This window comes from Massilia sp. Mn16-1_5, assembly GCF_004798585.1.
GTDB lineage: Bacteria > Pseudomonadota > Gammaproteobacteria > Burkholderiales > Burkholderiaceae_D > Telluria.
This window is the reverse complement of sequence record NZ_PPXQ01000001.1, coordinates 114177-170558: the sequence shown is the minus strand read 5'-3', so window position 1 is coordinate 170558 and position 56382 is coordinate 114177. Positions and strand designations below refer to the sequence as shown.

Sequence of the window (56382 nt, the reverse complement as noted above, 5' to 3'; positions counted from 1 at the left end):
TGCGGCTCGGTCGCCGCCTGCAATTGTTCGAAGAAGTTCACGGGTTCGACTCCGGTTGGGTAAAGAGGGATGCGATCTCGTTCGCATACTGGGTGCGGATGGCCTCGCGCTTGAGGCGGCCGTTCGGGGTCAGCAAGCCGTTCGCCGGCAGGAAGGGCGGCACTGCCCGCCAGCGCTGGATGCGCGCGTAATCCGGCAAGCTGGCGTTGGCGCGCTCTACCGCGGCCTGCAGGGCCGCCGCGTCGACGCCCGGCCCGGCCGGCACCAGCAGCGCGCCCAGCCATGGCTGGGCCTCGCCGACGACGATCGCCTGGGCGACGGCGCCGGTGCCCGTAAGGACCGCTTCCGGCCATTCGGGCGAGACGTTGCGCCCGAAGCCGGTGATCAGGATGTCCTTCTTGCGGCCGTCGATGAACAGGAAGCCCTCCTCGTCGAGGTGGCCGAGGTCGCCCGTGGCGAGCCAGCCTTCTTCCCTGGACACCGCCTCCAGGCCCAGGTAGCGCGCAGCGCAGTCCTGCACCAGGATTTCGCCGTCGGCGGCGATCGCCACCTGCCGGTGCGCCAGCGGCCGGCCGACGCTGCCGTCGCGTTCGGCGCCCGGCAGGTTCAGCGCGACCACCGAGGCGCACTCGGACAGCCCGTAGCCTTCGAACACCGGCAAACCGAGCGCGCGCGCCGCCGCCAGCAGCTGGGGCGGCATCTTGCCGCCGCCGACGGCGACGAAGCGCAGGCTGCGCAGGCGCGGGTCGCCGGGCCTGCTTGCCGCGACGAGCGCCTGCAGCATCTGCGGCACCAGCGTGACGCTGTGCGCCTCGTAGCGCGCGATCGCGTCGAGACAGGCCTGCGGGTCGAAAGCGCTGGCCCCGCGCATGCCTACTTCCGCCAAGGGTGGACAGATCGTCGTCGCGCCGCTGAGCAGCGCCGTGTACGGTCCGGCGATATTCTCGAGCAGGACCGCGAACGGCAGCACGCACAGGTGGCGTTCCAGCTGCAGCGGGGCGACGCCGGCGCGCAGCGCGCCGGCGACCTCCCACTGCTGCTCGGTGATCAGGCAGACGCCCTTCGGCGCCGAAGTCGTGCCCGAGGTGAATGTCAGTTTCTGCACACCATCGAGGGCGGCGCGTGCCGGTTCGCGGCTCGTTTCGCACAAGGCGAGTGGTCCGCCGCCGTCGACGAGCCCGTCGAAACCGAGCGCGGCGCCCTGCGCCGGATCGGCGCAGTACAGCGCGCCCATGCCGCTTTGCGCGATGACGTGCATCCATTGCTCGGGTGTGAAAAAGAGCGGCAGCGGCACCAGGGTCAGGCCCAGCATCTGGGTGGCCAGGTCCACCACCAGCCACTCGGGCGAGTTGTCGGCCAGGATGCCGACCGGCGCCCGCGGCCGGGCGCGCGCTTCGAGCGCGGCGCCGGCCTGGCGGACGCGCTCGGCCAGCGCCGCGCGGTCGAGTTCGTGGGAGCCGTCAGTCAGCAGGACGGAATGAACGGGTAGCGAGTCGAGCAAGTTCTGAATAGCCATATTGGATGTCACCAAACATTACCTGTGGATGGGTTGCGTAATAGGTGCCCCAGTGGCGGCCGCCGCCCGGGAGCCGCGCCGGATCGGCGGGGGCCAGCACCTGCGGCCGCAACTGGAGGCGGCCAAAGGAATTGAGCAGGCTGGTGGTCGCGGTGAAGGCGACCATGTGCAGGCCCATGTCGTGCAGCAGCGTAGTGGTACCGATGATCAGGGCGCGCGCCGCTCCGGGATGGCTCGCCGCCAGGTTGCCGACCTCGACGATTTCGGCCCGCGCGAGCGGACGCTCGAGGCGGGCGCCGATTTCCCCTTCGATCGGGCCGTCGAGGTACTGCTCGAGAAAGACGGGACCGTCGGCCGCCAGCGAATAGCCGAGCGCCGCGGCCCAGGCGCCGGTGGCGTCGCGGTAGCCGACCAGGGTGTCGCTGAAATGATCGATGTGCGCGCCGTAGCTTTCGAGGAAGGCGGCGGCGATGTAGGCCTCGAGCTCCGCCCTGCCCGCTGCTCCGCGGGGGAAGCGTTCGAGCACGGGCCGCTGCGGGCGCGGCCTGCGGACCGGCGCCCTGCCGTCGGCCTGCGGCCCTGCAAAATGGATGGTATCCGGCATGCTGGTTGCAGTAAATGTTTCAATGCTTCAAGCCTATGCACCCAACATTAAGTGCAGATTAAGCGCACGGCCGACCTCGGCCGGCGGCGCGCGAACGGCCGCCGGGCGCCGCTTGACAGGCGGCGCGCGATGACCAATAGTTTGTCTACGCGGACGACACTTTTCGTAGCCAACCGGGAGCACGACCATGAAAACCGGAACGATCGATCGGATGCGCATTCTTGCGCTGCTGCTGGCGGCCGGGCTGGCCGCCTGCGCGCCGATGCGGCAAGATCAGGACCACCAGCGCCACCATCGTGGCCAGCAGTCCGCCGGGCGAGAAATGGGCGCCGGCATGACCGGTGGCGCCGCCGCGGGCATGACCGGCAGCATGGGGCCGATGGACAAGGAAGCAATGTGCGCGCGCTACCGCGGGATGCGCGACGCCCCGGACGAGCAGGCGCGGCAAGCCATGATGCACAAGGAGATGGGCGCGATGTCGCCCGAGATGCGCCAGCGGCACATGGAAATGATGCGCAAGCAATGCCAGTGACGGGGGGACGCCGTCCGCACTCGGCAGGCCGGCGGCGGGCCTGCGCACCCGCGCTGCGGGTCGCCTGCGCTGATCCGCTTTCGTTCTGCCCGGCCGGCCGGCGAACTGCCTGCCCTCATTCGCGCCCGGTGCGATAGATGAGATGGTAGACGAGACCTACTAGCACGCCGCCACCGACAAGATTTCCCAGCAAGACCGGAAACAGGTTGCCCAGGAAACCTGCCCAGGTGATCGCAGGTACGGCGTCGACCGTTCCGACGGCCTGCAACAGCATGGCCATCGGGATCAGGTACATGTTGGCGACGCTGTGCTCGAAGCCGGCTGCGACAAACGCCGAGATTGGCACCACGATGGCCACGACCTTGTCGACGACGCTGCGCCCCGCCAGCGCCATCCACACCGCCAGGCAGACCAGGGCATTGCACAGGATGCCCCTGAAGAAAGCAGTCCAGAATGGCATGCCGGTCTTGGCGGCGGCAATAGCCAGGTATTCCTTGGCGATCGCGTTCCCGTTCGCTTCCGGATGGCGCGCCAGGACGACCAGCAGCGCCAGCCCGAGCGCACCGGCGAAGTTGCCGGCGCACACGATCGCCCAGCTGCGCAGGAGTTCGCGCATCGTGATCTTCCCGTCGGCCCAGGCCATCACCAGCAGGTTGTTACCGGTGAACAGCTCGGCACCCGCGACGATCACCAAGATCAGGCCGGAGGCGAAGGCCATGCCGCCGAGCACCTGCCTGAGCGCGTATCCCAGACTCGGATCGGACCTGACGATGACGAAGTACAGCGCTCCCAGACCGATGAAGGCGCCCGCCAGCACGCCCAGCATCAGCATCGACAGCAGCGGCAGCCGCGCCTTGGCGACGCCGACCGTCTCCACCCGCTCGGCGATTTCCCTGGGCGAGTATGCATCGAATCCGAACAGCTCGGGCATGGCCGGTCCTTCCTGCGGATGCTGTATCGACCGTCATGCTACGCCTTGTGGCAGCTGAAGTGCGGAAAAGCGCAAATGAAAAAGGCCAGCGTGTAAGCTGGCCTTTCGAATTCTGGTGGGAAGTGCAAGTTTCGAACTTGCGACCCCTGCAGTGTGAATGCAGTGCTCTACCCCTGAGCTAACCTCCCTGACAACGAGGAGTATTATGCCAAAAACTTTCTCTACCGTCAAACCTTTGGCGAATAATTTCTCCAAACACATTCGCCCTTGACGCCCTTGTCGAGGCCGGCCAGCACCTCTTCGTGGAATGCCAGTTCGTCGGCGCTGGCCGAGACGACGATGATCTCGCCCAGCGGCACGGCCTCGAGCTCGATGCCGCCGCCGCTGCTTTCGACCTCAACGTCCATCGACAGCGAGTTCTGGCCGCGCGTCATCGCGAGGTAGACGTCGGCCAGCAGTTCGGAGTCGAGCAGTGCGCCGTGCAGCTTGCGGTGGGCGTTCGAGACGCCGTAGCGGTCGCACAGCGCGTCCAGCGAGTTGCGCTTACCCGGGTGCATTTCCTTGGCATTGACCAGGGTGTCGATCACGCCGCTGCAATGCGAGACGAAGCTCGGCTTGCCGAGGCGCTGGAATTCGGCGTTCAGGAAGCCAAGGTCGAACGGGGCGTTGTGGATGATGACTTCGGCGCCGTCGACGTAGGCGATCAGCTCGTCGATGATCTCGTGGAATTTCGGCTTGTCGCTCAGGAATTCCGTGGTCAGGCCGTGCACCGCGAGCGCGGCCTCGTCGGACTCGCGCTCGGGGTTGATGTAGCGGTGGTAGTTGTTGCCGGTCAGCGTGCGGTTGACCAGCTCGACGCAGCCGATCTCGATGACGCGGTCGCCGGTTCGTGGGTTCAGGCCGGTGGTTTCGGTATCGAGGACAATCTGGCGCATGGCGTTTTTACTGTTCGGCTAATTAATCAAAAGCAAGCCAGCAGTATAGCGCATGCGCCCCGAAATCAGCGTCGTACGGTGGTCACACCGCGGTTCGCCAGCACGTCGGCGCGCTCGTTGCCCGGATGGCCGTTGTGGCCGCGCACCCAGCGCCATTCCACCGCGTGCTGCTGCTGGGCTGCGTCGAGCGCCTTCCACAGGTCGTCGTTCTTGACCGGCTCTTTCGCCGCCGTCTTCCAGCCGCGCGCCTTCCAGCCGTGGATCCACTCCGAAATGCCTTTCTGCACGTACTGGCTGTCGGTGTGCAGCACGACTTCGCAGGGACGGTTCAGCACGCCCAGGGCTTCGATCACGGCCTTCAGTTCCATGCGGTTGTTGGTCGTGTTCAGTTCGCCGCCGAAGATTTCCTTCTCGTGACCGTCGGCCACCAGCAGCGCGCCCCAACCGCCGGCGCCGGGATTGCCCTTGCAGGCGCCATCGGTAAAAATTTCTACTTTCGTCATGCTGCCGGCGTTCCTTGTTTCTCTATTCTCGGTTGGTTGCGGGAACCGCCTGCGGCGCCCGGCTCGTCTTCTTGTTCCACGCCGGCCCGATCAGGTGCATGCCTTTCACGCGCTTGACCGCGTGTACGATGTAGACGGCGCCGAGGTAGGGCCACCATTTCTGTCCTGCCCCTTCCATCATCGCAAAGCGGTTGATCCACTGGGTCGTGCGAAACGGTGGCGCGTAACAGCCGAAATGGCTGCGTGTGACGCCAAGATTCAACAATTTTAACCAGTCTTTCATGCGGGGCATAGAGATGAATTCGCCTGCCGCCGGCAGGTAGCCGCTGCGCGTGACCTTGCCCAGGCCCTGGCGCACGCCCCACAGACTGGCCGGATTGAAGCCGCAGATGATCACCTGCCCTTCCGGGATCAGCACGCGCTCGACTTCGCGCAGCACCTGGTGCGGCTCGGCGGCGAACTCGAGCACGTGCGGCAGCACCACCAGGTCCAGGCTTTGCGAGGCGAAGGGCAGCTCGGCGAAATCGAGGGCGACGGCGATCTGCTTGCCGCTGGCGGCGATCTCGAGTTCATCGGAGGTCGAGGTACGCGTTGCCGCCTGCCACTTGTTTGGCATACGGTTGGCAGCCAGTGCATCGATCTGCGGCACGCCGATCTGAACCGCGTTGTAGCCGAAGATGTCGGCCGTCAGCTCATCCAGGCAGGCTTGCTCGAAGGCGCGCACGTAGGCGCCCGCCGGTGAAAGCAGCCATTCGTCGAGCGCTATAATGGATTTTTCGGACGCAGCGCTATCCATGCCACCCTCTTATGCAAACTGAGCAAAATACCAGCGGCGAGCACGCCGCGCGTAATGATTTGAGTGTCCTGACCGTGCCGGCGTTCAAGGATAATTATCTTTGGCTGATCCATGACGGGTCGAACGCCGCCGTGGTCGACCCCGGCGACGCCGCCCCGATCTTCCAGGCCCTCGAAGAACACGGCCTGACTCTTACCGCCATTTTACTCACCCATCACCATAACGACCACATTGGTGGCGTGCCGGCCCTGCAGGGCCGTTTCGACGTGCCCGTATTCGGCCCGCGCAGCGACGGGATTGCCGAGGTCACCCATCCCTTGAGTGAAGGCGACCGGGTGACCGTGCCGGGCCTAGGCCTGGAATTCGCGGTACTGGACGTGCCCGGCCACACCCTCGGCCATATCGCCTACGTGCGCAAGACGCCGGGCCTGCACTGGCTGTTCTGCGGCGACACCCTGTTCGCGGGCGGCTGCGGCCGCCTGTTCGAGGGCACGCCGGAGCAGATGTCCGCCTCGCTCGACAAGCTGGCCGCCCTGCCCGAGGATACCGAAGTGTATTGTGCGCACGAATATACGCTGTCGAACCTGCGCTTCGCGCAAGCCGTCGAGCCCGGCAACGAAGCACTGGCCCTGCGGGTGCGCGACGAGAGCGCGAAACGTGCCCAGGATGTGCCGACGGTGCCGTCGAGCATCGGCCTGGAGCGCAGTACCAATCCTTTCATCCGTTACCGCGAGCCGGCGATCGCCGAGTCCCTGCTTGCAGCGGGCAAGCTGGAACCTGGCGCTAGCCCGGTGCAGGCGTTTGCCGCCCTGCGTGAGTGGAAAAACGTGTTCTAAGGTGGCACTGCCGGCCTCGCGTGGCTACCCCGTCCCCTCGGACCTGGTGGCCCATCGCCGGCGTGTGCATAGTCGCGCGCGCGATTTTGCGGTGTCGCTTCCGTTGGTTAGTTACGTTTTTGAGAAGCGGACGATACACTCGCCATAAAAAGAGCGCCGTCGCGATGACGGCGCCTCTTTTTGCTGCCTGAGCCCGATCAGATTTCTTCGTACAGCGGCAGCGTCAGGAATTCCGCGAACTGCTCCGAGGTGGACATCTCTTCGAAGATCTGCGCGGCGCGGGCATAGCTCGGGTTGTCGCCGTTGGGCGCCGCCTCCTTGGCCTTGGCCAGCTCTTCCGGAATCATCGCGCGCACCATCTCGGCGGTCACCTTGCGGCCGTCTTCCAGCACGCCCTTCGGCGAGCGGATCCACTGCCACACTTGCGAGCGGCTGATCTCGGCGGTGGCGGCGTCTTCCATCAGGTTGTGGATCGGCACGCAGCCATTGCCGGCCAGCCAGGCGCCCAGGTAGTGGATGCCGACATTGATGTTGTAGCGCAGGCCGGCTTCGGTGATCGGCGCTTCCGGCTTGAAGTCGAGCAGTTGCGCAGCCGTCACCTCGACGTCGTCGCGTTGCTTCTCGATCTGGTTCGGTTTGTCGCCGAGCACCTTCTTGAATTCGGTCATGGCCAGCTCGACCAGGCCGGGGTGGGCAACCCAGCCGCCGTCGTAGCCGTCGGTCGCATCGCGCGCCTTGTCGGCACGCACCCCGCCCATGGCGACTTCGTTCTTTTCCGGATCGTTCTTGATGGGAATGAGGGCCGCCATGCCGCCGATCGCCGGCGCGCCGCGCTTGTGGCAGGTCTTCAGCAGCAGCAAGGCGTAGGCGCGCATGAAGGGCGCGGTCATCGTCACCTTCGGGCGGTCGGCCAGGCAGAAGTCTTTGTCGTTCTTGAATTTCTTAATGCAGGAGAAGATGTAATCCCAGCGGCCCGCGTTCAGGCCGGCGCTGTGTTCACGCAGCTCGTACAGGATCTCGTCCATCTCGAAGGCGGCCACGATGGTTTCGATCAGCACGGTCGCCTTGATCGTGCCGCGCGGCAGGCCGAGCGCTTCCTGGGTGGCGATGAAGATCTCGTTCCAGAGGCGCGCCTCCAGGTGCGATTCCATCTTCGGCAGGTAGAAGTAAGGACCGGCGCCGCGTGCCAGTTGCTCCTTGGCGTTGTGGAACATGAACAGGGCGAAATCGAAGATGCCGCCCGATACACGCTTGCCGTCGACCAGCACGTGCTTTTCGTCCAGGTGCCATCCGCGCGGACGCACGACCAGGGTCGCGACCTTGTCGTTGAGCTTGTAGGTCTTGCCGTTCTGTTCAAGCGCAATCGTGCCGCGCACGGCATCACGCATGTTGATCTGCCCGGTAATCTGGTTGTCCCAGTTCGGCGTATTCGAATCCTCGAAGTCGGTCATGTAGCTGTCGGCGCCCGAATTCAGTGCGTTGATGACCATCTTGCGCTCGACCGGGCCGGTGATCTCGACGCGGCGGCATTCCAGTGCCTGCGGGATCGGCGAGATCTTCCAGTCGCCATCGCGGATGTGCTTGGTCTCGGCCAGGAAATCCGGGCGCTCGCCGGCGTCCAGGCGCTTGGCGCGTTCGACGCGGGCGGCCAGCAGTTCCTGGCGGCGCGGCTCGAATTTGCGGGTCAGCATCGCGACCAGTTCGAGCGCATCAAGAGTGAGGATCTGTTCGAAACCGGGCTTGATCTCGGCCGTGATTTCCAGGCCTTGCGGGGTGGCGATGGTCATGTGGAACTCCTTGTAATGGATGATCGTGCGGGATGATCGTGCGATGCAGCGTCAGCGCCCAGTATAGGGCAGCTTGGCGTTTGTCATATCATCAAGTATATTCAACAGAAAGTAGCGGAACGATACATTTATGCATTTCATTTGTGCGTAAATGTCATAGATGAATCAGGAGCGGCGTGGGCAAATTCAGGGAGATCTCGACCTTCGTCGAGGTGGTAGCGCGGGGAAGTTTGTCGGCGGCGGCGCGGGCGGAAGGCATCGCGCCGGCCATGATCGGACGCCGCCTGGACGCGCTGGAGGCGCGGCTCGGCGTCAAGCTGCTGCAGCGCACCACCCGGCGCCTCGCCCTCACCGACGAAGGCGCTGCTTTTCTCGAGGATTGCCAGCGCATCCTGGCCGAGATGGATGAAGCCGAGGCGGCGGTATCGGAGCGCAGCGCGCATGCCAAGGGCCACCTGCTGATATCGGCCCCGGCCGGCTTCGGAAGGCGCCACGTTGCCCCTCTCCTCCCCTCTTTCCTGGCCGAGCATCGCGACGTGACGGTCAACCTGAACCTGAACGACCGCGTGGTGGACGTGGTCGGCGAAGGCGTCGATGTGGCGATCCGCATCGCCAGCCTGGGCGACTCGAACCTGGTGGGCGTCAAACTGGCCGATAACGCGCGCGTGGTGGTCGCCAGCCCCGCTTACCTGAAGCGCCACGGCACGCCGCGCACCCTGGCCGACCTGCCCCGCCACAACTGCCTGGCGATCAGCAGCGAAGGCAGCCAGCGCGGCTGGACCTTCCGCGATCACCAGAAAACCGTGACTCTGAAGGTCGCCGGGAACATGGTCTGCAACGACGGCGAAGTGCTGCTCGACTGGGCTTTGGACGGCAAGGGACTGGCCTGGCGCTCGATGTGGGAAGTGGGCGCGCAGATCGAGGCGGGGAAGCTGGTGACCGTGCTGGACGCTTATGCGGCGCCCGGCAACGATATTTATGCGGTATTTGCCCAGCGGCGCCATTTGCCGCTGCGGATCAGGGCCTTTGTCGACTTCCTGCGGCGGGCTTATGCGCAGCCTGATTATTGGCGCGCGGAAAGTGAACTGGGTGTCGAGCTCTCCTAAGCGGACACGGCTGTTCGGAAACGACAGACGAAAAAAATCCCCGGCATGCCGAGGATTTTTTCATCGTGATACAGCGGCTGGAATTACAGCGGCTGGATGTTCGATGCTTGTTTGCCCTTAGGACCCGAGGTCACGTCGAACGAGACGCGCTGGTTCTCTTGCAGGGACTTGAAGCCTTGGGTCTGGATAGCCGAGAAGTGCGCGAACAGATCTTCGCCGCCTTCATCAGGGGTGATGAAGCCGAAGCCCTTCGAGTCGTTAAACCATTTAACAATGCCAGTTGCCATTACAATTTCCTATTTCAGTTAAGTGGGCTTGCGCCCGTTTATGATCGTTTGAAGAAGCAAGAAAGAAATGACAGACAGACTGCACTACTAGCTCGAACCCAACGATCCCGTATTATACCGAATAAAACAGCCTACAAGCAGTTTTCGCAAAATAAAAACGGAGGCTGCGTAACAATGCCGTGTACCAACTATTTACCGGCTGAATCTGCCTCTGCTACGCACTCCGATTTGCATCGGCACAGGAAGAATATAGGTCATCGATGCTGATCAAGTTTGCGATGGATCAAACGGCTCGACGCTAGACCCTTGGTTCAGGGCAACAGCGAAAACGCGGCGCTGTGATAAGCGGGCTGGGGCGCTGCCAAACCGCCGCGGACAAATTCGTCCAGCGAGGCCAGCCAGGCGCGCCAGTCGTCGGCACCGACGTGTTCGAAGGCGGTCAGCACGCGCAGGCGCTGCTCGAGGGCGCGCGCGCCCTGCCCCAGCTCGCGAAAGCCGAAGGTGACGGCGGCGCCCGCCAGCGCATGCAGCAGCGACTGCAGCTCGGCCGCCAGCGCGGCGCTGGGCGCGCCCGGATCGAAGCCGCTGCCGGCCTGGCCCAGGCGCCGCAGCGTGTCCGGCAGGCCGGCGCGAAAGTCCGCGTTCGCCTGCGTCAAGCGGACAAAGAAGTCCGCATCCACCGGCCCCGGCATTTATTTGGTACCGAAGATGCGGTCGCCGGCGTCGCCCAGGCCGGGGACGATATAGGCGTGCTCGTTCAGGTGCGAGTCGAGCGAGGCCACGTACAGCTTCACGTTCGGATGGGCGTCGTGGAAGACCTTGACCCCTTCGGGCGCCGCGACCAGGGCCAGGAAGATGATCTGGTCGTCGCGCACGCCGCGCTTCTTGAGCACGTCGACCGCGTGCACGGCCGAATTACCGGTCGCGACCATCGGGTCGCACAGGATGAAGGTGCGCTCCGAGGTGTCCGGCAGGCGCACCAGGTACTCGACCGGTTCGTGGGTGTCGGGGTCGCGGTAGACGCCGATGTGGCCCACGCGCGCCGACGGCACCAGCTCCAGCAGGCCGTCGCTCATGCCGATGCCGGCACGCAGGATCGGCACGATCGCCAGCTTCTTGCCGGCGATGACGGGCGCGTCGATGGTGACCAGCGGGGTCTGGATCGGACGCGTGGTCAGCGGCAGGTCGCGCGTGATCTCGTAGCCCATCAAGAGCGTGATCTCCTTGAGCAGCTCGCGGAAGGTGCGGGTCGAGGTGTCGTGCTCGCGCATGTGCGACAGCTTGTGCTGGATCAGCGGGTGGTTCAGGATGTAGAGGCTGGGGAAGCGCGGGTCTTGTTTCATGGTCGACATAGGAGATTTCTTCGGTTGATGCGGGGAGCGGTGCTCGTAACCTGCCATTATCGCAAGCGCGGGCGGTTTTGTCGCGCTCCGCCTGCAGAATTTATTCCGGGAGCGCCAGCGCCCGCGCCAGGATCGCCTCGAAGTCGAGATTCGAAGGCAGCCGCCCGAAGGCGCCGCCCACGTCCTGCTCGATGCGCGAGGCCACAAAAGCGTCGGATACGTAGCCCGGCGCATGCTGGATCAGCAGCGCGGCCTGGACCGCGACCACCAGGCGCTCGGCCAGGCGGCGCGCACCGGCTTCGTCGGCCTGCGCCATGTCGTCCCCGAGCTGCTGCACGAAACGCGCGAAGCGCGCATCGCGCCGCGCGGCCGGCGCCAGCTCGGCCTCCAGCGCCGCGCGCGCCGCTTCAGGCGCCTTGCCGAGCGCGCGCAGCACGTCCAGGCACATCACGTTGCCGGAGCCTTCCCAGATCGAATTGACGGGGAATTCGCGGTACAGGCGCGCCAGCGGGCCGTCCTCGACATAGCCGTTGCCGCCCATGACTTCCATCGCTTCGGCGCCGAAGGCCGGGCCGCGCTTGCACAGCCAGTACTTGCCGGCCGGGGTCAGGAGGCGCCCCAGCGCGCTTTCGATCGGATCGTCCGGCTTGTCGAAGCAGCGCGCCAGGCGCAGCGCGAACGCGGTGGCCGCTTCCGATTCCAGCGCCAGGTCGGCCAGCACGTTGCGCATGAGCGGCTGCTGCGCCAGCGGCTTGCCGAAGGCGGCGCGGCCGCGCGCATGGTTCAGCGCATGGCACAGGGCCGCGCGCATGATGCCGGCGGTCCCGACCACGCAGTCGAGGCGGGTGTGGCTGCCCATCTCGAGGATGGTCGGGATGCCGCGCCCGACCGGCCCCACCAGCCAGCCGATGGCGTCGCAGAACTCGACCTCGGACGAGGCATTCGAGCGGTTGCCCAGCTTGTCCTTCAGGCGCTGGACGCGGATCGCATTGCGGCTGCCGTCGGGCAGGTAACGGGGCACGAAGAAGCAGGAGAGCCCGGCACTGCCTGTTTCGTCGGTCTGGGCCAGGATCAGGTGGGCGTCCGACTGCGGCGCCGAAAAGAACCACTTGTGGCCGACGATGCGCCAGGCGCCTTCGCCCTCCGGGCCCAGGCGCAGGTTGGCTTCGCGCGGCAGCATCTCGGTCGCGCGCGTGGTGTTGGCGCGCACGTCGGTACCGCCCTGCTTTTCCGTCATGCCCATGCCGATCAGGGCGCCGCGCTTCTGCTCCACCGGCAGCGAGCGCGGGTCGTATTCATTGGAGAGGATCTTCGGCAGCCAGCGTTCGGCGATGCGGGGCGCATGGCGCAGCGCCGGCACCGCGGCATAGGTCATCGTCACCGGACACTGGGCGCCGTTCTCGACCTGCCCGAACAGCAGATAGGCGGCGGCGCGCGCGACCTGGGCACCGGGGCGCGGATCGGCCCAGGGCGCGGAATGGGCGCCGGCGCCGATCATCAGGGTCATCAGCTCGTGCCAGGCCGGATGGAATTCGACCTCGTCGACGCGGCGGCCGCTGCGGTCGAAGGAGACCAGGCGCGGACCGTTGCTGTTGGCCAGGCGCGCCAGGTCGAGCACGTCGGCCCGGCCCAGGCGCGCACCGAGGGCGTCGAGCCGCTCGCGCGCCCAGCCGGCGCCTTCGCGCTCAAGGCCTTCGCGCAGCGCCGGGTCGCAGCGCAGCAGGTTGACGCCGCCGAAGGGCGGCGCCTGGTTGAAGACGTCGTGCGTATCGAAGGGATTCATCGCGGCTCCTCGCTGGTCGGCCCATCTGGTCTATAATGTTGCGCAAAAGCATCAAAGTGCACGCCTGTGCTTTCTCATGCACTACGCATCGGCGAAAATGGCGGGTCTTGTATTGACGACGCTTGTTAGCGATCCGTCAAGAGGCTAGCGCAAAGCGCCTTGTCAAGCAAGACACCACTGCGCTAACGCAAACGGAGCGTGACTCGGTGTGGCTGCCGATGTTTTTTAATGCCCCTCGGAATTTTTCGATGATAAAGTGCCCTGTGGTTTGTTAAACTTCCAGGGTTCACCTGTCCCAGGTGCCAGCAATAAGGCAGATATTTCAACGATGCGCTCTCCCTCCGCCGCCGCGCCGGCGCACGGCACCGACACGCTGATGGAAGCAGCGGGCGATTGCGCGCTGCGCATCGCGCCCAGCGGCGAGATCCGCAGCGCCAGCCGCCGCACCCTGCGCCTGCTGGGCCTGCCGGGCGCGCTTGAAGGCATGCCTCTCTCCGACCTGGTCCACGAGACCGACGGCGCCGCCCTGCGCACCGCGATCGCCGACGCCCATGCGGCCGGCGAGCCGGTGCTGGTGCGCGTACGCCTGCGCTGCCTGGGCCGCGAAATTCCTTTCGAGCTGCGCATCGCTCCGCTCGGCGCCTACGACAGCCTGCTGGTGGTCGGACGCGACGTCAGCGCCCAGCACGCCCTCGAAGAACGCCTGCGCCACATCGCGACCCACGACGCCCTGACCGAACTGCCGAACCGCCTGCTGCTGGCCGACCGCATCCGCGTGGTGATCGCCAACGCGCGCCGCTCGGGCCAGGGTTTTGCCGTCGCCACGATCGGCATCGACGGCTTCAAGAAAGTGAACGATGCGCTCGGCCACGCGGTCGGCGACGCCGTGCTGTGCCAGGCCGCCGGCCGGCTGCGGCGCGCGATGCGCGACAGCGATACGCTGGCGCGCGTGGGCGGCGACGAATTCGTCGTGGTCCTGCCCGGTACCGCCAGCGAAGCCCAGATCAAGCTCGTCACCGGCCGCCTGCTGGCGACCCTGCAATCGCCCTTCGAGCACGAGGGCCATACGATCTACCTCGGCGCATCGAGCGGCGTCGCGCTCTATCCGCAGCATGCCGAGGACGACCACGGCCTGCTGGCCCTGGCCGACGCGGCCCTGATCCGCGCCAAGGAAACCGGCAAGGGCCGCGCCCTGGTCTACAGCGCGCGCGAACAGGGCCCGCCGCAGCACGACATCTCGCTGGAGGCGGCCATGTTTTCGGCCGTGCGCGAAGGCGAGTTCCTGCTCTACTTCCAGCCGATCGTAGATGCGCGCACGCGCCTGATCGAGGGCTTCGAGACCCTGATGCGCTGGAAGCACCCGACGCTGGGCATGGTGCCGCCGGTACGCTTCATCCCGATCGCCGAAACCAATGGCCTGATCAACATGCTCGGCGCCTGGGCCCTGAAAGCGGCCTGCGCCCAGTTGCCGCAGTTCGAGGAAGCCGCCAAGCGCGATCTCTACATCTCGGTGAACATCAGCCCGCGCCAGTTCAGGAACGACAAGTTCCTTGGCGTGCTGGACGAGGCGCTGGCGCTGTCCGGCCTGGACGGCAGCAAGCTGGTGCTCGAGATCACCGAAGGCACGCTGATGGTCGACCCGCAGCATGCGGAAACCATTCTCACCAAAATGTCCGAACGCGGCGCGCGCATCGCGATCGACGACTTCGGCACCGGCTACTCCTCGCTGGCCTACCTCAAGCGCTTCCCGATCTCGGTGCTGAAGGTGGACCGCGCATTCGTGAAAGACCTGCCCGGCGCGCAAAAGGAAGCGGCGATCTGCAGCGCCGTGCTCGACATGGCGCGCCACCTCGACCTGTCGGTCGTGGCCGAAGGCGTCGAGACCGAGGCACAGCTGGCCTGGCTGCAGGCGCGCGACTGCCGCTACATCCAGGGCTACCTGACCGGCAAGCCGATGCCGGCCCACGTGGCCCTCGCCGCCCTGCAGGACAACCATTACACGGCATTGCTGCCGCCCGAACGACCAGCCCGCACATCATGACCGCATCATCCCTCCCCGACACCCCGCCGCGGGCCGGCGCAACGCTCGACCTGCTGTGGGAACGCATCCGCCGCCAGGGCGACATGCCCGGTTTCACGCGCGCGATCAACGCCATCCTGGCCTCGATGCGCGGCGAGGACGAGCGCGAATTCTCGATGACCCAGACCGTGCTGTCGGATCCGGTCCTGACGCAGAAGGTACTCAGGCTCGCCAACAGCGGCATGTATTCCGCCTTCGGCCAGCGCATCAACACGGTGTCGAAAGCCGTACTGGTGCTGGGCACCGAGGCGATCGGTCACCTGGCGCTGGGCCTGAAGCTGATCGAGGAGCTGGCGAAAAGCACGCCGGATTCGGCGCTCGCCCACGTCGAGATGGAAAAGGCCGTGCTGGCCGGGATGGTGGCCCAGCAGGTGGCCGCCAGCGCCGCCACGCGCGACCCCGAGGAAGCCGTGGTGTGCTCGATCCTGCATTCGCTGGGCCGGATGATGGTCACCTTCTACATGCCCGAACGCTGGGCACGGATGCAGGAGGTCGCCGGCGCCGGATTCGAGGAACTGGCGGCGCAGCCGGTGCTCGGCCTCTCGCTCGAGGCCCTGGGCCGCGCCACGGCCGAACACTGGGGTCTGCCGCGCAACCTGGTGGCCGGCATGCGCACGCTGGAGCCGGGCGAACGCGAGGAAGGCTTCGGCCACGACGACTGGCTGGCGGCGCTGGGCACCATGTCGACCCGCTGCGCCAGCTCGCTCTGGAACGACGACGAAGCCGGTGCCGCCCAGGTGGCCGAACTGGCCGAGGCTTTCGCGCCGATGCTGGGCGTGGCGCCGCAGCAGATGCTGACGGCGATCGACAAGGCCAAGCGCGAGGCGCAGGCCGATCTCACCATCGCGCCGCTGGCCAAGCCCTTGGAAAAACAGGTACACGTCGAGACCGTCGCCCGCAAGCGCGAGGCCGGCAACCGCATCCTGATGAGCGGCGCGGCCGACATGCGGGACGCCGGCGTGTCCGTGAATCCGGGCCAGATGATGTCGATGGCGCTGGAAACCATCTTCCAGGGCCTGTCCTTCACGCGCGCGTTTGCATTCCTGCGCAACCGGCGCGAAGGCAAGTACCTGGCGCGCATGGGCTTCGGCGAAGGCGCCAAGACCCTGATGCCCAACCTGTCCTTCGACGACGCCTACGGCCCCGACGTGTTCCACGCTGCCCTGACCAGCGACCGCGTGATTTTCATCGAGAATGCGCGCGATCCGAAATTCGCGGCCAAGCTGCCCGGCTGGTGGCGCGGCACCCTGTCCGAGGCGCGCTGCTTCGTCGTGATTCCGCTGTGCCTGAACGGCCAGCCGGTCGGCTTCATCTACGGCGACTGGGACGACACTTTCCCGTCCATCAGCCTGAGCCAGACGGAATTCTCGCTGCTGAACGATGTGCGCACGCTGGTGGTGCGTTCGATCGAACGGCGCACGCAGGCCGAGCTGGCGGCAGCCGCCGCCAAACAATAAACCCGGCTTAAATCCGCGGCGTATCGACGCGCACGTCGCCGCACTGCGCGCGGTGCATCAGCGCGTGGTCGATCAGCACCAGGGCCAGCATGGCCTCGGCGATCGGCGTCGCGCGGATGCCGACGCAGGGGTCGTGGCGGCCGAAGGTCTCGACGATCGATGGCGTACCCGCCTTGTCGATCGAACGGCGCGGCACCCGGATCGAGGACGTCGGCTTGATCGCCAGCGAGACCGTGATGTCCTGCCCGGTCGAAATCCCGCCCAGCACGCCGCCGGCCTGGTTGCCCACAAAACCTTCCGGCGTCAGTTCGTCGCCGTGCTCGGACCCCTTCTGCACGACCGCGTTGAAGCCGGCGCCGATCTCCACGCCCTTGACCGCATTAATTCCCATCATCGCGTAGGCGATGTCGGCATCGAGCTTGTCGTAGATCGGCTGGCCGAGGCCGACCGGCACGCCGGTGGCCACCACGTCGATGCGCGCGCCGATCGAGTCGCCGGCGCGGCGCAAGTCATCCATGTAGGCTTCCATGCGCGCCAGCAGCGCCGCGTCATCGGTAGCGGCAAAGAAGGGATTGTTCGCCACGTGCTCCCAGCCGCCGAACGGGATGTCGATCTCGCCCAGCTGGCGCATGCAGCCCATGAAGCCAATGCCATAGCGTTCGCGCAGCCATTTCTTGGCCACCGCGCCGGCGCCGACCACGGGCGCGGTCAGGCGCGCCGACGAACGTCCGCCGCCGCGCGGGTCGCGCACGCCGTATTTGTGCCAATAGGTGTAGTCGGCGTGGCCTGGGCGGAAGGTCTCGGCGATGTTGCCGTAGTCCTTGCTGCGCTGGTCTTCGTTCGGAATCAGGAGCGCGATCGGGGTGCCGGTCGTTACGCCCTCGTACACGCCCGACAGGATCTGTACGCGGTCCGCTTCCTGGCGCTGGGTCACGTGGCGCGAGGTGCCGGGCTTGCGGCGGTCGAGGTCGCCCTGGATGTCGGCTTCCGTCAGCGCCATGCCCGGCGGGCAGCCGTCGATGACGCAGCCGATCGCGGGACCGTGCGATTCGCCGAAGGTGGTGACGGAAAACAGCTTACCGAAGGAATTACCAGACATAGGACGTAGGCGAAAAGTGCGAAAAGATCATTCTACCAGCCCACGCAGGGATCGGCGGAGGGCCGCCTTTTTCGGCATTCGACCAGATTTGATGTTGCTCCATGGATATAAATTTTCCTTCAAGCACAACTTTTGGCCGCCCGTATTGAATAATGTCCGTTATACTCCGTTCGAATGAACCGCCGAGCCTGAACTTGGAGACGCAACAATAATGCCCGCATCGATGTCGCCCGGTGTCGCCCTGCCTGCGCACGACGACCTGATATTCCTGGACGAGGCACCGCTCGCCGGCGCGCGCGGCACTCGCTCCGCCGTGCCGGGCTGGCGCATCCTGATCGTCGACGACGACGCCGACGTCCATTCGACTACCACCTTCGCCCTCGCCGGGCTCGAAGTCCAGGACCGCCCGCTCGAATTCCTGCACGCCTATTCGGCGGAACAAGCGCGTGTGCTCCTGGCGCGCGAGCCCGACATTGCCGTCATCCTGCTCGACGTCGTGATGGAGCAGCCCGACGCCGGCCTGCACCTGGTGCGCCACGTGCGCGACACGCTCGGCATGACCGACGTGCGCATCATCCTGCGTACAGGCCAGCCGGGCTACACGCCCGAGATGGAAGCGATCCGCGACCTCGACATCAACGACTACCGCACCAAGTCCGAACTCACCCGCACCAAGCTGTACACGACGGTGGCCGCCGCCGTGCGCGCCTACCAGCAGCTGCACGCGCTGGGCGTGGGCCGCGCCGGGCTGGAACGCATCGTCCACGCGGGCACCGAACTGATGCGCCTACACGGCGCGCGCGACGTCGCCCGCTCGGTGCTGCAGCAGGCGGCCGCCCTGCTCGGCCAGGAGCCCGGCGGCGTGCTGTGCGCGCGCGAAGGCGCGGCATTGCGCGTGCTGGGGGGCGCCGGCAGCGGACTCGAACTGGAACAGCGCCTGCTCGACCTGAAGCAGCATGGGCTCATCGGCGGCGCCGCCACGCGTGCCCTGGCCGAGCGGCGTTCAGAATTCAATCCGACTTGCCTCGCGCTCTACTTCCCCGGCAAATCGGGCCGCGACTTCGCCGCGGCCTTGCCCCTGGTGCGCCCTGTCAGCGACGGCAACAAGCGCCTGCTGCACGTCTTCGCCAGCGTGGTCTCGGTCAGCCTCGACAACCTCGAACTGGTCGGGCGCCTGAACAACGCCGCCTTCTTCGACCAGCTCACCTGCCTGCCGAACCGCACGCAACTGGTCGAGGACCTGGACGCCGCGGTCGCCAACGAGGGCGGCCTGGACACCACGCTGACCCTGGTAGACCTCGACCACTTCGCCGAGATCAACGATGCCCTCGGCCACCAGTTCGGCGACCAGCTGCTGGTCACGGTGGCCCAGCGCCTGCAAAGCCAGCTCGATCCGCGCCTGAAGGTGGCGCGCATTGGCGGCGACATCTTCGCCGTGCTGGGCATGGGCAGCCTGAATACGCCGGAAGCGATCCACGCCCTGTTCGCAGCGCCCTTCTCGCTCGACGGCCAGGACCTGCAGGTATCAAGCACCCTCGGCCTGGTACGCCTGGGCGAACACGACGGCACCGGCGCCGACGCGCTGAAGGATGCCGACATCGCCCTGAAGCGCGCGAAGTCGCAGCAGCGCGGCGGCCACTTCTATTTTTCGCGCGGCATGGGCGTCGAGATCCGCGAACGCGTGCGCCTGATGCACGCGCTGCGCAGCGGCGTGCGCCGGGGCGAACTCTTCCTCGCCTACCAGCCGCAGGTGGACCTTGCGACCGGCCGACCCTTCGGCGCCGAAGCGCTGCTGCGCTGGCGTATGCAGGACGGCACCCTGGTGCCGCCGGACCGCTTCATCCCGATCGCGGAATATTCGGGCCTGATCGTCGAGATCGGCGCCTGGGTGCTGCGCGAAGCCTGCGACGAGCTGATGCGCCTGCGCGGCGCCGGCCACCTCGACTTCACGATGTCGATCAACGTGTCGCAGGCCCAGTTCCGCCATCCGCGCTTCGTCGACGTCCTGCGCACGGTGCTGAATGACACCGGCGCGCCGCCCGAATACATCGAGCTCGAGATCACGGAATCGATGGCGATGGAAGAGCCGCAGCTGCTGGCCGAGATGCTGGCCCAGGTCAAGCGCACCGGGGTCTCGATCGCGATCGACGACTTCGGCACCGGCTTCTCTTCGCTGTCGCACCTGCAGCGCCTGAACGTGGACCGCCTCAAGATCGACCGCGCCTTCGTTACCGAGATCACCGGCTCGGCGCGCGGCAGCAGCATCGCCGAGATGATCATCCAGCTCGGACGCAACCTCGGTTTGTCAGTCATTGCGGAAGGGGTGGAAGACGAACGCCAGGCGCAGATCCTGCACGCGCTGGGCTGCCCGCTGGCGCAGGGCTTCCTGTTCTCGCGGCCGCTGTCGCCGCAAGCTTTATTGGAGTGGCTGGCGACGCAGGGCTTGAGCGACGCCGCGTGACGTGACGCGAATGGTGGGCTCGGGGCGCCCACCCTACAGCTCGCGATATCGTAGATACCGTCTCGGGTTTCAAGCAGGGTGAGCGTGGTCCGGTGAGTATTTTGTTCTGGTCCTCAAGACGCCGAAGCACAGGTGTACGAGCTTGCGCATGGCTGCGCCGACGATTGCCATCGGCGTCTTGCCTTTAGCAGCCAGTCGCTCCTTGAGTGCGCGTATATGGGGATTCCACTGCAGGGCCGACACTGCGGGCATGTACAAGGCGGCACGCATCCTTTTCGGCCCCGCTTTCGATAGCTTGGGACGAGCGTGCAGGCTCGTTCCCGACTGGCGTTCCACAGGCACCAGGCCGAGATAGGCTGCAAGCTGTTCGGCAGAATGAAACTGGTGGGTGTGCATGACCGACAGCATGTGATGCCCGGTTTCCGGTCCGACGCCAGGAATGCTGGTCAACAGCTTCATGTCGTCCTTCAGATCAGGATGCCTGTCGATGTGCGCATCGATCTTTTTCCGGATCGCTTTCAGCTGAGTGTTCAGAAATCCAATGGTTTCGTCGATCGATGCCAGGACATCCGCGGGTGCGCGGCCGACGACGGATTTTTCCTTGCGGTTCTGTTCACGCTCGATGTCCTTCTTGATCGCGTCTTCACGCGCGATATATGCCTGTAGCTGCCGGGCCGCGGGCGGCGGCGGCACCCAGGGCGCTGGCTTCAGCAGCGCGCCATAGCGAGCCAGTACGAAGCTGTCCTTCGTATCGTTCTTCGTTCGCACCGCCATGCCCCGACCGAAGTCCTTCACCTGGGCGGGGTTGGCAATCGAGACCGTCATGCCGGCATCGGATAGTGTCTCGGCGGCCAACTGGTGGTAGACGCCCGTACCTTCCATGATGACGTGAAGCTCATCAGGAAGGATGCCTTCTTTTTCCACGAAGTAAGCAAGCGTGGCAAGTCCGGCCGGACTGTTTGCCACCACTTTGGTCTTGCGTTTGGTATCGGCTGCATCGCGCAAGAGGCAGCAGTCGAGCTTGTCCTTCGAGACATCCACGCCAAGGTATTTCATGATCCTCGCTCCTGAAATGCCCAACTTCGCCCGCTTGCCTTGCACATCCAGGGTTTTCCCCTTGGCTACCGTCCAGTGTCAAAGTTTGGCAGAAGTAGAAAGAGCTGAGGCGCCTGATCTACGGTTCATGGTCTGGCCATCAGGGTGGACTCAGGCTGCCCCAACTCCATGTAGAGTAGCTAGCTCCACATAGGTTCAAGATACAAGGGTGGGCGCCCCGGGCCCACCAAAGTAGACCCGCTACTTAATCCTCGGCCGCCTGCTCCGCCGGCCAATCCCGGATATACGCCTTGAGCATGCGGTTCTCGAAACTCTGCGCCTCGAGCACCGCGCGCGCGACGTCGTAGAACGAAATCACGCCCAGCAGCGTCTTGGCATCCATCACCGGCAGGTAGCGCGCATGCTTTTCCAGCATCATGCGGCGCACTTCGTTGACTTCGGTTTCGGGGGTGACCGTGATCGGCGCCTCGTCCATGTGCTTGCGCACCGTCCCCTCGCCCAGCGCGCCGCCGTTCGAGTGCAGCACCTTGATCACTTCGCGGAAAGTCAGCATGCCGACGAGGTCGCCATACTCCATGACCACCAGGGAACCGATGTCCTTTTCCGACATCGTATTGACCGCGTCGGCGAGCAGGGTTTCAGGGGTCACCGTGTAGAGGATGTTGCCCTTGACCTGCAGGATTTCTGAAACTTTCATATTAGCCACCCCGGCTTCTGTTGGAATATTCACTAGTCGATTTCTTTGTCTAAGCTATAACACGAATGTAGCTTAAGGCTATCAGAAAATCCAGCGACGTGGGGACGGCGCCGCTCATCCGCTTGCGCCATGAGCAAAGAATGCTACGATGCCGCCCATAACTATTCTTTAACGAGACACTCATGAGCGGTCCACACTACCCGGGCTTCGACACCCTGTCGCTGCACGCGGGCGCGGCAATCGACCCGGCGACGGGCGCGCGCGCCACGCCGATCCACTTCACCTCTTCCTTCGCCTTCCGCGATTCCGATCACGCCGCCTCGCTGTTCAACATGGAGCGCAGCGGCCACGTCTATTCACGCATCTCGAACCCGACCAATGCGGTGCTGGAAGAGCGCATCGCGGCGCTGGAGGGCGGCGTGGCCGGCATCGCCACCGCTAGCGGCCAGGCCGCGATGTTCCTCGGCCTGTCGACGATCGCTGGCGCCGGCTCCCACATCGTTGCTTCGCGCGCGCTCTACGGCGGCTCGCACAACCTGCTGGCCTATACCCTGAAGCGCTTCGGCATCGAGACCACCTTCGTGGACCCGCGCGACATCGACGCCTGGCGCGCCGCGATCCGCCCCGAAACCCGCGTCCTGTTCGGCGAAACCCTGGGCAATCCCGGCCTGGACGTGCTCGACATTCCGCGTATCAGTGCCCTGGCCCATGAACACGAGCTGCCGCTGATGGTCGATTCGACCTTCACCACGCCCTGGCTGCTGCAGCCCGTCGAGCATGGCGCCGACCTGGTCTTCCATTCGGCCACCAAGTTCCTGTGCGGCCATGGCACCGCGATCGGCGGCCTGCTGGTCGACGGCGGCACCTTCGACTGGCAGCGCGCGCACGACCGGACCGGCCGCTTTGCCGAGCTGTGCGAGCCCTACGAGGGCTTCCACGGCATGGTGTTCGCCGAAGAATCGAGCGTCGGCGCATTCGCCCTGCGCGCGCGGCGCGAAGGCCTGCGCGACTTCGGCGCGGCCATGAGCCCGCACAACGCCTTCGCCATCCTGCAGGGCGTCGAGACCCTGGGCCTGCGCATGGAGCGCCACGTCGCCAACACCCGCCGCGTGATCGAATTCCTGCTCGCGCATCCGGCTGTCGAGGCGGTGTCCTATCCGGAGCTCGACAGCCATCCGGACCACGTGCTGGCGCAGCGCCTGCTGCCGAAAGGCTGCGGCGCCGTGTTCACCTTCGCCCTCAAGGGCGACCGCGCGGCCGGCCGCCGTTTCGTCGACAGCCTGAAGGTGTTCTCGCACCTGGCGAACGTCGGCGACGCCAAGTCGCTGGTGATCCATCCTGCCTCGACCACCCACTTCCGCGTGCCGGTGGACCAATTGGCCGCGAGCGGCATCACGGAGGGCACGATGCGCCTCTCGGTCGGCCTGGAAGACGCCGGCGACCTGATCGAAGACCTGGGCCGCGCGCTCAAGGCCGCGCAGAAGGGAGCCTGAGATGATGCTCGAGATCCAGGGCAAACAGGCCTACGCCTACAGCGGCGGCAAGGCTTTTGATCCGCTGCTGCCGACCATCGTCTTCATCCACGGCGCCCAGAACGACCATTCGGTCTGGGGCCTGCAGTCGCGCTGGTTCGCGCACCACGGCTATGGCGTGCTGGCGGTGGACCTGCCGGGACATGGCCGCAGCAGCGGTCCGGCGCTGGCCAGCGTCGAGCAGATGGCCGACTGGCTGCTGGCGCTGCTGGAGGCGGCCGGGGTGCGCAAGCCGATCCTGGCCGGACACAGCATGGGTTCGCTCGTCGCGCTGGAAGCGTCGCTGCGCGCCCCAGACAAGGTACGCGCCCTTGCCATGCTCGGCACGACCTATCCGATGAAAGTCTCGGACGCCCTGCTGGCCACCGCGCGCGACGACGAGGGAACGGCGATCGACATGGTCAACATCTGGTCGCACTCGAGCATCGCCCATAAACCATCGGCGCCGGCGCCCGGCTTTTCCGTGATGGGCGGCGCGCGCCGGCTGATGCAGCGCATGTCGGCCCTGAATCCGGACCACCTCTTCTACACCGACTTCTCGGCCTGTAATGCCTATGCCAACGGTGAAGCGGCGGCAAGGGCCGTGCGCTGTCCGACGCTCTTCATTTTCGGCAGCAAGGACATGATGACGCCGGCGCGCTCGACCAAGCTGTTGACCAGCACGATCGCGCACGGCAAGGTGGTGCAGGTCGACGCCGGCCATTCGCTGATGAGCGAGCAGCCCGATGCCGTGCTGGACGCGCTGGACGCGTTTGCGCTGTCCCTCGAGGAGACGAGAGCATGAGCTTTGCCGAGTTCTATCCCTTCTACCTGTCCCAGCACGCCGACCGCCGCTGCCGGCGCACCCACTTCATCGGCAGCACGGGGGCCTTGCTGGCGATCGCGACGGCGATCGTGACGGCCAATGCGTGGTGGGTGCTGGCCGCCCTCGTGTTCGGCTACGGCGGCGCATGGATCGGGCATTTCTTCTACGAGCACAACCGGCCGGCGACCTTCAAGCAGCCGTGGCTGTCGTTCAAGGCGGACTGGGTGATGTACTGGCAGATGTTGACGGGGAAGCTCAGTTTCTGATCGACCGTGCGTGACGCGGGCATGCCCGCCCTACGTTAAACGGCAGCCGCGGGCGGTGGCGCACCGTAGGGCGGGCATGCCCGCATTACACCGCTTGCGCACCCGCGAAATACGCACTGATCGGCTGATCGAGACCCTGCGCGACGGCCTTCTCCACCTCTCGCGCCAACGCCCCGGCATCCAGCGACAAACTCGACCCCGCCACCTGCTGCGCATTCGGCGCCAGCGCCGCCCGCGCGCCGCCGAACACGAACAGCCGGTAGACGTCGGCCACGCGCAGCTCGTCTGGATCGGCCAGCAGCACCCAGTCGTCGGCGCCTGCGCGGTCGACGTTGCGCCACTGCCCCTCTACCTTCAGTTCCGGCTGCACCCGTCCCACCCAGCCGGCCGCCACCATCTGCTCCAGCAGCAGGCTCAGTTCGTCGTAACCGATGCGCGTATGCGCCCGGATCGCGCTTGATGACACCAGCGCCGAACCGGTCGCGTGGGCGCCGCCGTGCAGCACCTTCAGCACCGCCATCGCATCGACGAACACGCCGCCCGGCGCCGGCACGTGCCACCAGCGCTCGTACTTGATGACCGGCAGCGCCGCCGCCACCACCGCCCCTAGCAGCGTGATCAACCACGATAGATACAACCAGAGCAGGAAAAGCGGCAGCGCGGCCAGGGCGCCGTAGATGATGGCGTAGGTCGGGAACTGGCGGATGAAGAGCGCGAACAGGCGCTTCGCCAGCTCGAAGGCGATCGCCGCGGCCAGCGCCCCCCACAGGGCGTCGCGCCAGTTCACGTGGCGGTTGGGCACGGCCACGTAGAGCAGCGTGTAGGCGCCGGTCGTCAGCGCCAGCGAGGCCAGGGTCGAGAGCAGCGTGCCGAGGAAGGGCACGGCTTTCGTCACGCCGCCGGTCACCATGAACAGCTGGGCCGTGAGCGAAATCGACAGGCCGAACAGCAAGGGGCCGAGGGTGATCAGCGCCCAGTAGGTCAGCATGCGCTGCATCAGCGGACGCGGCCGGCGCACGCGCCAGATCTGGTTGAAGACGCGCTCGATCATGCCCATCATGGCCGTCGTGGTGAACAGCAGCACGACCGCGCCAAGCGCCGAGAGCCCCTTGGCCTTGTCGGCAAAACCCGTCAGGTTGGCGATGATCGTGTTCGAGATCGCCTTCGGCATCAGGGCCTGGGCGAAGTAAGTTTCGAGAGCCGTGCGGAGCTGACCGAAGATCGGAAACGTGGTAAAAATGGCTAGCACGATCGTCAGCAGGGGTACCAGCGCCAGCGTGGTCGTAAAGGTGAGGCTGCCTGCCACCTGGGGCAGCATTTCCTCGCGCAGGCGGCGCCGCGCGAAGCGCACCAGGTGCTGCACCTCAAGCAGGGTCAGGCCGCGCACGCGCTCGAAGCCGTCGCTGAGGATGTCGTTCGTGGAACGCGAGAGTGCCTGCACCTTCGCGTGGACCGTTTTGGAAAGCATGTTGTCGTTTGAATAGCGCCCGGGGCGATTGTTCCGGCAAAGCATTCTATAATACCAACGATGAACCCGACCCTGACCATACTCGTGTTGTACTACTCGCGCCACGGCGCCACCCGCAAGCTGGCCGAGCTGATTGCCCAGGGCATCGAAAGCGTGCCGGGGCTCGAAGCCCGCCTGCGCACCGTGCCGGCGGTCTCGACCGTGGCCGAAGCGACGGCGCCCGCCATCCCGCTCGATGGCGCGCCCTATGTCGAGTTGTCCGACCTGGCCGAATGCGCGGGCCTTGCCTTGGGTTCGCCCACGCGCTTCGGCAACATGGCGGCAGCGATGAAATACTTCCTCGACGGTACCGCGGCCGAATGGCTGGCCGGCACCCTGTCGGGCAAACCGGCGGTCGTGTTCGCCTCCACCGGCAGCCTGCACGGCGGCCAGGAAGCGACCTTGCTGTCGATGATGATTCCGCTGCTGCACCACGGCATGCTCGTCATGGGCCTGCCCTACACCCATCCCGAACTGATGACCACGTCCAGCGGCGGCAGCCCCTACGGCGCCACCCACTGGGCCGGCATCGACGGCGACAAACAGGTCACGGAAGATGAGAAACGCCTGGCGATTGCGCTCGGGCGCCGCCTGGCCGAAGCCGCCTCGAAGTTACAGTCGCCTCTGCAATCACTACACGGACCACGCTGATGCAAACCCAAAAGCTCTTCCATGGCGGCGCCATCGCGAGCCTGATCTGGCTGATCGGCTGGCTGGTGGCCTGGGAAATCTGGGTCGCCCCGCTGCACCCGGGCGGCTCGCTGCTGGCCCTGAAGGCGGTACCGCTGCTGGTACCGCTGCGCGGCGTCATCAAGCGCGACCTCTACACGCTGCAGTGGTCGTCGATGGTGATCCTGATTTATTTCGCCGAAGGCGCGGTGCGGGCCTGGAGCGATACGCTCGAGCTCTCGCGCATGATGGCCCTGGGCGAAGTGGCGCTGGTCTGCGTCTACTTCGCCTGTGCCCTGCTCTACCTGCGTCCGTATAAAAAGGCGGCGCAGCGCATGGCCAAGGAATTGCTGGACAAGGTAAAAGTACCGCATGACTGAGGATTTCCTCGGACGCTGCCGCACAATCGTGGGCGCGTCCCGGGTGCTGTCCGAACAAGTGGACATGGCGCCCTACCTCACCGACTGGCGCGGCCGCTTCACCGGCCGCGCGCGGGCGGTGCTGCTGCCTGCCACGGTCGACGAGGTGGCGCAGCTGGTGCGCACCTGTGCCGGGGCGCGCGTGCCGATCGTGCCGCAGGGCGGCCGCACCGGCCTGGTGCTGGGCAGCGTGCCCGATGCCAGCGGCGTCGCCGTCGTGCTGTCGCTGCGGCGCATGAACCGCATCCTCGACATCGACACCACCAACCGCACGATCACGGTCGAAGCCGGCGCCATCCTGCAGCAGATCCAGGACGCGGCGGCGAAAAGCGGCCTGCTGTTTCCCCTGTCGCTGGCGGCCGAAGGCAGCTGCACCATCGGCGGCAACCTGTCGACCAATGCCGGCGGTACCGCCGTGCTACGCTACGGGAACACGCGCGACCTGTGCCTCGGCCTGCAGGTGGTCACACCCAGTGGCGAGGTCTGGGACGGCCTGCGCGGCCTGCGCAAGGACAATACGGGCTACGCGCTGCGCGAGCTGTTCGTCGGCGCCGAAGGCACGCTGGGCGTGATCACGGCGGCCGTCCTGAAACTCTACCCGCAGCCGAAGGCCTCGACCACGGCCCTGGTGGCGATGGAATCGCCCGAGCGCGCCCTGGCGCTACTGTCGCTGATGCAGGACCAGTGCGGCTCGAACCTCACCGCCTACGAGCTGATGTCGGACTTTTGCCTGAGGTTGGTATCCGAACACTTCCCGCACCTGCCGCGCCCCTTCGCGCGCAGCCATGCGCAGTATGCGCTGCTGGAAGTGTCGAGCAGCGAGTCGGAAGAACACGCGGTGTCCCTGCTCGAAGGCGCGATCGAGGCCGCGCTCGAAGGCGGCCTGGCGATGGATGCCGTGGTGGCCACCTCGATCGCCCAGTCGAGCGGGCTATGGCAGTTGCGCGAACACATCCCGCTGGCCCAGGCCAGTGCCGGCAAGAATATCAAGCACGACGTCTCGCTGCCGATCTCGCAGATCGCCGCCTTCATTGCCGCCACCGACGCCCAGCTGGCGCATGCCTTCCCCGGCTGCCAGGTGGTCTGCTTCGGCCACCTGGGCGACGGCAACCTGCACTACAACGTCGCGCCTTCACACGGTGAGTCGCACGAGACATTTCTTGGCAACCAGGATGCGATCAACCGCATCGTGCACGACAGCGTGGCGCGCTTCGAGGGCTCGATCTCGGCCGAACACGGCATCGGCGCCCTGAAACGCGAAGACCTGCAACGCTACAAGGACCCCGTCGAACTGAACATGATGCGTGCCATCAAAGGCGCCCTCGACCCGCTCGGCATCATGAACCCTGGCAAAATTTTGTGAGGGAGCGGCGATGAGGACCATGATGGCGGTGCTGGGCATGTGCGTGCTGGTGCAGGCGGCCGGGGCGCAGACGATCTACAAGTGCACGACTGAGGGCAAGGTCAGCTATGGCGAGCAGCCTTGCGCGGCGGGCAAGACGAGCGAATTGACGGTGCCGCCTGCTCCAGCGGGCGCCGACGCCGCCAGGGCTTTGGCCCGCGACAAGGCGCAGCTGGCGGCACTGGAAAAGCAGCGTGCAGTGGAAGCTGCGCGCGAGGAAAAGGATCGGATGCGCGCGGCCCGCACGGCCGACGCCACGCGTCAAAAATGCGAACGCCTGCGCCTGCAGCTCAAATGGGCGCAAGAGGACGCGGCCCGCGCAGGTAAGCAAGCCTCCGCTGCCGCACGCCTGAAGGCGCGCAGGCAGGCGGAGTCGCTGGCGGTGCAATGTCCGGCCTGAACGTCCTGTCCCGCTGGCTGCTGGTCGGCGAATGGCGCGCCCATCCGGTGCGCGCCGTGCTGGCCGTGGCGGCGATCGCGGTCGGCGTGGCGATGGGCTTTGCCATCCACCTGATCAACGCCGCGGCCTTCAACGAATTCTCGAGTGCCATCAAGAGCCTGTCCGGCCAGGCCGACGTCCAGGTGGCGGGACGCGAAGCCGTCTTCGACGAGGCGATCTATCCGGTGCTGGCGCAGTACGAGGGCGTGGCGCTGGCCGCGCCCGTACTCGAAGTGCAGGCCGCCGTGCCCGCCGCCAAGTCCTCGCTGCGCCTGGTCGGCATCGACCCGCTGCGCGCCGGCTATATCGCTCCCGATTTGCTGGGTGTGCCGCAGGACGGACGCGGCAGCGACGTGCTGGCCGACGATACCGTGTTTCTTTCTCCTGCCGCGCAAAGCTGGCTCGCGCTGAAGACCGGCGGCCAACTGGGCGTGCGCGCCGGCACCCGCGATTTCCAGCTGCGCGTGGCCGGCCCCGTGCAGCGCGCGCGGCCGGGCCAGCGCTTCGGCGTGATGGACATCGGCGCCCTGCAGTGGCGTTTCAATCAGCTCGGCAAGCTCTCGCGCGTCGACCTGAAATTGCGCGACGGTGTCAACCGTGCCGAATTCGAGGCGAAACTCACCGCCGACCTCGAACGCCGCTTCCCGGGGCGCTTTCGCGTCCAGCAACCGAACGACAGCGACCAGCAAAGCCGCAACAATAATCTCAGCCGCGCCTACCGCGTGAACCTCACGGTGCTGGCCCTGGTCGCCCTGTTCACGGGCGCCTTCCTCGTGTTCTCGACCCAGGCCCTGTCCGTGATGCGGCGGCGCAGCCAGTTCGCGCTGCTGCGCGTGCTGGGCGTGGAGCGCGGCCAGCTGCTGCGCCAGGTGCTGGTCGAGGGCGCCAGCCTGGGCCTGGTCGGTGCCCTGCTCGGGGTGGCGGCCGGCTACGCGCTGGCGGCGCTGGCCCTGCGCTTCTTTGGGGGCGACCTCGGCGCCGGCTACTTCCCGGGCATCAAGCCGCAGGTCGTGTTCACGCCGGTCGCCGCCTGCGTCTTTTTCGCGCTGGGACTCGGCGTCGCCCTGCTCGGCTGCCTGGCGCCTGCCCTGGAAGCGGCGCGCGCCAAGCCGGCCGTTGCCCTCAAGGCGGGTAACGACGAAGCGGCCCTGCACCGCCTGGCACGCGTCTGGCCTTCCTTTATTTGCCTTGCCCTGGCCGGCGTATTCGCCTTCGCGCCGCCTGTGTTCGAGCTGCCCCTGTTCGGCTATTTCGCGATTGCCCTGTTGCTGATCGGCGGCATCGGCCTGATGCCGCGCCTGGCCTCGAGCAGCTTCCGCCTGCTGGAGGGCCTGCTGCGGCGCGCCCCAAAGCCGCCGCCGGTGCTGGCCCTGACCCTGTCGCGGCTGGCGAACGCCCCCGGCCAGGCCTCGATCGCCCTGGGCGGCGTGCTGGCCAGCTTCAGCCTGATGGTGGCGATGGGGATCATGGTGGCGAGCTTCCGCATCTCGGTCGACGACTGGATGCGCCACATCCTGCCGGCCGACCTGTACGTGCGGAGCAGCGCCGGCGGCAGCTCGGGCTTCTTCGGCAAGCTCGAGCAGGAGGGAATCGCACGCGCCGCCGGCGGCAACCAGGTGCAGTTCCTGCGCACCCGTCCGGTCTCGCTGCAGGCCGACCGTCCCGACGTGGTCCTGATCGCGCGCGACATCGATCCCGCGGATCCGGGCCGCCTGCTGTTCCTGGTTGGTGCATCCAGCCCGGTGCCGGCGGGTGCACGCCCGGCCTGGGTCTCGGAAGCGATGCTCGACCTGTACGGCGTCCGGGTCGGCCAGACGCTCGACCTCCCCCTGGGCGGCAAGCCCGCACGCTTTTTCATCGCCGGCGTCTGGCGCGATTATGCCAACCAGTCCGGTTCCATCGTCGTGCGCCTGGCCGACTACCGGGCGCTGACCGGCGCACTGGAAGTGACGGACGCCGCCATCTACGCCGGCAGCGAAGCGAATACCGACCGCATCGAACGCGCGCTGCGCCAGCTGCCTTTCGGCGGCGCGCTGCAACTGGCGCGTCCCGGCGAAATCCGCGCCGCCAGCCTGCAGATCTTCGACCGCAGCTTTGCCGTCACTTACCTGCTGGAGGCGATCGCCATCGTCATCGGCCTGTCGGGCGTGGCCGCGACCTTCTCGGCCCAGACCCTGGCGCGCGCGCGCGAGTTCGGCATGTTGCGCCACGTCGGCGTGACGCGCGGCCAGGTGCTCGGCATCCTGGCTTGCGAAGGCGGCCTGCTGACCCTGCTGGGCGTGGCCTGCGGCTTCGCGCTCGGCCTCGTGATCAGCCTGATCCTGGTGTTCGTCGTGAACCCGCAGTCCTTCCACTGGACCATGGGCCTGCACCTGCCCTGGGGCCTGCTCGGCACCGTCGCCGGCGTGCTGGTCGCGGCCTCGGTCGGCACGGCCCTGGTGTCGGGCCGCTATGCCTTGTCGGGCGGGCCGGTGCGCGCCGTACGGGAGGATTGGTGATGCGCCTCTTGTTTGCTCTGTTCATGTTCCTTGCCGGCCTGGCGCAGGCCGCGCCGCCCGTGTTCCCGCAGGTGTTGCCGGGGCAGCAGCTGGTCTTCCCGCGCGACTTCGGCGCCCATCCGGATTTTCGCACCGAGTGGTGGTACGTCACCGGATGGCTCACCAAGGCGGACGGCAAGCCGCTCGGCTTCCAGGTGACCTTCTTCAGGAGCCGCACCGAACACGACACGGCCAACCCGAGCGCCTTCGCTCCGCACCAGCTGGTGATCGGCCACGCCGCGCTGTCCGATCCGGCGCATGGGCGCCTGGTGCATGACCAGCGCAGCGCGCGCGAAGGTTTTGGCTTGGCCTGGGCCAAGCCCGGCGACACCGACCTCAAGCTCGACGACTGGCGCATGACGCGCGAGCGCGACGGCAGCTACCGCGTGCACCTGAAGTCGGCCGAGATGACGCTCGAACTGAGCCTGTCTCCGACCCAGCCGCCGCTGCTGCAGGGCGAAGGCGGCTATTCGCGCAAGGGGCAGGCGCCACGGCATGCAAGCTATTACTACAGCCTGCCGCAGCTGAAGGTGACCGGTGTGGCCGGCCGCGCGGGCGCCGCCGGTCCGGTAACGGGCAGCGCCTGGTTCGACCACGAATGGTCGAGCGAAGCGCTGCAGCCCGAGGCCCAGGGCTGGGACTGGATCGGCGCCAACCTCGACGACGGCGGCGCGCTGATGGCTTTCCAGATCCGCGCCAAGGACGGTGGTAAACTATGGGCGCACGCGACCGTGCGCGCACGCGACGGCAAGCTGACGCGCTACACGCCCGATCAGGTCGTGTTTACGCCGCAGTCGCACTGGACCTCGCCGCGCACGAATGCACGCTATCCGGTCGCGACCACGATCACGACGGGCGCAACACGCTGGCAGATCGCGCCGCTGCAACCCGACCAGGAACTCGATTCGCGCCGCTCGACGGGCGCCGTCTACTGGGAAGGCGCAGTGAGCCTGCAGCGCGACGGCGTGCCGGCCGGGCATGGTTATCTGGAGATGACCGGCTACGTCCAGCGCATCAAACTTTGAACCACGAGACAGAACAACAACAAGCCACACGATGACCAAGCGTTCCCCCGGCAGTAACGGTACCGATTCCAATACACCGCGCAAAGGCAGCCTCGCCGCCCTCAAGGGCCTGACGCCCTTTCTGCTTCCCTATCGCCGCCAGTTCGTCCTGGCCGGCATCGCCCTGCTGTTCGCGGCCGGCGCCACGCTCGCCATTCCCGCCGCCTTCAAGCAGATGATCGATCTCGGCTTCGGGGCCCAGGCCGGCGCGCACAGCATCAAGCACGTCGACGCCACCTTCCTCGCCCTGTTCGGCGTCGCCGCGGTGCTGGGCGTGGCCACGGCGGCGCGCTTCTACATGGTGTCCTGGCTGGGCGAGCGCGTCACGGCCGACATCCGCAGCGCCGTCTACCGCCACGTGGTACACCAGAGTCCCGAGTTCTTCGAGACCACGCAAACCGGCGAAGTGCTTTCGCGCCTGACCACCGACACCACCCTGATCCAGACCGTGGTCGGCACCAGCATCTCGCTCGCCCTTCGGAATACCCTGCTCTTCCTGGGCGGCCTGGTGATGCTGTTCGTGACCAGCGCCAAGCTGACCGCGATCATCCTGGCCCTGCTGGTGCTGGTCATCGTGCCGATCGTGCTGTTCGGCCGGCGCGTACGCAAGCTCTCGCGCGATTCCCAGGACCGCATCGCCGACGCCTCGGCCCTTGCCGGCGAGATCCTGAACGCCATGCCGACGGTGCAGGCCTACACCCACGAAAAGATCGAGGCCGAGCGCTTCGGCAGCAGCGTCGAAGGCGCCTTTGGCGCGGCCATGCAGCGCATCCGCGCGCGCTCCTTCCTCACCATGCTGGCCATCGTGCTGGTGTTCGGCACCATCGTCTTCGTGCTCTGGCTGGGTGCGCACGCGGTGCTGGAGGGAAGCATGACCGGGGGCGACCTGGGCCAGTTCATCCTGTACGCCTCGATCGTCGCCGGCTCGATCGGCGCACTGGCCGAGGTGATGGGCGAAGCCCAGCGCGCCGCCGGCGCCACCGAACGCCTGCTCGAACTGCTGGCGGCGCGCTCGGACATCCGCAATCCGGCGCATCCGCGCGCCCTTCCCCAGCGTTCTTCGAATGGGGCCGCGCTGGCCCTGCACGACCTCACCTTCGCCTATCCGTCGCGCCAGGACACGGCCGCGCTGTCGCACGTCTCGCTGTCGATCAAGCCGGGCGAAACGGTCGCCGTGGTCGGCCCCTCGGGCGCCGGCAAGACCACCCTGTTCCAGCTGCTGCTGCGCTACTACGATCCGCAGGCCGGCGCCATCACGCTCGACGGCGTCGACATCCGCGACCTCGACCTGCACACCCTGCGCGGCGCGATCGGCATCGTGCCCCAGGACACGGTGATCTTCTCCGCCGACGCAATGGAAAACATCCGCTACGGCCGCCCGGACGCCACCGACGAGGAGGTCATCGCCGTGGCGAAGCTGGCCGCGGCCCACGAATTCATCGAGCGCCTGCCGCAGGGCTACCGCTCCTTCCTCGGCGAGCGCGGCGTGCGCCTGTCGGGCGGCCAGCGCCAGCGCATCGCGATCGCGCGCGCCCTGCTGAAGAATCCGCCGCTGCTGCTGCTCGACGAAGCGACCAGCGCCCTGGATGCCGAATCCGAACGCCTAGTCCAGGGTGCGCTGGAAGCGGCCATGGTCGGGCGCACCACCGTGATCATCGCGCACCGCCTGGCGACCGTGCAGCGGGCCGACCGCATCGTCGTCATGGAAGACGGACAGGTGGTGGAAACCGGCACCCACGCCTCGCTGGTCGCGATGGGCGGGATCTATGCCAACCTGGCGGCGCTGCAGTTCCATCACGTTCACGTGGAGCATTAAGGTTTCGGCAAGCTGTGTACTGGGCGATACAAAATTGCCGGATTTTCGGAATTCGTCATCTTATTCTGTTGACTGAGAGCAAGTGTTTGGTATGATCGGCGAACTCCGTCATCGCCTCTCTCAGCCATGTCCAACAACAAATATCACCCTGCCAACTGGAATGTCGGCACCAAGATCAGCGCCTTCAGCTTCGCACTCGTCGGCGCCCTGATCGCCGCACTGGTCATGACGATTACCGTCACCACCTCCTCGATGCTCGAGGAGCGTGCCAGCCAGAACATGCAGAACGAACTGCAGGGTGTGGTCGACACCGTCGACCTGTTCAACCGCACCGTCTCCAGCGAAGCCGTCAGTTTCGGCCGCATCTTCGCTGCCGACTTCGCGGGCGCCTTCGAGAGCGATCCGGCCGCGCCGGTCGACATCGGCGGCAAGCAGGTGCCCTCGCTGACCCATGAGGGCAAGGTGCTCAACCTCGATTTCAGCGCACCGGACCGCTTCAGCAAGGAGACCGGCGGCAATGCCACGATCTTCGTTGCCGACGGCGAGGACTTCGTGCGCGTCACCACCTCGGTGAAAAAGGAAAACGGCGAGCGCGCCGTCGGCACCACGCTCGACCACGCCAGCCCGGCCTATGCCGCCCTGAAGGACGGCAAGGTCTACGTGGGCCTGGCCAAGCTGTTCGGCAAGCAGTTCATCACCCAGTACGAACCGGTACGCAATAGCGCCGGCAAGGTCGTCGGCGCCCTCTACGTCGGTGTCGACATCAGCAAGGACATCGACGCCCTCAAGCAACGCATCCGTTCGATCAAGGTCGGCGAGACCGGCTACTTCTACGTCCTCAACGCCGCACCCGGCAAGTCCTACGGCGACCTCCTGGTGCACCCGAAGCGCGAGGGTGACAACATCCTCGACAGCAAGGCCTCCGATGGCCGCGCCTTCGTCAAGGAGATCCTCGAAAAGAAGACCGGCACCATCGCCTACGACTGGAAGAACCCTGGCGAATCGGCAGCGCGCGAGAAGGTCGCCGCCTTCGCCTTCTTCAAGGACTGGAACTGGGTGATCGCCGGCGGCACCTACCGCGACGAGATCACCGAGGAAGCCACGCGCCTGCGCAACAAGTACATCGGTTTCGCCCTGGCCGCCCTGCTGGTCTTCGCCGCCGTCCTGTACGCGTTCGTGCGCGCCACCATCACCCGTCCGCTGGCCGCGGCACGCGACGCCGCCGTGCGCATCGCCGACGGCGACCTGACCGTGAACATCGAACGCCGCCAGAACGACGAGATCGGCCTGCTGCTCGACGCCATGAATGGCATCAGCCGCAAGCTGTCAAGCGTGGTGGGCCAGGTGCGGGTCGGCGCCGAGCAGATCGCCAGCGCCTCGAACGAGATCTCGACCGGCAACCTCGACCTCTGCGCACGCACCGAGCGCCAGGCCGGCAGCCTGGCCACGACCTCGTCCTCGATGGGCGAACTGACCGAGACCGTGCGCCAGAACGCCGAGCACGCGCGCCAGGCGAATACCCTGGCCGTCTCCGCCTCGAGCATCGCCCAGAAAGGCGGCAGCATGGTCGCCCAGGTGGTCGAGACCATGGAGTCGATCAACCAGTCCTCGCGCAAGATCTCGGACATCACCGGCGTCATCGACGGCATCGCCTTCCAGACCAATATCCTGGCCCTGAACGCGGCCGTGGAAGCGGCCCGCGCCGGCGAACAGGGCCGCGGCTTCGCGGTCGTCGCCAACGAAGTGCGCAACCTGGCCCAGCGCAGCGCCGCCGCGGCCAAGGAGATCAAGGCCCTGATCGCGGCCTCGAGCAGCGAAGTCGACCTCGGACGCGAGCTGGTCTCGAAAGCCGGCGCCACCATGGACGAAGTGCTGGCCAGCGTCGGCCGCGTGACCGACATCATGGCCGACATCACGGCCGCGAGCCAGGAACAAAGCCACGGCATCGAGCAAGTCAACCGCGCGATCGGCGAGATGGACGAGACGACCCAGCACAATGCCGCCCTGGTCGAGGAAGCCAGCGCCGCGGCGCAGGCGATGCAGGACCAGGCCGCCGAGCTGGCGCGCGCGGTGCGCCTGTTCCGCCTGGACGAGCGCGCCGCCGCGCTCGATGCACCGGCGCAGCCTGCACGCCTGCCGGCGCCCAGCCACGGCTGAAGCGGGGCAATCACCCTGTTGTCGCTGGTCGCAACGAAAACCGACCGAGAAACAGGGCACCGACCATCGACGACAGGAGCGTCAGCAAGAAGAAGCAACTCGACGCCAGCACGCCATAAGTGGGGTCCAGATGGAACATCCGGACGCCCACCAGAAAAGTGGCTTCGCGCACCCCAAGGCCGCCGACACTGAACGGCAGCACGGCGGCAAGCGATGAAACGAGGAAGAGGGCGAGGTAGGCGATATAGCTGCCCGCGGGTGCGCCCAGGTAGGAAAGCAGCATCGCCATGCATGCCAGCTGCAGGACCTGTACCGCCACTCCCAGCGCGCATACGCCGGCCAGTTGCCGCGCATCGAGCCTGAACAGCCATCGATGCGCCAGCACGAATACCGCGCGCACCGCGGCCACCGATGCCACCGTGAACAGGACGACGGTCGCTGCCTCCCATGCGAGCGGGAGCAGCGGTGTCAGCATGCACAAGATGAGCAACAGGGTCAGCATGCCGCCGCTACGGTCCGCCAGCGTGATCGCGACTCCTGTTCGCAGCGGCAGGGAAAAGCCGCGGTGCAGAATGAGCACCTTGTAGGCGTCGCCCCCTATTCCGCCCGGCAAAAGAATATTCAGGAACATGCCTGCGTAATACAAACGCAGGTTGTCCCCCTCGCCCAGGCGCATGCCTGCGTGGCGCTGGTAGATATTCAGCCGCAGCGCCGCCAGGATCTTGGATGCGTTGAAGGCGATCAGGGCGGCGCCCAGGATCGGAGCGCGTTCCGGGCGAAACGCGAGGCTTGCCGCCTGGCCCAGGTCGAGGTTCAGGAAGACGACCAGGATCAGGCAGCTCGACACCGCCAGCTGCACGACGCGCTTCAGGTTCTTGCATGCTCGCCTGGACACCGGACATCCCGCTTGATGTGATAAGGCTTCTTGTTCTGGGATTCGTAATAGGTCCGCATGATGAGATCCGCGATGAAGCCGGTCGTAATCAACTGGATCCCGGCCACCGTCAGCAGCAGGCCAAGAAACAGCAAGGGCCGCCCGGCAATCTGTGCACCCATGAGCTTGTCGAACAAGACGTAGGCGTTCAGGACGCATCCCACGCACAAGGAGACGATCCCGACCGTCCCGAACAGGTGCATCGGCCGCTGGCCGTACTTGCGGACGAAGACCATCAGCATCAGGTCGCTGGCGACCCGCAGGGTGCGATTGATGCCGTATTTCGACACACCAGCATGGCGCGCATGGTGCCGCACCGGCATCTCCGTCATGCGCGCGCCGTACATGCTGGCCAATACCGGAATATAGCGGTGCAGTTCGCCATACAGTCCGAGGTTCTTGGCGACGTCGCTCTTGAACAGCTTCAAGGTACAGCCGTAATCGCTGATGTGGACCCTGGTCGCCCGCCGGATCAGCCAATTGGCGAGCTTGCTCGGGAATTTGCGCAGCAGGAAGCCATCCTTGCGCCTGGTGCGGATACCGGCCACCACGTCCCAGTCCCCTTCCCGCATGCGCGCCATCAGCAGCGGAATATCGCGCGGGTCGTTTTGCATATCGCCATCGAGCATGACGATCAGCGCGCCGCGCGCGGCGTCGATGCCTGCGGCCATCGCCGTGGTCTGGCCGTAGTTGCGGCTCAAGACGAGGATCCGGGTATGGGACCCGGCGAAACGCTCTATTTCCGCGACGGTGCCGTCCCTGGAGCCGTCGTCGACGAAGATGAGCTCATGTTCGATCCCGGCCAGGGCCTCGGCAAGCCGGGCAATCAGGGCTTGCATGTTGCCCTGCTCGTTCATGACCGGAATGACGACCGACAATAGCATTTATTTTTCCTTTACCGAGACGAGCGCGTAGTCGACCGCCATGGCGCCGTGGCGGTCGCGGGGCGTGCCGACGGCGAGCCGCCCATGCTCGCGCAGTACGCCGCCCGGGTAGGCACGCAGGAAAGGCTCCGGCCAGCCGCTTGTGCCCCCCGTGCGCTGGCCGGAATCGATCAGGAGGACCTCGCCACCGAGCGCAGGCCGTCGCCGCAGTACCTCGGGCAAGAGCATGACGGTCCACGCCGGGTTATGCAGGTACAGGTTTCCCGCCGCTGTCAGCTCGCTGGCGACCAGGATTCTGGCCTGCGGAAAGCGCCGCATCAGCTGGGCCGAGAGTTCGGCGAACGGTGCGCGCGTGTTCTTGCCCAGATAGGCGCGTGCCGACAGGCCCGCCAGGATGAGGATGGCGAAGATGCCCGCCGTCCACAGCACGCCCCGGCACGCCGCGCGTTGTGCCAGCATCGGAAAGATCGCAAGGAAGGCGAGCGGCGACAGGAACAGGATCGGCTGCAGCCAGCGCTCCTTGACACTGCCGAGCCCGCCGCCGAGGACCAGGGCCGCGACGCATGCCGACACCGCCAGGTGATACCAGAGAAAATAGCGGGCCTGGGGAAGCTCGAAGCTTGCCCGGGCCTGCTCCCGCTGCCGCCACCAGATCCATCCGTATACGATCCATAGCGGCGTCAGGAACAGGAAGCCCGCGCCCACCATGCCGGCGAAACCGCGCGCCACATTGCCGCCATAGCCCGCCGCGCCGCCATGCATTTTGGCGCCGGTGGCGCGCGTCGCAAGGTCCAGGTGCTCGAACAGCCAGAGTCCGTGCGGCACCAGCGACAGCAGCAGCGCCGCCAGCGCTATCCATGCCTTGCGGTCCCACACTGCCCGCCGGTGTTCGGGAACCAGCAGGCTGCTTGCGACCAGGCCAAGCGCGTACACCGCAAAGTTATATTTGGACTGCAGCCCGAGACCGAGCAGGAGGCCCAGGAGCGCATAGCGCAGCGCGCTGCGCTGCCTGAGCAGGCCGACATAGCACCACAGCGTGAGCGCGGCCACGCAGGTCGCCAGCACCGAGTGCGTCAGGTCCCGCTGCGACTCCCATCCAATTTGTGGCAACAGGACGAGCGAGGCGGCCGCCATGATGGCGCCATACCTGCCGACGAGCGGCCTGGCTGCGCAGAACATCGCCAGGTAGGTCCCGAACAGGAGCAGGTTCTTCTGGACGGACAGGGCAAGCAGATTGACGCCGAACAGGGAAAACAGGAGCCATTGCAGCCAGGAATACAGCGGTGGCTGGGTGCCATAGCCCAGTTGCAGCTCCTGGTAGCTCAGGACGGATTCCGCTTCGTCCAGGTCGAGCATGGCGGGCGAGCTTACGCGCAGCACCACGTGGAGCAGGAAGTAGGCCGCGACGACGAGCAGGAACCGGGTGCCCGCCCCTTGTTCGTACGCCGTCGGCGTGCCGTCGTCGCGCATGGCTAAGCTGTCTTGTCGTGAGCCATCCAGGCGAGCAGCCACTCCCGGAAGCGGGTCAGCCCCTCCGCGAGCGGTGTCGCCGGCGCGAAGCCGACCCATTCGTGCAATTTGCGCGTGTCGGCATAGGTCATCGGTACGTCGCCGGGCTGCATCGGCCGGAACTGGATGCTTGCCCTGACGCCGAGGACCGCCTCCAGGGCGGCGACGAAGTCCAGTACCCGAACCGGCTGGCGGTTACCAACGTTGAACACGGCGTGCGGCGCGTGCTGCGTGTTGCTTGCGGGCGGCTTCGCCAGGATCCGTACGATCGCCTCGACGATGTCGTCGATATAGGTGAAGTCGCGTTGCAGGGCGCCCTGCGCGTACACCGCGATCGGCTCGCCCTTGAGCATCTTGTGCGCGAAGCTGAAATAGGCCATGTCCGGACGGCCCCAGGGCCCGTACACGGTAAACAGCCGCAGTCCGCTGGCCGCGAAGCCGTACAGGTGGCTATAGGAATGGGCCAGCGCCTCGTTCGCCTTCTTGGTGGCTCCATAGAACGAGACCGGCGCGTCGGTCCTGTCGCTCTCCCTGAACGGCGCTGCCGCGCTTGCGCCGTAGACGCTGCTGCTGCTCGCATACACCAGGTGGCGCGGCTTGAAGCGGCGACAGGCTTCCAGTATGTTGGCAAACGCCACCAGGTTCGATTGCACATAGCTGGCGGGATGCTCGATCGATTGGCGTACGCCGGCCTGCGCAGCCAGATGCACGACATAGGCAGGCTGCACCCGTTCGAACAGGCCGTCGACTTGGCGCATATCCGCCAGTTCCACGGTTTCGCAACGGACGCCGTGGGGCGCCAGCAAGGCATGGACACGCTCATGCTTCAAAGCGACCGGGTAATAGTCATTGAAATTGTCGCATGCGGCAACGCTTGCACCCATGCGCGCGAGCCGGGAGGCGACGGAACTCCCGATGAAACCGGCCGCACCGGTGACCAGGACAGGCTGGCTGGCCGGGATCATTGGCGCTCCATTGGCACGCGCCTGCCGATACCGTGATAAGCCAGCCCGAAGGGCACGACCGCGTCGGGCTCGTACAGGTTTCTACCGTCAAAAATGGCCCGGTGCCGCAGGGCGCTGGCCAGGAAGTTGAAATCGGGCGAGCGAAACTCTTTCCACTCCGTGGCAATCGCAAGAACATCGGCGCCTTCGACGGCTTCCGCCGCGGAACCGGCCATGCTGAGCAATCGTTGGCAGCGTGCCTCGCCATGCTGGCTGACCAGGGCCTGCCTTGCCTCCTTGCCGGCGACAGGGTCGTAGGCCCGCACGCGGCAATTCGCCGAAAACAGCTCGCGTATCAGCGCCAGACTGGGCGCCTCGCGCACATCGTTCGTATTCGGCTTGAACGCCAGGCCCCAGAGGGCGACGGTTTTTTCTTCCAGCTTCTCGACGCCCCTGAAAAAGCGCACGATCTTCCTGAACAGGATCGTCGTTTGCGCGCCGTTCACCGCATCGATGGCATGCAGGATGCGCAGGGGCTGCCCATGGTCGGCCGCTGTCTTCAGGAGCGCCCTGACGTCCTTCGGGAAGCAGGAGCCGCCGTATCCGATGCCGGCATACAGAAAATCCGGGCCGATGCGCGGATCGGAACCGATCCCGCGCCGCACCTGCTCGATATCGGCGCCCAGTGCCTCGGCCAGCACGGCGAGTTCGTTCATGAAGCTGATGCGCGTTGCCAGCATGGCGTTCGCACCGTATTTCGTCAGCTCGGCACTGCGCACATCCATGTCGACCAGCTTTTCGTGGTTGCGGCTGAACGGCGCATACAGGCGGCGCATGACGGCCCTTGCCAGGGGATTGTCGCTGCCGACGACGATCCGGTCCGGACGCATGAAGTCCGCGACCGCTGCGCCTTCTTTCAGGAATTCCGGGTTGCTGATGACCGAGAACTCGATGGCGGCGCCCCGTGCCGCGAGTTCTTCCCGGACCAGGTGTTTCACCCGGTCGGCAGTGCCGACGGGAACCGTCGATTTATTGACGATAATGGCCGGCCCCTGCATGCGCCGGCCGATGCTGCGCACCGCGGACAGGAACTGCGTCAGGTCGGCCCTGCCGTCTTGATCAGGCGGCGTGCCCACGCACAGGAAAATGAGCCCGGCGTGCGCAAGCGCCTCATCGAGGCTGGCGCTGAAGCGCAACCTGCCGGCCGCCATGTTATGGGCGACCAGGGCATCGAGGCCGGGTTCGAAGATCGGTATCCGGCCGGCATTGAGCAGGTCGATCTTGCGTTCGTCCGCGTCGACGCACAAGACCGTATTGCCCACGTCGGCGAAGCAGGCGCCCGAAACGAGTCCGACATACCCTGTGCCAATCATCGATAGCTTCATGTGCGTACAAATCAATGGACAACGAACAAGCGGTCGGGGAAGCATATGTACGCATGAGTAGACCGCTGAGGTCCGAACGAAGTTCCCGCTAACTGAACCGTGCGCCGCGGGATCGCCAAGGCCCCTTCCCCGTGGCCGCGCCGAGGGTGTAAAGTGACAGCCCCAAACCTGGAGCTCATCTTGACCGACGCCGAACTGATCCGCCGCTGCGACACCGTCTTCCCCGGCCACCGCGCCCGCACCCCGGCCGACCTGTACGCCGCCATGGCCGCCTGGTGCGGACAACAGGGCGTCGAGCACGACGTGTATGGGGCCGGCAGCCTGATCGAAAGCTTCGAGGACAAGATCGCCGCCCTGCTCGGTTTCGAAGCCGCCGTCTTCTGCATCAGCGGCACGATGGCGCAAGTCACCGCACTGCGCCTGGCCTGCGCCGAGCGCGGCAATGCGCCGGCCGCCCTGCACCCGACCTCCCACATCTTCGTCCACGAACGCTCGAACTACCAGCTGCTCGGCCACTTCGACGCACTGCAGGTGGGCGAGCGCACCCGTCCCTGGACGGCGGCCGACATCACGGGCGTGCCCGACAGGCTCGGGGCGGTCGGCCTGGAGATTCCGATGCGCGAGATCGGCGGCCAGTTGTCGCACTGGGAAGAACTCGAGGCGATCAAGGCCCATTGCAAGGCGCGCGGCATCCACCTGCACATGGACGGCGCGCGCCTGTGGGAGGCGCAGGCCGGCTACGGACGCAGCGCGCGCGAGATCGCCGCCGGCTTCGATTCGGTCTACGTGTCGCTGTATAAAGGGATCGGCGGGCTCGGTGGCGCGATGCTGGCGGGCTCGCGCGCCTTCGTCGACCGCGCCGCCGAATGGTTCCGGCGCCAGGGCGGCAACGTGATCCACCGCTCGCCCTACATCGTCTCCGCCGCGATGCAGTTCGACGCGCGCCTGGCCGCGATGCCGGACTACTTCCGCCGCACCGAGCTGCTCTACGCGCTGCTTGCCGCGTATCCGGCAATCCGCGTCAATCCGGCCAAGCCGGCGGCCAACATGCTCCATGTGCACCTGCCGGTCAGCCGCGAGCGCGCACTGGCGATCCGCACCGAACTGGCCGAGCAGCACGGCATCTGGCTCTTCAACCGCGTCTCGCACGGCGTGCTGCCGGAGACCAGCTACTTCGAGCTGTACGTCGGCGACAACCTGCTGGCCGTGCCGGAGGCGCGCCTGCGCGAGGCCCTGACCTTGTTCGCGGCTGCGTTGACATAAGATACAATGTACAATGGCGCGTTTTTTCGAAAGTTAACGATGCGCCAATACCTCGACTTCATGCGCCATGTGAAAGAGCACGGCACGCTCAAGACCGACCGCACCGGTACCGGCACCCTGTCCGTGTTCGGCCACCAGATGCGCTTCGACCTGGCCGAGGGCTTCCCGCTGGTGACCACCAAGAAGGTGCACCTGAAGTCGATTATCCATGAACTGATCTGGTTCCTGCAGGGTTCGACCAACATCGGCTACCTGAAGGAAAACGGCGTCTCGATCTGGGATGAATGGGCCGACGCCAACGGCGACCTCGGCCCGATCTACGGCTACCAGTGGCGCAACTGGCCGACGCCGTCCGGGGACCACATCGACCAGATCTCGCAGGTGCTCGAGCAAATCAAGAATACACCGGACTCGCGCCGCATGATCGTCTCCGCCTGGAACGTGGCCGATATCCCGCAGATGAAGCTGCCGCCCTGCCACGCCTTCTTCCAGTTCTATGTCGCCGACGGCAAGCTGTCCTGCCAGCTCTACCAGCGCAGCGCCGACATCTTCCTCGGCGTACCCTTCAATATCGCCTCCTACGCCCTGCTGACTCACATGATGGCCCAGCAGGCCGGCCTGGAAGTCGGCGACTTCGTCTGGACCGGCGGCGACTGCCACCTGTACTCGAACCATCTGCAACAGGCGGAACTGCAGCTCTCGCGCGAGCCATTCCCGCTGCCGAAGCTGGTCATCAAGCGTAAACCGGACTCGCTGTTCGACTACCGCTACGAGGACTTCGAGGTCGTCGGCTACGAGTCGCACCCGGGCATCAAGGCGCCGGTGGCGGTCTAAGCCCGTGAACCTCGGCCGCGTCGTCGGACTGGCAGCGCGGACGTCGAAGGCAGCTGCGCCGCAGTCCGTGGACAGCCTGCGCCTGCTCCCGGGCGCCGGCATCGAAGACGAGATCCACGCCGACCCGCATTCTCCGCGCCAGCTGCTGCTGGCAAGCCGGGACGTCTACAAGGACTTCGGGCTCCCGCCGCACGCGCTGGGCGAAAACCTGCTGCTCGAAACCGATACTGCCTGTCTCCGTTCCGGCACAGTCCTGCAAATCGGCGACCAGGTCCAACTGCGCATGATGTTCCAATGCGAAGCCTGCGGCCAGCTCGACGCCGTGCAGCCGCGCCTAGCCACGCGCATCGGCAGCCGGCGCGGCATGCTGGCGCGCGTGCTGGCGGGAGGCGTCATCCGCGCCGGCGACACCGTGCGCGACCTCGGCGTGCTGGCGCAACCCTGGCTGGACGACTGGCGCGAACGCGTCCGTCGCGTGCTCGACGCGGTGCCAGAAGGCAGCGTGGTCGAATACCGCGTGCTGGCGCGCTTGGCGGGCATCCAGTCCAGCTATTGCCGCGCCTTTCCGCGGCTGCTGGCCCGCCTCGGGCCGTACTACATGGCCACGGCGGTCACCGCGCAATCTCCTGCAGCCCTGCCACGCTGGCAAGGCGAAGGCCTGTTCGAACAATATTGAATTGCGCAGAAGAGGCTTGACACGCCGCCTGCGTCAAGACACCATCTGGCCTCCCTACCTGGTCAATCGATAAGGACTACCGACATGCACGCGCCCGCCCCTGCCTTTCACCAATATTCAGGGGAAGCCCAAGGAGATAGCCAATGCGCCGCCTGACCCTGGTCGTGGCGATCGACGCGCAGCGCGGCATCGGCATCGACAATAGACTGCCCTGGCACCTGCCGGAAGACCTGGCCCACTTCAAGCGCGTGACGCTCGGCCAGCCCATCGTCATGGGCCGCAAGACCTTCGACTCGATCGGCCGCCCGCTGCCGGGCCGGCGCAACATCGTCGTCACCCGCAATGCCGGCTGGCGCCACGAGGGTGTCGAGACCGCGCATTCGCTGGAAGGCGCGCTGGCGCTGCTGGGTGACTCGGATGCCAGCATTATCGGCGGCGGCCAGATCTTCGCCGAATCGATGCACCTGGCGCAGCGCATGATCGTTACCGAAATCGCTCACACCTTCGATTGCGACGCCTTCTTCCCACCGATCGACCCGGCCGTCTGGATTGAGACCGCACGCGAGACCCACCATTCGGAGGCCCAGGGCTACGACTATGCCTTCGTGACCTACGAACGCGCGGGAAGCGGCGCGTGAACGCCCCGGCTCCCCGCGCCGGCGACGGCTTCGCCGGCAAGGTCGCGGTCCTGATCGCCGTGCTGGCGACCATCGGCACCCTGTTCGGCTATCTCGGCAGCGGGATGCAGAACGAGGCTTCGCTCTACAAGAGCAATGCGGCGATCGACAAGACCAGTTCGGCCAACGCCTGGAGCCACTACCAGGCCAAGTCGAACAAGCAGAACCTGGCCGAGCTGGCGCTCGCGATTCCCGGCGTCGACCAGGCGCGCTACCGCCTCGACGTGGCGCGCTACCGGCTGGAAAAGGACGAGATCCGCAAGGAAGCCGAGCGCTGGGAGGCATCGTCCAGGGAATGGAACGCGAAATCGGATCAGGCCCTGCACCGCCACCGCCAGTGGATGCTGGCCTCGGTGGTGCAGCAGATCGCGATCTCGCTGGCGGCCGTCGCCCTGCTGGCGCGCCGCACCTGGCTGCTGACCGCGACCTGCGCGGTGGCGACCTTCGGCCTGACCCTGGGCATCTTCGCCGCCCTGCGCGCCGAGCCGACGCCGGCGCTCTACGGGCCTTTCCTGGCGGCCGGCGGCGCGGCGCTGCTGCTGGTCCTGTTCCGGCGTTTCAAGCCGCGCCCGGGCAGTTAGCCCGCCCAGTCCGGCGGTCCCGGCACTGATGTGCGCCGCCGAGGCGCGCATCCCGTTACCCTTATAAAAAAATGTACACCGGGCAGTGGATTTTCTGCGAAAATCCGCTTCTTATTTTTCGGTGCCGTGCGTGGCAGGCCGTCCAACCCGGACGGAACTGCTCCCACGGCGCTTCGCATTGGAGCTGTCAATGAAATTTCGTTTCCCCATCGTCATCATTGACGAGGATTTCCGTTCCGAGAACACGTCCGGCCTGGGCATTCGCGCCCTGGCCGCGGCCATGGAAAAGGAAGGCATGGAGGTGCTGGGCCTGACCAGCTACGGCGACCTGTCGCAATTCGCCCAGCAGCAGTCGCGCGCCTCGGCATTCGTGCTGTCGATCGACGATGAGGAATTCGGCGGCGGCTCGGTCGAGGAAACCGACCAGGCCCTGATGGGCCTGCGCGCCTTCGTCAAGGAGATCCGCCACAAGAACTCGGACATCCCGATCTACATCTACGGCGAGACCCGCACCAGCCGCCACATCCCGAACGACATCCTGAAGGAGCTGCACGGCTTCATCCACATGTTCGAAGACACCCCGGAATTCGTCGCGCGCCACATCATCCGCGAAGCCAAGTCCTATCTCGACTCGCTGGCGCCGCCCTTCTTCCGCGCGTTGGTCAACTACGCCTACGACGGCTCCTACTCCTGGCACTGCCCGGGCCACTCGGGCGGCGTCGCCTTCCTGAAAAGCCCGATCGGCCAGATGTTCCACCAGTTCTTCGGCGAGAACATGCTGCGCGCCGACGTCTGCAACGCGGTCGAGGAACTGGGCCAGCTGCTGGATCACACCGGCCCGGTCGCCAAATCCGAGCGCAACGCCGCACGCATCTACAGCGCCGACCACTGCTACTTCGTCACCAACGGGACCTCGACCTCGAACAAGATGGTCTGGCACTCGACCGTCGCCCCGGGCGACATCGTCGTGGTCGACCGCAACTGCCACAAGTCGATCCTGCACTCGATCATCATGTGCGGCGCGATCCCTGTGTTCCTGATGCCGACCCGGAACAACCTCGGCATCATCGGCCCGATCCCGCTGGAAGAATTCACGCCCGAATCGATCGCCCGCAAGATCGAGGCGAACCCGTTCGCGCGCGAAGCCAAGGACAAGAAGCCGCGCATCCTGACCATCACCCAGTCGACCTACGACGGCGTGGTGTACAACGTCGAGACCCTGCGCGAGATGCTGGATGGCCGCATCGACACCCTGCACTTCGACGAAGCCTGGCTGCCGCACGCGACCTTCCACGACTTCTACAAGAACATGCACGCGATCGGCCGCGACCGCCCGCGCGCCAAGCAGTCGATGATCTTCTCGACCCAGTCGACCCATAAACTGCTGGCCGGCCTGTCGCAGGCCTCGCAGGTGCTGGTGCGCGAATCGGAGTCGGTCAAGCTCGACCAGGACGCCTTCAACGAAGCCTTCCTGATGCACACCTCGACCTCGCCGCAGTACTCGATCATCGCGTCCTGCGATGTGGCTGCCGCCATGATGGAAGCGCCGGGCGGCACGGCCCTGGTCGAGGAATCGATCCTGGAAGCGCTGGACTTCCGCCGCGCCATGAAGAAGGTCGACGCCGAATACGGCGAAGACTGGTGGTTCAAGGTCTGGGGCCCGGACGTCGAAGGCGAAGAAGGCATCGGCACCCAGGAAGACTGGATGATCCGCGCCGAGGACGACTGGCACGGCTTCGGCAACCTGGCCGAAGGCTTCAACATGCTCGACCCGATCAAGTCGACCATCGTGACCCCGGGCCTGTCGCTGGACGGCCAGTTCGGCGAGACCGGCATCCCGGCCTCGATCGTGACCAAGTACCTGGCCGAGCACGGCGTCATCATCGAGAAGTGCGGCCTGTACTCCTTCTTCATCATGTTCACGATCGGCATCACCAAGGGCCGCTGGAACACGCTGGTGACGGCGCTGCAGCAGTTCAAGGACGACTACGACCGCAACAAGCCGATGTGGCAGGTGATGCCGCAGTTCGCCTCGGCCAACCCGCGCTACGAGAACCGCGGCCTGCGCGACCTGTGCACCCAGATCCACACCTTCTACAAGCAGTACGACGTGGCGCGCCTGACGACCGAGATGTACCTGTCGGATATGGTCCCGGCGATGAAACCATCGGATGCGTTTGCCAAGATGGCGCGCCGCGACATCGAGCGCGTCGCCATCGAAGACCTGGAAGGCCGCACCACCGCCATCCTGCTGACGCCTTACCCGCCGGGCATTCCGCTGCTGATCCCGGGCGAGCGCTTCAACAAGACCATCGTCGACTACCTGCGCTTCGCGCGCGACTTCAACGAGAAGTTCCCGGGCTTCGAGACCGACGTCCACGGCCTCGTCAAGCGCGAGGTGGATGGCAAGCGCGATTACTTCGTGGATTGCGTGCGGCAGGATTGATTCCCGGCGTATTGATGTGAAGAGAGGAGCCGCTGGCTCCTCTTTTTTTTCGCCCTTCGCAGGGTCAGCGGCGCTTGAGCTCCACGACTGGCGCGGGCACGTCCGGGGTCGCCGCGCTCAGCTCCGCCCGCGCATGCACGATCACGCTGCGCGCCGCCGTCAGGCCGAGTACGCCCATCACGCTGGCCACGAACAGGTCCGGCAAGCCGCTCCCGGCCTGCCACACGCCCAGCGCGGCCAGCAGCACGGCGAGATTGCCGATCATGTCGTTACGCGTACAGAGCCAGACCGAGCGCATGTTGGCGTCGCCGTTGCGGAAGGCGAATAGCAGCGCCGCCACCAGGCCGTTGGCCAGCAGGGCCGCGATGCCGATCACGCCCATGGTCTGGGCCGCCGGCACGGTGCCGCTGGCCAGGTGCGTGAGGGCCGAGCCGATCACGAAGACGCCGTAGGCGCCCATGGTCGCGCCCTTCACCAGCGCCGTGCGCGAGCGCCAGACCGGCGCCAGTCCAAGCACGAAGAGGGAAATGCCGTAGTTGGCCGCGTCGCCGAAGAAGTCGACGGCGTCGGCCAGCAGCGAGACGGAACCGGCGGCCCAGCCGCCGGCCAGCTCGACGCCGAACATCAGCGCGTTCACAAACAGCGCGATCCAGAGCACGCGCCGGTAGCGCGGATCGACCGGCGGCTTATCGGGAGAACAGCCGCCGCTGCAGCAATCAGCCACGATGGCCTCCGCTGGAAATGATACGTTTCTACAGACCTGCTTCGATAAACCGTATCAGGTTTTCGGCAGCGTCACGCCGTGCTGGCCCTGGTACTTGCCGCCGCGGTCCTTGTACGAGGTCTCGCAGACTTCGTCGGATTCGAAGAACAGCACCTGGGCGCAGCCTTCGCCCGCATAGATCTTGGCCGGCAGCGGCGTCGTGTTCGAGAACTCCAGCGTCACGTAGCCTTCCCATTCCGGCTCGAAGGGCGTGACGTTGACGATGATGCCGCAGCGCGCATAGGTCGACTTGCCGAGGCAAACGGTCAGCACGTTGCGCGGAATGCGGAAGTATTCGATGGTGCGGGCCAGCGCGAACGAATTCGGCGGGATGATGCAGACGTCGCTCTTCACGTCGACAAACGAGTTCGAATCGAAGTTCTTCGGATCGACGATCGTGCTGTTGATGTTGGTGAAGACCTTGAATTCGTCGGCGCAGCGGATGTCGTAGCCGTAGGACGAGGTACCCCAGGAGATGATGCGGCGGCCCTCTTCCTCACGCACCTGGCCAGGCGCGAAGGGCTCGATCATGCCGTGTTCTTCCGCCATGCGGCGGATCCATTTGTCGCTCTTGATTGCCATCTTTGAACACTTTCAGGATTGCTTATAATTCCGCGATTTTACGCGAAAAGCGGCATCCGGTCGCCCTCAGGCTTGCCGCTGCGTCAGCTTTTCATGCCGCGTCAGGTTGGCGCCCAGCAGGCGCACGATCATCTCGTGGGTCAGTTGCGCGGCGCGGGCGGGGTGCTCCATCGGGTACAGATGGGAACCTTCGGTCATCACGAAGTTCTCGCCGACCAGCTTGCGCGTGGAAGACAGCCCGGCCTGGCGCAGTTCTTCGGAACGGGTCGCGCCGATGAAGCCGACCGGCACCGGGTAGCGGCGCCCGAGCAGCTCGCCGAGGTGGTGCGGCAGCGAATTGTAGATGGCGGTCTCGACGCCGCGGTCGAAACGCAGCTGGACCCCTTCCGGGTGTGGCTTCAGGCCGACCTCGAGATAGTCATCCAGCACGCCCGGCGCCCAGGCGGCGAAGATATCCTTCGACATAAAATGGTCGAAGGCGGCCTGGCGGTTCGGCCAGACGTTGCGGCGACGCTCCGAAAAACGCCCCGGCGAAAAGCGTCCGCCCTTGCCGATCCATTTCACGAAGCGCCAGGCCAGCGCGCGCCAGCCCGCCACCACCGGCGAATCGAGCATCACCACGCAGCGCACCAGCTCGGGACGGCGCGCGGCCGCCATCGCGCTCAGCATGCCGCCCAGCGAGTGGCCGACCAGGATGGCGGGACGGCCGTGCGCTTGCACCTGCTCGATCAGCTCGTCGACCAGCTTGCTCCAGTTGTCGTCGACCGGATAGCGCGGATCGTGGCCCACCATGTCGGTCTGGTGCACCTCGTAATGGACGCGCAGGCCGTCGAGCAGCTGGCGGTAGGTACCGGACGGGAAGCTGTTACCGTGACAGAAATGCAGCAGGGGCTTGGTCATACAGGCGCGCGGACAGTCGAAGGAGCTTCGATTGTAATGTCAGGGAAAACATCCTGCCCCGCGCGCAAGCCTCCTTTAGAGGGAAACACCTACTGTCAGGTCGGCCACGTACCCGTTCACGATGTCGCCGCTCATGCTCGCCATCTGCAGCGACGTACCGTCGCCGAAGACGTTGTCGCTGGCATAGCTGATGCGCGACAGGTTGGCGACGCTGGCGCTGTAGCCGGTGGCGGTGTAGGCCTCGTTCAGGGTCGCCATCGGGAAGGTGAACTGCGAGGTCTTCACGCGGTTGGCGGCGCTGGTCGCTTTCGCCAGCGTCGGATAGACCTCGAAATGCACATGCGGCATGCGGCCGTCGTAGCAGCCGGGGAAGATGGTCGTGAAGGTGACGATGCCGTCGGCATCGGCTTCCTGCACGCCGCGCAGGTAGTTCTCGCCTTGAATCGCACTCGAATACATCGAGTAGTTGCCGTCGCGGTCGCAGTGCCAGAGGTAGACGGTGGCGCCGCTGGCTAGGGCGCAGCCGGCGGCCACGTTCACGAGCTTCAGGCGGATCGTCAGGGGCACGCCCATGGCCACACCCGAGGCGCCGGCCACGCTCCAGCGGATATCCTTGCGCACGATGCCCGACAGGACCAGGGCGTTGGCGACCTTGCCGTTGCTGGCGTTGGTGCCGTCGGCCGGGTACGGGCCGCCGGTTTCCTCGGGGATGACGGAGCACGAGGTCGCCGCGGTCGTTGTCGTTGTCATCGTGGCCGGCGTGGTGGTGGACGTGCTGCTGGTGCTGCTGCCCGTGTCGCCGGTCGCGCCGCCGCAGCCGTAGAGCGGCACTGCGGCGGCGCCGGCGAACAGCCAGCGCAGGCTCCGGCGCCGGCTGGCGGCCGCATTCAACAGCTTGTCGAGGTCGGCCTGCAGGTCGCCGTCGTGGTGATGAGTGCTCATGATTCCTCCCGGCTTATTGGCGCGCTTCGCGTTCCTGCTTCAGCCGGGCGCGTTGCTCCGGCGTCAACAGCGCCATCACCTGGCCGGCCGTGCGCACGCGCAGCAGTTCGCGCGCGGCGATGGCCTGGCCAAGTGCCCTGGTGTGGGCCGCGGCTTTCGCTTCGCTGAAGTCGCCCGCTTCGAACATGGAACGCAGCGCTTCGTGCGCCTTGCGCTCGATCTTGTCCTGTTCGCGCAGCTGCGGCGCTTCGGCGTGCAGGATGGCGAACAGGCGGTCCTGCTGGGCGTCGCTCAGGGCTATCCCGCGCAGGAAAGGCAAGCCCGGGCCGGGGCCCCGGCCGTGATGAAGACCGCCCGGGCCGCGGCGATCGCCCGGGCCCGGTCCGGTGTCTGGTCCCCGCTCTCCGTCGGAACCCGGTACGGCCATGTCTTCGCCTGGCGGCGCAGGTGGCTGCGGTTCGGCAAAGGCGGCCGGCGCGCAAGCGCAGGCCGCGGCGATCAGGAGAGCGGCGGTGAAACGGGATGGATGCATTCTGGTTCCTCTGCAGTGTGCGAAAGGCCCTATTCTTCAACCGGGACGTGTAAAGCGCTGTCAATGCGATGTAAAACCGCGTAAGTCCCCTCCGGCCTCCGCCTTGTAAAGATGGGTAAATGCGCGCGGCGTTCGCGCCCGCGCGCGTGGGGCTTTGCTATCATCGGCGGATGAATAATGTGCTGCTGATCGACGACGATACCGAACTTGTCGCCATGTTTACCGAGTACCTGGAAGGCGAAGGCTTCACGGTGGCCTGCGCCCACGACGGCGTGACGGGCGCGCGCGAAGCCCTGAGCGGACGTTACGCCATCGTCATCCTGGACGTGATGATGCCGGCCCTGAACGGCATCGAGACCCTGCGCCGCATCCGCGCCGCCAGCAAAATCCCGGTGCTGATGCTGACCGGCCGCGGCGACGACGCCGACCGCATCCTCGGCCTCGAGCTGGGCGCCGACGACTACGTCACCAAGCCCTGCACGCCGCGCGAACTGACCGCGCGCGTGCGCGCCATCCTGCGCCGCACCCACGACGCCCAGCCGGGCGCCAACGGCGGCGGCGTGGTGCTCACGGTCGGCAAACTGACCATGCTGCCCGAGCAGCGCCGCGCCACCTGGGACGGCGCCAACCTGGAATTGACCAGCACCGAATTCAACCTGCTCGAAGTGCTGGCGCGCCATGCCGGGCGCCCGGTCAGCAAGAACGAGCTGTCCGAACAGGGCCTCGGCCGCCCGCTGGCGCGCTTCGACCGCAACATCGACGTGCACCTGTCCAGCCTGCGCCACAAGCTCGGCCTGCTCGACGACGGCCGCTCGCCGCTGCAGACCGTCTATCGTCTCGGCTACCAGCTGATCCGCGTGTGACCATGGCGCACAAGATGGGCCGTCCGGCCGGTCGGCTGTTCTGGAAGTTTTTCCTCTCCATCCTGCTGGCCCAGGTGGCGGCGGCGGTCGGCGTCGGCAGTTACTTCTGGCTGCGCGAACAGGCGCGCCTGTCGAACAGCGTCACCAGCATCGAAACCGGCCCGCCGGCCGCCTTCATGCTCGATTCGAGCGCCATCGCCCTGAAATACGGCGGCCTGCCGGCCCTGCGCGAGATCGTCCGGCCGGGCAGCCGCCACACCGTCTACATCGTCGACGCCAGCGGGCGCGAGCTGCTCGGGCGCGAGGTCGCCGCCGGCACGCTGGCGCAGGCGCGGCGCGAACTGGGCGTCGAGCGCCCGTTCCAGCCGGTGCGCGAACTGGTGGCGCCGGATGGACGCCGCCTGCTCGCCTTCGTGCCGCGCCAGCTGCGCGCGGGTGCGCCGCCGACGGGCACACCGGGACAGCCGCCCGCCGCCGCTCCTGGCGACCCGCACGCAGGCCCCCGCGGTCCCGATTTCGGACGCGGCGAAGGACCACGCGGCCCCTTCGGGCCCGGCTGGCCCTTCAGCAAGCCGATCCCGCTGCTGGCCAGCATCATCGTCAGCCTGCTGTTCGCTTTCCTGCTGGCCTGGTATTTCTCGCGCCCGATCCGCGCGCTGCGCACCGCCTTCGAGGCCGCAGCGGCGGGCGACCTGGCGCCGCGCTTCGCCACCAGCCCGAGCGGCGGCGACGAACTGAACGACCTGGGACGCGACTTCGACCGCATGAGCGCGCGCCTGCGCGCCCTGATGGATGGCCAGCGCCGCCTGCTGCACGACGTCTCGCACGAACTGCGCTCGCCGCTGGCGCGCCTGCAAGCCGCCATCGGCCTGGCGCACCAGCAGCCCGAGAAGATGGCGGCCTCGCTGGAGCGCATCGAGCGCGAGAGCGTGCGCATGGACAAGCTGGTCGGCGAACTGCTGACCCTGTCGCGCCTGGAAGCCAACCCGGATCTGCCGAAGCACGAGACGCTCGACATGGCCGAGCTGGTCGACAGCATCGCTTCCGACGCCCGCTTCGAGGCGGGCCCCGACGGCCCGGCCGTCGACGTGCAGATCGATGGCGAGCCTCAGGTAGCGGGCGCGCCCGACCTGCTGTGGAGCGCGATCGAGAACGTCGTACGCAACGCGGTGAAGCACGGCGGCGCCGGCGGCAGCGTCGAGCTGCGGCTGCACGCCGACGCCGGCCTGGTCCACCTCGACGTGCTCGACCGCGGCCCCGGCATCGCGCCGGACGACCTGCCGACCATTTTCCAGCCCTTCTTCCGCTCGAATCCGACCAAGAACAATGTCGACGGCCACGGCCTGGGGCTGGCGATCGCCGAGCGGGTCGTGCATGCGCATGGCGGCGCGATCCGCGCGCAGAATCGCGAGGGCGGCGGATTCCAGGTGAGCATTACGCTTCCACGCTCGGCCTAGGGCTCGAACCAGTAGCGGGCGTGCGCGCGGCGGTATTCGCTTGTGACCAGGTCCGGCCCGAACTCGAAGGTGATGGCGCCGGCGTCGTCGGTGCGCAGGCGCCGGATTTGCAGTTCGCCATAGCGCTCGAATATTTCTTTCTTCGGATGGCGGTAGCGATTCCGGTAACCGACCTGGAACACGCCGATCGCCGGCTGCACCGCCGCCAGGAAGGCAGGGCTGGACGAGGTGCCGCTGCCGTGGTGCGGAGCCAGCAGCACGTCGGCACGCAGTTTCTCGGGGCTGCCGCTGACCAGCGCCGCTTCCTGCGCCGCCTCGATATCGCCCGCCAGCAGCACCGCCCTGCCCTGGGCCGCGATCCGCAGCGTGCAGCTGCGCGCATTCGCCTTCAGGTCGCTGTCCTGGTAGCTCGCGGGCGCGGGTTGCAGCATCTCGAAGACCACGCCATCCCACTCCCACCGCTGGCCGGCGACGCAGCGCGCGTGGCGGCGCGCGGCCTGGACGATGCGGTGGCCCGGGCCGAGGGAGCTGCTCACGGTGTCGACCGGCAGCGCGTCGAGCAGGGTCAGGGCGCCGCCGGCGTGATCGACGTCGCTGTGCGAGACGACCAGGCTGTCCAGGCGCCGGATGCCGCGCGCGCGCAGGTAGGGCAGCAGCACGCGGCTGCCGGCGTCCTGGCCCGGCGCATACTGCGGACCGGTGTCGTAGAGCAGCCGGTGCCCGCGCGTTTCGACCAGCAGCGCCATGCCTTGCCCGACGTCGAAGGCGGTGACGCTGAAGCTGCCCGGCGCCGGATGCGAGGGCTGCAGCAGGAACAGCGGCAGCCAGGCCGCGGCCCCGGCCCAGCGATGCGGCCAGCCGCGCGGCGCCAGCATCCAGGCGGTGCCGAGCAGGGCCAGCACGAACAGCCAGGGCGGCGGCGCCGGCGCGCTCCAGACGGCGAGCGGCAGGCCCGCCAGCCAGTCCAGCGCCCAGGCCAGCAACGCGAGCACGGCGTGCGCAGCAAGCAGGATCGGACCCGCCAGCGGCGCCGGCAGCAGGCTTCCGGCCAGCGCCAGCGGCGTCACGACGAAACTCACCACGGGAATCGCCAGCGCATTGGCGAGCGGGCCGACCAGCGACACTTGCGAGAACAGCAGCAGGGTCAGGGGCACCAGCCCGAGCGTGACCGCATACTGGGTGCCCGCCGCCAGCCGCAGGCTGCCGCGCCAGCCTTCGGCAACCTGCATCCTGCCGACGCCTGCATACAGGATCACGCCGACAGCGCCGAAGGAAAGCCAGAAGCCGGGCCACAGCACGGCCCAGGGATCGAGCAGCACCACCAGCCCGAGCGCCAGGCACAGGATGTGCGACACGCTGGCCAGGCGCCCCAACCACAAGGCCGCGGCGACGACCGCCAGCATATAGAGCGTGCGTTGGGCCGGCACCCCGAAGCCGGCCAGCAGCACATACAGCAGCGCCGCCGCGGCACCCGCGATGGCCGCCACTTTCTGCGCCGGCAGCAGCAACGGCAGTTGCGCCCGCGTGAAGAAGGAACGGCGCCACAGCTGCGACATCGCAAGCGCGGCCATCCCCGCGACCATCGTGATGTGCAGCCCGGAGATCGCGACCAGGTGGCTGACGCCGGTGCGGTTGAAGACGTCCCAGTCCGGCTGTTCGATGCCGCGCTGGTCGCCGACGACGAGCGCCACGATCACGCCGGCGTAGGGCTTTCCGTCGAGCGCGGCGAGGATACGCGCGCGCAGCAGGTCGCGGCAGCGCTCGACCACATTGCCGGGTGTCGCCACG

At 66.5% G+C, this 56382-nt stretch carries 52 protein-coding genes and 1 tRNA gene (2 of these 53 running past the window's edge); 25 read left to right on the top strand and 28 right to left on the bottom strand.

Annotated elements, in window-relative coordinates:
• The 3 genes in view from C2862_RS00755 to C2862_RS00745 are tightly spaced (each overlapping or abutting the next) and all read right to left on the bottom strand, a layout consistent with a single transcriptional unit that may run on beyond the window.
• A protein-coding gene (locus C2862_RS00755) for a TenA family transcriptional regulator (RefSeq protein WP_136218203.1) crosses the window boundary here: on the bottom strand, positions 1-41 show its 5' end (the start). The gene continues 631 nt to the left of window position 1, outside the view; only the first 41 of its 672 coding nucleotides appear in the window; its start codon is at positions 39-41; its stop codon lies off the left edge, out of view.
• Positions 38-1516 carry an AMP-binding protein gene (locus tag C2862_RS00750; RefSeq protein ID WP_136218202.1) on the bottom strand — a complete coding sequence of 493 codons (1479 nt, stop codon included), beginning with the start codon at positions 1514-1516 and terminating at the stop codon, positions 38-40. The genes C2862_RS00755 and C2862_RS00750 overlap by 4 nt, the downstream gene beginning before the upstream one ends.
• The gene (locus tag C2862_RS00745) at positions 1461-2120 is read right to left on the bottom strand and encodes a thermostable hemolysin (RefSeq protein WP_136218201.1); all 660 of its coding nucleotides are present in this window, start codon (positions 2118-2120) and stop codon (positions 1461-1463) included. The genes C2862_RS00750 and C2862_RS00745 overlap by 56 nt, the downstream gene beginning before the upstream one ends.
• A 187-nt stretch (positions 2121-2307) precedes the next feature.
• On the opposite strand from C2862_RS00745, the gene C2862_RS00740 reads away from it, so the two are divergent.
• Entirely contained in the window at positions 2308-2652 is a 345-nt protein-coding gene (locus C2862_RS00740; protein WP_136218200.1) for a hypothetical protein, read from the top strand.
• 115 nt (positions 2653-2767) lie between these two features.
• Here C2862_RS00740 and C2862_RS00735 read toward each other — a convergent pair whose 3' ends face one another.
• From C2862_RS00735 to C2862_RS00715, 5 genes are all read right to left on the bottom strand, one after another.
• The gene (locus tag C2862_RS00735) at positions 2768-3583 is read right to left on the bottom strand and encodes a formate/nitrite transporter family protein (RefSeq protein WP_136218199.1); all 816 of its coding nucleotides are present in this window, start codon (positions 3581-3583) and stop codon (positions 2768-2770) included.
• Between the two features lie 113 nt (positions 3584-3696).
• Positions 3697-3771: transfer RNA gene (locus C2862_RS00730), tRNA-Val, on the bottom strand.
• Positions 3772-3810: 39 nt separating this feature from the next.
• Positions 3811-4518, bottom strand: coding sequence for a DNA polymerase III subunit epsilon (dnaQ, locus tag C2862_RS00725; RefSeq protein ID WP_136218198.1), 708 nt, complete (start codon positions 4516-4518; stop codon positions 3811-3813).
• Positions 4519-4583: 65 nt separating this feature from the next.
• Positions 4584-5021 carry a ribonuclease HI gene (gene rnhA / locus C2862_RS00720; RefSeq protein WP_136218197.1) on the bottom strand — a complete coding sequence of 146 codons (438 nt, stop codon included), beginning with the start codon at positions 5019-5021 and terminating at the stop codon, positions 4584-4586.
• 22 nt (positions 5022-5043) lie between these two features.
• On the bottom strand, positions 5044-5817 hold the full coding sequence (locus C2862_RS00715; RefSeq protein WP_136218196.1) for a class I SAM-dependent methyltransferase: 774 nt from the start codon (positions 5815-5817) through the stop codon (positions 5044-5046).
• A gap of 11 nt (positions 5818-5828) precedes the next feature.
• On the opposite strand from C2862_RS00715, the gene gloB reads away from it, so the two are divergent.
• Entirely contained in the window at positions 5829-6653 is an 825-nt protein-coding gene (gloB, locus tag C2862_RS00710) for a hydroxyacylglutathione hydrolase (protein ID WP_136218195.1), read from the top strand.
• Positions 6654-6850: 197 nt separating this feature from the next.
• On the opposite strand, the gene aceB is transcribed toward gloB, so the two are convergent.
• On the bottom strand, positions 6851-8440 hold the full coding sequence (aceB, locus tag C2862_RS00705) for a malate synthase A (protein ID WP_136218194.1): 1590 nt from the start codon (positions 8438-8440) through the stop codon (positions 6851-6853).
• Positions 8441-8616: 176 nt separating this feature from the next.
• Here aceB and C2862_RS00700 point away from each other — a divergent pair, with 176 nt between their 5' ends.
• Entirely contained in the window at positions 8617-9546 is a 930-nt protein-coding gene (locus C2862_RS00700; RefSeq protein WP_136218193.1) for a LysR family transcriptional regulator, read from the top strand.
• A gap of 83 nt (positions 9547-9629) precedes the next feature.
• Here C2862_RS00700 and C2862_RS00695 read toward each other — a convergent pair whose 3' ends face one another.
• The 4 genes from C2862_RS00695 to C2862_RS00680 all read right to left on the bottom strand — a co-directional run bounded on the left by C2862_RS00695 (position 9630) and on the right by C2862_RS00680 (position 12959).
• Positions 9630-9833 (bottom strand): cold-shock protein, encoded by a 204-nt coding sequence (locus C2862_RS00695; protein WP_036231758.1) that lies wholly within the window; start codon positions 9831-9833, stop codon positions 9630-9632.
• Positions 9834-10144: 311 nt separating this feature from the next.
• Complete coding sequence (locus C2862_RS00690) at positions 10145-10489, bottom strand: Hpt domain-containing protein (RefSeq protein WP_229467231.1); 345 nt, start codon at positions 10487-10489, stop codon at positions 10145-10147.
• A 36-nt stretch (positions 10490-10525) separates the two neighbouring features.
• A complete protein-coding gene (gene upp / locus C2862_RS00685) occupies positions 10526-11176 on the bottom strand; it encodes a uracil phosphoribosyltransferase (protein WP_136218429.1) in 651 nt (216 codons plus the stop codon).
• A gap of 100 nt (positions 11177-11276) precedes the next feature.
• On the bottom strand, positions 11277-12959 hold the full coding sequence (locus C2862_RS00680; RefSeq protein WP_136218191.1) for an isovaleryl-CoA dehydrogenase: 1683 nt from the start codon (positions 12957-12959) through the stop codon (positions 11277-11279).
• Positions 12960-13287: 328 nt separating this feature from the next.
• Between C2862_RS00680 and C2862_RS00675 the strand changes: the two genes are divergently transcribed.
• Positions 13288-15000: a bifunctional diguanylate cyclase/phosphodiesterase gene (locus tag C2862_RS00675; RefSeq protein WP_229467230.1), complete on the top strand. Its 1713-nt coding sequence runs from the start codon at positions 13288-13290 to the stop codon at positions 14998-15000.
• On the top strand, positions 14997-16496 hold the full coding sequence (locus C2862_RS00670; RefSeq protein ID WP_229467229.1) for an HDOD domain-containing protein: 1500 nt from the start codon (positions 14997-14999) through the stop codon (positions 16494-16496). Before C2862_RS00675 ends, C2862_RS00670 begins: the two co-directional genes overlap by 4 nt.
• Before the next feature lie 7 nt (positions 16497-16503).
• Here C2862_RS00670 and aroC read toward each other — a convergent pair whose 3' ends face one another.
• Entirely contained in the window at positions 16504-17595 is a 1092-nt protein-coding gene (aroC, locus tag C2862_RS00665) for a chorismate synthase (RefSeq protein ID WP_136218190.1), read from the bottom strand.
• Positions 17596-17806: 211 nt separating this feature from the next.
• Between aroC and C2862_RS00660 the strand changes: the two genes are divergently transcribed.
• Positions 17807-20056, top strand: a complete 2250-nt coding sequence (locus C2862_RS00660; RefSeq protein ID WP_136218189.1) for an EAL domain-containing protein — start codon at positions 17807-17809, stop codon at positions 20054-20056.
• A 69-nt stretch (positions 20057-20125) separates the two neighbouring features.
• Here the strand turns inward: C2862_RS00660 and C2862_RS00655 are convergent, their stop codons facing one another.
• Together C2862_RS00655 and C2862_RS00650 are read right to left on the bottom strand one after the other, a co-directional pair.
• Positions 20126-21112, bottom strand: coding sequence for an IS110 family transposase (locus C2862_RS00655; protein WP_136218188.1), 987 nt, complete (start codon positions 21110-21112; stop codon positions 20126-20128).
• A 244-nt stretch (positions 21113-21356) separates the two neighbouring features.
• Entirely contained in the window at positions 21357-21809 is a 453-nt protein-coding gene (locus C2862_RS00650) for a CBS domain-containing protein (RefSeq protein ID WP_136218187.1), read from the bottom strand.
• A 182-nt stretch (positions 21810-21991) separates the two neighbouring features.
• On the opposite strand from C2862_RS00650, the gene C2862_RS00645 reads away from it, so the two are divergent.
• Genes C2862_RS00645 through C2862_RS00635 form a run of 3 tightly spaced genes read left to right on the top strand, consistent with a single transcriptional unit; the run spans position 21992 to position 24412 of the window.
• Positions 21992-23302: an O-acetylhomoserine aminocarboxypropyltransferase gene (locus tag C2862_RS00645; protein WP_136218186.1), complete on the top strand. Its 1311-nt coding sequence runs from the start codon at positions 21992-21994 to the stop codon at positions 23300-23302.
• A 1-nt stretch (position 23303) separates the two neighbouring features.
• On the top strand, positions 23304-24125 hold the full coding sequence (locus tag C2862_RS00640; protein ID WP_136218185.1) for an alpha/beta fold hydrolase: 822 nt from the start codon (positions 23304-23306) through the stop codon (positions 24123-24125).
• Complete coding sequence (locus tag C2862_RS00635) at positions 24122-24412, top strand: DUF962 domain-containing protein (protein ID WP_136218184.1); 291 nt, start codon at positions 24122-24124, stop codon at positions 24410-24412. The genes C2862_RS00640 and C2862_RS00635 overlap by 4 nt, the downstream gene beginning before the upstream one ends.
• Before the next feature lie 85 nt (positions 24413-24497).
• Here C2862_RS00635 and C2862_RS00630 read toward each other — a convergent pair whose 3' ends face one another.
• Positions 24498-25880, bottom strand: a complete 1383-nt coding sequence (locus C2862_RS00630) for a YihY family inner membrane protein (protein ID WP_136218183.1) — start codon at positions 25878-25880, stop codon at positions 24498-24500.
• Positions 25881-25940: 60 nt separating this feature from the next.
• Here C2862_RS00630 and wrbA point away from each other — a divergent pair, with 60 nt between their 5' ends.
• From wrbA to C2862_RS00590, 8 genes are all read left to right on the top strand, one after another.
• Entirely contained in the window at positions 25941-26570 is a 630-nt protein-coding gene (gene wrbA / locus C2862_RS00625; protein ID WP_136218182.1) for an NAD(P)H:quinone oxidoreductase, read from the top strand.
• Positions 26570-26968: a DUF2069 domain-containing protein gene (locus C2862_RS00620; RefSeq protein WP_136218181.1), complete on the top strand. Its 399-nt coding sequence runs from the start codon at positions 26570-26572 to the stop codon at positions 26966-26968. Before wrbA ends, C2862_RS00620 begins: the two co-directional genes overlap by 1 nt.
• Positions 26961-28370: an FAD-binding oxidoreductase gene (locus C2862_RS00615; protein WP_136218180.1), complete on the top strand. Its 1410-nt coding sequence runs from the start codon at positions 26961-26963 to the stop codon at positions 28368-28370. Before C2862_RS00620 ends, C2862_RS00615 begins: the two co-directional genes overlap by 8 nt.
• 10 nt (positions 28371-28380) lie before the next feature.
• Positions 28381-28809: a DUF4124 domain-containing protein gene (locus C2862_RS00610; protein ID WP_136218179.1), complete on the top strand. Its 429-nt coding sequence runs from the start codon at positions 28381-28383 to the stop codon at positions 28807-28809.
• On the top strand, positions 28797-31346 hold the full coding sequence (locus C2862_RS00605) for an FtsX-like permease family protein (RefSeq protein WP_136218178.1): 2550 nt from the start codon (positions 28797-28799) through the stop codon (positions 31344-31346). Before C2862_RS00610 ends, C2862_RS00605 begins: the two co-directional genes overlap by 13 nt.
• Positions 31346-32410, top strand: a complete 1065-nt coding sequence (locus C2862_RS00600) for a lipocalin-like domain-containing protein (RefSeq protein WP_136218177.1) — start codon at positions 31346-31348, stop codon at positions 32408-32410. The genes C2862_RS00605 and C2862_RS00600 overlap by 1 nt, the downstream gene beginning before the upstream one ends.
• Before the next feature lie 31 nt (positions 32411-32441).
• Positions 32442-34265 (top strand): ABC transporter transmembrane domain-containing protein, encoded by a 1824-nt coding sequence (locus tag C2862_RS00595; RefSeq protein ID WP_136218176.1) that lies wholly within the window; start codon positions 32442-32444, stop codon positions 34263-34265.
• A gap of 126 nt (positions 34266-34391) precedes the next feature.
• Positions 34392-36422, top strand: coding sequence for a Cache 3/Cache 2 fusion domain-containing protein (locus C2862_RS00590; protein WP_136218175.1), 2031 nt, complete (start codon positions 34392-34394; stop codon positions 36420-36422).
• A gap of 10 nt (positions 36423-36432) precedes the next feature.
• On the opposite strand, the gene C2862_RS00585 is transcribed toward C2862_RS00590, so the two are convergent.
• From C2862_RS00585 to C2862_RS00565, 5 genes are read right to left on the bottom strand one after another with little or no spacing between them, the layout of a single operon-like run.
• Positions 36433-37281, bottom strand: a complete 849-nt coding sequence (locus tag C2862_RS00585) for a lysylphosphatidylglycerol synthase transmembrane domain-containing protein (protein WP_168709968.1) — start codon at positions 37279-37281, stop codon at positions 36433-36435.
• A gap of 8 nt (positions 37282-37289) precedes the next feature.
• Positions 37290-38240: a glycosyltransferase family 2 protein gene (locus C2862_RS00580; protein WP_136218173.1), complete on the bottom strand. Its 951-nt coding sequence runs from the start codon at positions 38238-38240 to the stop codon at positions 37290-37292.
• A complete protein-coding gene (locus C2862_RS00575) occupies positions 38241-39710 on the bottom strand; it encodes a glycosyltransferase family 39 protein (protein ID WP_168709967.1) in 1470 nt (489 codons plus the stop codon).
• Between the two features lie 2 nt (positions 39711-39712).
• Positions 39713-40714: an NAD-dependent epimerase/dehydratase family protein gene (locus C2862_RS00570; protein WP_136218171.1), complete on the bottom strand. Its 1002-nt coding sequence runs from the start codon at positions 40712-40714 to the stop codon at positions 39713-39715.
• Positions 40711-42078 (bottom strand): UDP-glucose/GDP-mannose dehydrogenase family protein, encoded by a 1368-nt coding sequence (locus C2862_RS00565; protein ID WP_136218170.1) that lies wholly within the window; start codon positions 42076-42078, stop codon positions 40711-40713. Before C2862_RS00565 ends, C2862_RS00570 begins: the two co-directional genes overlap by 4 nt.
• 180 nt (positions 42079-42258) lie before the next feature.
• Between C2862_RS00565 and C2862_RS00560 the strand changes: the two genes are divergently transcribed.
• From C2862_RS00560 to C2862_RS00535, 6 genes are all read left to right on the top strand, one after another.
• Positions 42259-43341, top strand: a complete 1083-nt coding sequence (locus C2862_RS00560; protein WP_136218169.1) for a low specificity L-threonine aldolase — start codon at positions 42259-42261, stop codon at positions 43339-43341.
• A 39-nt stretch (positions 43342-43380) separates the two neighbouring features.
• Positions 43381-44175 (top strand): thymidylate synthase, encoded by a 795-nt coding sequence (thyA, locus tag C2862_RS00555; RefSeq protein ID WP_136218168.1) that lies wholly within the window; start codon positions 43381-43383, stop codon positions 44173-44175.
• A gap of 4 nt (positions 44176-44179) precedes the next feature.
• On the top strand, positions 44180-44851 hold the full coding sequence (locus C2862_RS00550; protein WP_136218167.1) for an MOSC domain-containing protein: 672 nt from the start codon (positions 44180-44182) through the stop codon (positions 44849-44851).
• Positions 44852-44994: 143 nt separating this feature from the next.
• On the top strand, positions 44995-45489 hold the full coding sequence (locus C2862_RS00545; protein WP_136218166.1) for a dihydrofolate reductase: 495 nt from the start codon (positions 44995-44997) through the stop codon (positions 45487-45489).
• Positions 45486-46109 (top strand): DUF4337 domain-containing protein, encoded by a 624-nt coding sequence (locus C2862_RS00540; RefSeq protein ID WP_136218165.1) that lies wholly within the window; start codon positions 45486-45488, stop codon positions 46107-46109. The genes C2862_RS00545 and C2862_RS00540 overlap by 4 nt, the downstream gene beginning before the upstream one ends.
• 190 nt (positions 46110-46299) lie before the next feature.
• The gene (locus C2862_RS00535; protein WP_136218164.1) at positions 46300-48555 is read left to right on the top strand and encodes an arginine/lysine/ornithine decarboxylase; all 2256 of its coding nucleotides are present in this window, start codon (positions 46300-46302) and stop codon (positions 48553-48555) included.
• A 64-nt stretch (positions 48556-48619) separates the two neighbouring features.
• On the opposite strand, the gene C2862_RS00530 is transcribed toward C2862_RS00535, so the two are convergent.
• The 5 genes from C2862_RS00530 to C2862_RS00510 form a co-directional block, all read right to left on the bottom strand.
• A complete protein-coding gene (locus tag C2862_RS00530; protein ID WP_373888239.1) occupies positions 48620-49282 on the bottom strand; it encodes a cation transporter in 663 nt (220 codons plus the stop codon).
• Between the two features lie 51 nt (positions 49283-49333).
• Positions 49334-49900 carry a dCTP deaminase gene (dcd, locus tag C2862_RS00525; protein ID WP_136218162.1) on the bottom strand — a complete coding sequence of 189 codons (567 nt, stop codon included), beginning with the start codon at positions 49898-49900 and terminating at the stop codon, positions 49334-49336.
• 66 nt (positions 49901-49966) lie between these two features.
• Positions 49967-50800: an alpha/beta fold hydrolase gene (locus C2862_RS00520; RefSeq protein ID WP_136218161.1), complete on the bottom strand. Its 834-nt coding sequence runs from the start codon at positions 50798-50800 to the stop codon at positions 49967-49969.
• Positions 50801-50875: 75 nt separating this feature from the next.
• Positions 50876-51742 (bottom strand): intradiol ring-cleavage dioxygenase, encoded by an 867-nt coding sequence (locus tag C2862_RS00515; RefSeq protein WP_136218160.1) that lies wholly within the window; start codon positions 51740-51742, stop codon positions 50876-50878.
• 13 nt (positions 51743-51755) lie between these two features.
• Positions 51756-52274 carry a Spy/CpxP family protein refolding chaperone gene (locus tag C2862_RS00510; RefSeq protein ID WP_229467228.1) on the bottom strand — a complete coding sequence of 173 codons (519 nt, stop codon included), beginning with the start codon at positions 52272-52274 and terminating at the stop codon, positions 51756-51758.
• A gap of 170 nt (positions 52275-52444) precedes the next feature.
• Between C2862_RS00510 and C2862_RS00505 the strand changes: the two genes are divergently transcribed.
• Complete coding sequence (locus tag C2862_RS00505; protein WP_136218159.1) at positions 52445-53137, top strand: response regulator transcription factor; 693 nt, start codon at positions 52445-52447, stop codon at positions 53135-53137.
• A gap of 2 nt (positions 53138-53139) precedes the next feature.
• The gene (locus C2862_RS00500) at positions 53140-54594 is read left to right on the top strand and encodes a cell wall metabolism sensor histidine kinase WalK (protein ID WP_229467227.1); all 1455 of its coding nucleotides are present in this window, start codon (positions 53140-53142) and stop codon (positions 54592-54594) included.
• Here the strand turns inward: C2862_RS00500 and C2862_RS00495 are convergent.
• On the bottom strand, positions 54591-56382 hold the 3' portion of the coding sequence (locus C2862_RS00495) for a DNA internalization-related competence protein ComEC/Rec2 (RefSeq protein ID WP_136218158.1). Its footprint extends 551 nt past the window's final position; the window shows 1792 of its 2343 coding nt (coding positions 552-2343); the start codon falls outside the window, past its right edge; it ends in the stop codon at positions 54591-54593. The two genes, C2862_RS00500 and C2862_RS00495, sit on opposite strands and share 4 nt — an antisense overlap.

Excerpts from the sequence above, each read along its gene's own strand:
- aceB (WP_136218194.1), bottom strand. The coding sequence starts at position 8,440 with ATGACCATCGCCACCCCGCAAGGCCTGGAAATCACGGCCGAGATCAAG.
- C2862_RS00505 (WP_136218159.1), top strand. The coding sequence starts at position 52,445 with ATGAATAATGTGCTGCTGATCGACGACGATACCGAACTTGTCGCCATG.
- wrbA (WP_136218182.1), top strand. The coding sequence starts at position 25,941 with ATGAACCCGACCCTGACCATACTCGTGTTGTACTACTCGCGCCACGGC.
- gloB (WP_136218195.1), top strand. The coding sequence starts at position 5,829 with ATGCAAACTGAGCAAAATACCAGCGGCGAGCACGCCGCGCGTAATGAT.
- C2862_RS00535 (WP_136218164.1), top strand. The coding sequence starts at position 46,300 with ATGAAATTTCGTTTCCCCATCGTCATCATTGACGAGGATTTCCGTTCC.
- dcd (WP_136218162.1), bottom strand. The coding sequence starts at position 49,900 with ATGGCAATCAAGAGCGACAAATGGATCCGCCGCATGGCGGAAGAACAC.
- C2862_RS00595 (WP_136218176.1), top strand. The coding sequence starts at position 32,442 with ATGACCAAGCGTTCCCCCGGCAGTAACGGTACCGATTCCAATACACCG.
- C2862_RS00635 (WP_136218184.1), top strand. The coding sequence starts at position 24,122 with ATGAGCTTTGCCGAGTTCTATCCCTTCTACCTGTCCCAGCACGCCGAC.
- C2862_RS00650 (WP_136218187.1), bottom strand. The coding sequence starts at position 21,809 with ATGAAAGTTTCAGAAATCCTGCAGGTCAAGGGCAACATCCTCTACACG.
- C2862_RS00715 (WP_136218196.1), bottom strand. The coding sequence starts at position 5,817 with ATGGATAGCGCTGCGTCCGAAAAATCCATTATAGCGCTCGACGAATGG.
- C2862_RS00670 (WP_229467229.1), top strand. The coding sequence starts at position 14,997 with ATGACCGCATCATCCCTCCCCGACACCCCGCCGCGGGCCGGCGCAACG.
- C2862_RS00565 (WP_136218170.1), bottom strand. The coding sequence starts at position 42,078 with ATGAAGCTATCGATGATTGGCACAGGGTATGTCGGACTCGTTTCGGGC.
- C2862_RS00640 (WP_136218185.1), top strand. The coding sequence starts at position 23,304 with ATGATGCTCGAGATCCAGGGCAAACAGGCCTACGCCTACAGCGGCGGC.
- thyA (WP_136218168.1), top strand. The coding sequence starts at position 43,381 with ATGCGCCAATACCTCGACTTCATGCGCCATGTGAAAGAGCACGGCACG.
- C2862_RS00680 (WP_136218191.1), bottom strand. The coding sequence starts at position 12,959 with ATGAATCCCTTCGATACGCACGACGTCTTCAACCAGGCGCCGCCCTTC.
- C2862_RS00515 (WP_136218160.1), bottom strand. The coding sequence starts at position 51,742 with ATGAGCACTCATCACCACGACGGCGACCTGCAGGCCGACCTCGACAAG.
- C2862_RS00590 (WP_136218175.1), top strand. The coding sequence starts at position 34,392 with ATGTCCAACAACAAATATCACCCTGCCAACTGGAATGTCGGCACCAAG.
- C2862_RS00615 (WP_136218180.1), top strand. The coding sequence starts at position 26,961 with ATGACTGAGGATTTCCTCGGACGCTGCCGCACAATCGTGGGCGCGTCC.
- dnaQ (WP_136218198.1), bottom strand. The coding sequence starts at position 4,518 with ATGCGCCAGATTGTCCTCGATACCGAAACCACCGGCCTGAACCCACGA.
- C2862_RS00610 (WP_136218179.1), top strand. The coding sequence starts at position 28,381 with ATGAGGACCATGATGGCGGTGCTGGGCATGTGCGTGCTGGTGCAGGCG.
- C2862_RS00500 (WP_229467227.1), top strand. The coding sequence starts at position 53,140 with ATGGCGCACAAGATGGGCCGTCCGGCCGGTCGGCTGTTCTGGAAGTTT.
- C2862_RS00580 (WP_136218173.1), bottom strand. The coding sequence starts at position 38,240 with ATGCTATTGTCGGTCGTCATTCCGGTCATGAACGAGCAGGGCAACATG.
- C2862_RS00655 (WP_136218188.1), bottom strand. The coding sequence starts at position 21,112 with ATGAAATACCTTGGCGTGGATGTCTCGAAGGACAAGCTCGACTGCTGC.
- C2862_RS00660 (WP_136218189.1), top strand. The coding sequence starts at position 17,807 with ATGCCCGCATCGATGTCGCCCGGTGTCGCCCTGCCTGCGCACGACGAC.
- C2862_RS00510 (WP_229467228.1), bottom strand. The coding sequence starts at position 52,274 with ATGCATCCATCCCGTTTCACCGCCGCTCTCCTGATCGCCGCGGCCTGC.
- rnhA (WP_136218197.1), bottom strand. The coding sequence starts at position 5,021 with ATGACGAAAGTAGAAATTTTTACCGATGGCGCCTGCAAGGGCAATCCC.
- C2862_RS00600 (WP_136218177.1), top strand. The coding sequence starts at position 31,346 with ATGCGCCTCTTGTTTGCTCTGTTCATGTTCCTTGCCGGCCTGGCGCAG.
- upp (WP_136218429.1), bottom strand. The coding sequence starts at position 11,176 with ATGAAACAAGACCCGCGCTTCCCCAGCCTCTACATCCTGAACCACCCG.
- C2862_RS00645 (WP_136218186.1), top strand. The coding sequence starts at position 21,992 with ATGAGCGGTCCACACTACCCGGGCTTCGACACCCTGTCGCTGCACGCG.
- C2862_RS00735 (WP_136218199.1), bottom strand. The coding sequence starts at position 3,583 with ATGCCCGAGCTGTTCGGATTCGATGCATACTCGCCCAGGGAAATCGCC.
- C2862_RS00695 (WP_036231758.1), bottom strand. The coding sequence starts at position 9,833 with ATGGCAACTGGCATTGTTAAATGGTTTAACGACTCGAAGGGCTTCGGC.
- C2862_RS00740 (WP_136218200.1), top strand. The coding sequence starts at position 2,308 with ATGAAAACCGGAACGATCGATCGGATGCGCATTCTTGCGCTGCTGCTG.
- C2862_RS00570 (WP_136218171.1), bottom strand. The coding sequence starts at position 40,714 with ATGATCCCGGCCAGCCAGCCTGTCCTGGTCACCGGTGCGGCCGGTTTC.
- aroC (WP_136218190.1), bottom strand. The coding sequence starts at position 17,595 with ATGTCTGGTAATTCCTTCGGTAAGCTGTTTTCCGTCACCACCTTCGGC.
- C2862_RS00575 (WP_168709967.1), bottom strand. The coding sequence starts at position 39,710 with ATGCGCGACGACGGCACGCCGACGGCGTACGAACAAGGGGCGGGCACC.
- C2862_RS00750 (WP_136218202.1), bottom strand. The coding sequence starts at position 1,516 with ATGGCTATTCAGAACTTGCTCGACTCGCTACCCGTTCATTCCGTCCTG.
- C2862_RS00520 (WP_136218161.1), bottom strand. The coding sequence starts at position 50,800 with ATGACCAAGCCCCTGCTGCATTTCTGTCACGGTAACAGCTTCCCGTCC.
- C2862_RS00745 (WP_136218201.1), bottom strand. The coding sequence starts at position 2,120 with ATGCCGGATACCATCCATTTTGCAGGGCCGCAGGCCGACGGCAGGGCG.
- C2862_RS00630 (WP_136218183.1), bottom strand. The coding sequence starts at position 25,880 with ATGCTTTCCAAAACGGTCCACGCGAAGGTGCAGGCACTCTCGCGTTCC.
- C2862_RS00545 (WP_136218166.1), top strand. The coding sequence starts at position 44,995 with ATGCGCCGCCTGACCCTGGTCGTGGCGATCGACGCGCAGCGCGGCATC.
- C2862_RS00675 (WP_229467230.1), top strand. The coding sequence starts at position 13,288 with ATGCGCTCTCCCTCCGCCGCCGCGCCGGCGCACGGCACCGACACGCTG.
- C2862_RS00620 (WP_136218181.1), top strand. The coding sequence starts at position 26,570 with ATGCAAACCCAAAAGCTCTTCCATGGCGGCGCCATCGCGAGCCTGATC.
- C2862_RS00605 (WP_136218178.1), top strand. The coding sequence starts at position 28,797 with ATGTCCGGCCTGAACGTCCTGTCCCGCTGGCTGCTGGTCGGCGAATGG.